A 57,671-nucleotide genomic window follows, 5' to 3' on the forward strand; every position below is an offset into this window, starting at 1 on the left:
CTGAACAGCTCGCGCGCCTCCGTCAGCGCCTGCTCTCGCGAGGTGCCGTGCACGATAGGTCCCTGCGCCACCAGATCGACCGCCTTGCGCCGCGGGTTCAGCGAGGCGAACGGGTCCTGAAACACCATCTGCATCTGCTGGGTCCGGTTTCTGACCTCGCTGCGAGAGAGGCGCGCCCAGTCCTCACCGTCGAGCAGGATCGTTCCTGCGTCGGGATCGATCAGGCGAATGATGCAGCGGGCGAGAGTGGATTTGCCGGAGCCCGACTCGCCGACGATGCCGAGCGTCGCGCCCTTTGGCAGCGCGAGCGAGACGTCCCTGACCGCATGGGTGACGCGCTCGCCGCGGCCGAGGAAGCCGCCGGTGCGATATGTCTTCGAGACACCGGAGATGGTGAGGATCATCCGGTCCGACAGCTTGCGTGCCGGGGGCGCTGCTACCGGCGGTACCGCGGCGATCAGTTGCCTGGTGTAGTCATGCTGCGGCCGTTGTAGGACATCCGCCGCCGCGCCCTGTTCGACGACGCTGCCATGTTGCATCACGACGACGCGGTCGGCGATCTCGGCGACGACCCCGAAATCATGCGTGATGAACAGCACCGCAGTCTTGCGCCTCTGCTGCAGCTCGCGGATGAGCTTGAGGATCTGGGCCTGCGTCGTGACGTCGAGCGCCGTCGTCGGCTCGTCGGCGATCAGCAGCTTCGGATCGAGCGCCAAGGCCATGGCGATCATTGCGCGCTGGCGTTGTCCGCCGGACAACTCGTGCGGATAGGCCTTCGCCGCGCGCGGCGGATCGGGAATGTTGACGTCCGAGAGCAGCGACAGCACGCGCGATTTGATCTCGACTTTCGACAGATCGGTATGGATGTCCAGGACCTCGCCGATCTGGTCGCCGATCGTGCGCAATGGATTGAGCGCGGTCATCGGCTCCTGGAACACCATCGCGATTTCGGCGCCGCGGATGCGGCGCATCTCGGCCGCCGTGGCGGTGCAGAGGTCGTGGCCGGCAAACAGGATGCGGCCGCCGTCGGTGGTCACGCCGTCCGGCAGCAGCCGCATGATCGTGTTGGCCATCATCGACTTGCCGGAGCCGGACTCGCCGACGATGCAGACGATCTCGTTTTCGGCGATCGAAAGCGAGACCTCCGAGATCGCATGCATGCGGTCGGCGCCTTTCGGCAGACGTACGCTGAGGCGGTCGACGGTCAGAACGGGCTTGGCTGGACTCATCGCTGCTTCAGCCGGGGGTTCAGTGCATCGTTGAGGCCCTGGCCGACCAGCGACACCGCAAGCACGGTGATGAGGATGGCAACACCGGGGATCGCCGATACGTACCACTGCACGCGCAGCACATCGCGTCCCAGGCCGATCAGATTGCCCCAGGAGGCGACGTTGGCGTCGGACAGCCGCAGGAAGGCGAGTGCACTCTCCAGAAGGATCGCAACCGCCATCACGACGCCGGCATAGACGATCACCGGCGGCAGCGCGTTGGGCAGGATCTCGCCCAGCATCAGCTGGGTGTCGCGCATGCCGAGAGTGCGGCCTGCCTGGACGAATTCGCGGCTGCGCAGCGAGAGGAACTCAGCCCGCGTCAACCGCGCCGGCGCCGGCCATGAGACGATGCCGACGGCGATCGTGACCGTCGTCAAGGTCGAGCCGAACACCGCGACCAGCACCAGCAGCAGCACGAAATTCGGCAGTGTCTGGAAGGCCTCGGTGATGCGCATCAGGATGTTGTCGACCCACCCGCCGTAGTAGCCGGCGAGCGCGCCGACCATGATTCCGATCGCCACGGCAATGAACGTGGCGACGCCGCCGATCAGGAGCGAGATGCGGGCGCCGTGAAAGATCTGGGCGGCGATATCGCGGCCGGAATTGTCGGTGCCGAGCAGGAACCGTGGATTGGCGAACGGCCAGATCAGCGGCCGGCCGGCGAGGGCGAGCGGATCGCGCGGATACAGATAGCCGGCGCTGATCGCCATGCCTACGACGATCAGCAGCAGGATCAGGCCCAGCACCGCAGCCGGACTGCGAAAGTAGCGCTTCGCGGCGTCCATGTTCAGCCCTCCGCCGTGATGCGCGGATCGAGCCGCGCGTAGAGCAGGTCGGTGACGAAGTTGACCAGGATCACCAGCAGCGCGGAGACGAAGACGATTCCGAGCAGCGTGTTGAGATCGCGCTGGACCACCGATTCATAGGCGAGGCGCCCAAGGCCGGGCAGCGAGAATACGGTCTCCACCACGACCGAGCCGCCGAGCATCGTTCCGGCCTGGAGTCCGATCAGCGTCACCATTGGCAGCAGCGCGTTGCGCAACACGTGGCGGGTGATGATGCGGGTTTCGTCGAGGCCCTTGGCACGCGCGGTGCGGACGAAATCGAGGTTCAGGACCTCGAGCATGGATGCGCGCATGATGCGCAGATAGATGGCCAGGAAGATCAGGCCGAGCGTCAGCGACGGCAGCACCAGATGGCTCGCAATGTCGAGCACGCGCCAGATCCCGGTGCTGACGGCGCCGATGTCCTCGAAGCCGCCCGCGGGCAGCCATTGCAGATAGATCGAGAACACCACGATGGCCATCAGGCCGAACCAGAACGAGGGCGTGGCGTAGAAGATCAGGCCGACCGTCGAGATCAGCGTATCCGGCCAGCGATTGACGCCGCGCGCCGCGATCACGCCGAACACGAGGCCGAAGAAGAACGCAAAGGAGAGAGCGGAGGTCATCAGCAGCAGGGTCGGCGGCAGCCGCTCCAGGATCACGGCGGCGACCGGCTTGCCGTAGATCGCGGAGAAGCCGAGATCGAGACGCACCAGCCGCCACAGGTAGTTGGCGAGCTGCATCGGGACCGACAGATCCAGCCCGTAGAAGCGGCGCAGCTCACGGGCGGTCGCCGCATCGCCGCCGCCCATCTGAGCCATCATCGCGTCGACCGTATCGCCCGGCGCGAGCTGCAGCAGGAGGAAGACGCCGATCAGGATCAGGAACAGGGTGGGGATCGAGGCGGCGAGCCGCCGCCCCGCAAGGCTCAAGATGCGCATGGCCTTATCCTGACGGATTCCGGCTCAGGCGGAAAGCCACAGATCGTGCCAGCTCGACGATCCCCAGCGCGGCGTGTTCGAGTGGTTGCGCGCCTTGGCCGTGATCACGGTGACGAAGATCTGCTCGATCGGCATCCACACCGGCAGCTCGGTATTGGCCTCGCGCACGAAATCTGCGTAGAGCGCCTTGCGCTTGGCCGGATCGACCTCGGTCGCCGCGTCATCGATGATCTTGTCGATCTTGGCATCGTCCCAACCCCACTGATTGGTCCACGGCGCGCCCTTGGGCTGACCGGAGCGATACCAGACCGTGGTCGAAACCGCGGGGTCGTTGCGGTACTGGTGCCAGCCGGTCGCGAGATCGAAGGCGTGCTCGTCATAGACCTGCTTGAGGAAGCCGCCGCCATCGTTGCGCACGATCTCGATCGCGATGCCGACCTCGCCCAGCGACTGCTGGAGGAAGGTCGCCCACAGCGAGATGTCCTCCCCCCATGGCGCGGGCAGCAGCCGCAGCGAGAAGCGGGTGCCGCCAGCGCCGGGCTTGTAGCCGGCCTCGTCCAGGAGCGCCGCCGACTTGGCCTTGTCGTAGGGATATTGCGGCGTATTGGCGCCGGGGTAGAAGTCGGTCGAGGTCGACGGGATCGGACCGGTGCCCAGCTTGGCGAAATCGCCGAGGAAGTTCTCGATGAAGAAGGGAACGTTGATCGCGTGCGCGATGGCGCGGCGGACCTTCACGTCCGCCAGCTCCTTGCGGCGGACGTTGAACTCGAGCGTATTGGTGCGCGCGTTGCCCGCATTGCCTTTGGTCGAGACGATGAAGCGCTTATCCTTGCCGAGCCGCGCCATGTCGGAGATGGTCAGGCCCGAGAACGGACTGTAGTGCAGCTCGCCTGCCTCCATTTGCGCCGCCGCCGCCGCACGGTCAGTGATCACCTTCCACACGATGCGGTCGAGATAGGGCGCGTTCGGCCGCCAGTAGTCGGCATTGCGCTCGGCGATGATATACTGGCCGCGTTCGTACTTCACGAATTTGAACGGACCAGTGCCAATGGGGGCGAGGTTCGCGGGGTTCTGCCTGATGTCGCCGCTCTCGTAGATGTGCTTGGCCGAGACGTAGCCGAGATCGGGCAGGGCGCGCAGCAGCAGGTTGAGCGGCATCGGCCGCTCGTAGCGAAAGATCGCGGTTTGCGGATCTGGCGTGTCAACCGCAGTCAGGAACAACTGCAGGGTCGATCCGTAGTTCAGGATCTTCTTCCACATGTTCATCGCGGTGAAGGCAACGTCCTCCGACGTGAACGGCTTGCCGTCATGCCAGGTGATGCCCTTGCGCAGCTTGAAAGTGACGGTCTTGCCGTCCGGCGTCGCCTCCCAGCTCTCGGCAAGTACGCCGACCGGCTGGCCGTTGGCATCGAGGTCGACGAGGTTCTCCTGGATCTTGCCGCCGATGATGTAGACGCCGGTTGAAGCCTGGAGGCTCGGGTTGAGCTGGCGTTGCTCGGCGCCGTAGTGAACGTTGAACACGCCACCCTTGCGCGGCGTCTCCTGGGCGAAGGCGCGGAGTGGATTGACCACGTTCGCGGCGATGGCAGCGGAGGTCAGGAGGGCGGTCCGGCGGCTGATCTCGAAACGGCTCGAATTCATCAAGGTCTCCCGAAGGCCAAGCGGGACGCTGGCCGGTGGCGCAATCGGGGCGAAGATTACGCGGATCGCGGGTCCAAGTCATTTGCGAATTGCCATGCAGTTCTGCGGCATTCTCGGCCGGCCCATGCAGCCGGCGGCACCGTGGCATACATTGCTCGTATACGAACGAATGGGAGAAGATATTCGCCGACAGGGACTTGACTGAGGTGGGGATTGCCGGCTGCCACGAACAACCGGAGGCAACTCTGACGCGGCGCCAATAGACTACGCTATCTCAGATCGACGTCATGGGGCGCCTTCGATCGGCAGCCGCAGCTCGAACGCGACACCGTTGTCGCCCGGCCCCAGCGAGACCTCGCCGCCATGGCTTGCCATGATGGCGCGCACGATCGCCAGCCCCATGCCGGTACCGCCGCTGTCGCGCCGGGTCGTGAAGAAGGCATCGAAGATGCGGTCGCGGTTCTCCGGCGAGATCGGATCGCCGTCATTGCTGGCGATGACGATCAGCATCTCTTTGCTCTCCTCGGCCTCGAGGCGGATGCGCCGGGCGCCATGCCGGACGGCGTTGTCGACGAGATGCGTGAGCACGATCAGCACGGTCTCGTTCGGGAGCGCGGTGCTGCGCTCGACCGGGCCGGACGTCTCGATGACAGTCGAGGGGAAACGCACTCGCAGCGTGCCGACGGCCTCGGCTATGCTACCGGCCTCGACCGTCGACACCGTCTCCGCCCGTGCCAGCTCGCGCAAGCGTTGGGCCAGCGCCGCGAGGCGGTCGGCGTCGCCAAGGATGTTGGTGAGGAATTTCTCCTGCTCGGCGCGGGTCAGGGTCTCGGAAGGGCTGGCCAGAGAGTCGAGCAGCAGCTCGGCTGCGCCCTTGATCGAGGTCAGCGGCGATTTGAGCTCGTGCGTCAGATGCGCGGAAAAGCTCCTGATGTAGTTGGAGCGTTGCGCCAGTTGCTCGGCCATAGCGAAGAAGTGCTCGGCGAGCTCCGCGAAGTCGCGGGTGCCGTAATGGGCAAGCGGACGGAAACCCGCGGGATCGTTGCGTCCGATCCTGCCGGCGCGATCGACCAGCTCGCGCATCGGCCGTGTGATCGTGCGTGCCACGACGAGGCCGACCAGCAGCGTCGTGAGGACAATGGTGGAGCCGGCAGCGATGAACTTGCCGCGCTCCTGATAGAGATGCTCGAAGATGTTGCGGGGCGTGCGGGAGGTATAGATGACCCCGGCAACGTGATCGTCGACGATCACGGGCATGGCCGAGAACACATGGACGCCGACGCCGCGGCTGATCGAATAGATCGGTGGCGGGGCCTTGTCCGGAATGCGAATGCGGAGCGCGGCGCTGTAGCGTCCCTTCAGGGCGGCAGCCACCTCGTCGATATGAGCGAGTGATTTGCCCATTTCGTCGCGGCCGGCGATCACGACCCCCTGGGGGTCGAGCACGCGATACCCGGCCAAGGTGACCTTCTGCGTCTCCCTGACGATCGGCAGCAGCCGCGTGCCGATCGCGACGTAGGCCGGATCCGCAGGATGGACCGCGTCGCGGGCGTCCGGGCGGCGGACGAAAAGATCGTTGGCCAGAAGATCGAGCAGGGGGCGAATGGGCGTCACCTCGTCGGACGCATCCGGACGTGACTCGGGCGGGACCTCGGCGCCGAGCGGAACGCCGGTGGCAAGGCGCGCGGAAACCTCCTCGGCGAAGACCGCCGCGAGGACTCGGCTCTGCGCGATCAGTTCCGCCTGTGTCTGGCGGATCAGCTGGTTGTCATAGATGCGAAAGAAGAACAGCCCGACGAGCGGCAAGGTGCCGACCAGCGCCAGCACGCCAAAGACGATCTGTCCCAGCGACGGCCGCCATTTTGCCTTGGGCTTGGGCGCGATCATGGGGTGCCGCAGCGGCCGAGCCGGAAGCCCACGCCATGGACCGTCTCGATCGCGTCCTCGCAATGCGCGGCTGCGAGCTTCGCTCTGATGTTGCGGATGTGGCTGTCAATCGTTCGGTCGGAGACCTGAATGTTGAGCTGATAGGCGGCGGCCATGATCTGCTCGCGGCTGAACACGACCGCAGGACGCGTCATCAGCGTGCGCAGGATGCTGAACTCCAGCGCGGTGAGCGTCAGCGGCATGTCATCGAAACGGGCCAGGTGCTGCTGCGGGTCGAGCCGGAGCCGGCCATGGACGAGCTTCTCCGGCTCGGCCGAGCGATCACCTCCGCCGTTCGCGACCCGGCGGAGAATGACGTTGACGCGGGCGACCAGCTCGCGCGGACTGAACGGCTTTGTCACGTAGTCGTCGCCGCCGATCTCGAGCCCGAGAATGCGGTCGATCTCCTCGTCGCGGGCCGACAGGAACAGGATCGGCACTTGCGAGGTCCGGCGAATGCGCCGGCAGACCTCGAGGCCGTCGAACTCCGGCATGCCGACGTCGAGCACGATCAGGTCCGGACGGTCTTCGGTGACCCTGGCCAGCGCAGCGCGGCCGTCGGCGGCTTCCCTCACCGCCATGCCGGCCTTGCTCAAGGCCACGCGCAGGACTTCGCGGATATGCGGGTCATCGTCGACGATGAGGATTCGGGGAGACACGAGCTCTACTCCGCGGCGAGGCATCAGCTTGGTTTCTGCGACACAGGATGTGTATCGAGATAGCGCTGCAGGCGCCAGCCGCGAAAACTCCAGGATCGCCAGGACGCCATGCTGCTTTCCTGTTGCTCAAGGAGCCGATCACGGTCGCTGGCCAGCCCTCGGTCCGTCGGTCGCAACAGCATCGCCCGCTCGATGGCCGGCAGTGCCTCGGGCCCGAGCCAGACGAGATAGGAGCCGTCGACGAGAGGGCCGCTCTGTCCCGCCTCACGACTATGGGAGACATTGAAGTCTGCGATCGGCCGGTCGAAATTGATCAGCGCACAGCCGTAGATGGTCGCCGAGAGCACCAGCAGGTTCATACGGATGAGCCATGCGTTGGACTTGTCGAGAGCGATCCTGAGCACGATGAGGATCAGGCCGATCGCGACCAGGATCATCCATATCAGGGCCGCGATTCGCCAATAGGTCAGAGCATAAGTCTCGATATACATGTGAAGCCGTTGAATCGAGGACACGACCAGCATCACGTTCTGAGCCACCCAGAGATAGACCAGCGGCCGGACCAGTCGCGACTCGTTTGCCGTGGTCTCGGAGCGGACGGCGACGATGACGAAGGCAGCCGCGAGCAGCGCCGTGACGATCAAGGGGTAGGCGCCTCGGTGCGCATAGGTCGCATAGGTCATGCCGTCCGGAAGCGCAGCATGTCCCCACAGATATGCGCCGTCGAGCGCCGTCTGGAGGGCAAACAGGATGTTGAACAGGATCAGCGCCCGGATCACGGTTTCAGGGCCGAGCACGGTCGTCAGCATTGACGGCTGATCGGGCTCGCTTTCGATCGGCGGGCTCGAGGTCGTGGTCCGCTCGCGCCAGCGAAGGTTGACGAATGGCCAGACCATGGACAACGTCACGAGCCAGAAGATCGCGTGCCCCATCGTGAGTTGGGAGGCGACGCGCTCGGGACTGAGGACGGCGAACCACCGCTCAATGACCGGATTGGCTGCTGCGAACAGAGCCAAGAACACGCAGCCGAGTGCCAGCGGAATGCTCCAGACAACGAGAGTTCGCGTGATCATGTTCGCGCGCAGCGTCACGATCGCATCAGGTATCAGTCGAAACGGCCCGATCAGGAGCAACTGCCGCGCGGCGGTCAGCGGAAGCCGGAAGCCGCGCGCGGATCGGTTGGTCGCCAGCGTGATAGCCGACAGCGTCGTGAGCAGCAGGACAGGAAAAGAAAGCAGGTTCAGCTCCTCGATGGCGGGAGCCAGGCCGGCAACGAAGAGAACTGCAGCTCCGACCAGACGGTTTCGATCGGTCTTGGCAAGATTGGCGAGAATGCTCACTGCGGCGAGCGCGGCGAAAAACAGCGGGAATGCCAGGCCGATCGGCCGGCCGTTGTAGAGCAGCGTGTCGGCGAGGCCGACGAGACCGGCAGTGATGGCGAATTTGAGCCACATGGAATCGGGCGCGACGGGCGCAGCCGTCGGCTCGGCGAGAGTCGTCATGGAGGAATCCTTGGTTTGGGTCATCGTTCGGGCCGGGAGGCACAAGCCGATGAGCTAAGCATGACGCCTGCCCATGCAGCAGCTCACGAGGGGATCTGCAGCATTTCAGGATTTGTTTGCAGATTTCGTGCAGACGCGATTCCACATCTGGCGCGGGGGAAACGTGATTGTTACGCAATGGCCGTCTTTCCCCTGGGATGATCGGCTGCACACATGCTCGGACGTATCAGGACCGCGGTTCTCTGGATCCTTGCTCTGCTCTTCATTTTCGTCACGCTGAACAGCAACGAGCCCTATCTGGTTCGGCTGCGGGGCAGCGGCCACGCAGCCCTGCTCCTCATCGGGCTTGCCGTTCCGCTGCTGCTGATGCTCGGCGGTCGGTGGCGGCGGGGGCCCGCCGGACGCGCTCTGGTCGTAGCATGGTGCGTTCCGCTGATCATGCTGACGTCGACGCAGTTCATGTTTGCCTGGCGCAAGTACGAGACGTTCCGGACGCCCCCCGACGTGGCGCATCTGCTCGGCCGGCATTTCATCGTCGGTTACACGGCCGTCGATGACGCAGCCGCGTTGGCCCGACAGGGGTTGATCGCGGGCGTCTATGTGACACACCACAACATCCGCGGCCGGACCGAGCCTCAGCTGCGCGCCGAGATGGCGCGATTGCAGGACGCGCGCCGGAGTGCCGGGCTGCCGCCTCTGCTGGTTGCGGCGGATCAGGAGGGAGGCGCCGTCGCACACCTGTCTCCGACCCTGCCGAACATGCCCGGCCTCGCAACGCTGGCCGATCTGCCGGCCTCGCGGCGCGCGCAGGATGCGTTCGCGATGGGGCGCGCCCAGGGGGAGGCTCTCGCGGCTGCCGGCATCACCTTCAATTTGGCTCCGGTCGTCGACCTTCGCCCGAGCTGGACACGCAACCGACTGGACTTTCACACCTTGATCGGCCGCCGCGCGATCTCCAACGATCCCGCGGTGGTTGGCGACATTGCGCTCGGTTACGTCCGTGGCCTGGAAGCAAGCGGTGTCCGCGCGGCCGTCAAGCATTTCCCTGGTCTGGGGCGCGTCGCAGCCGATACGCATCATTTCTCGGCACAGCTCGGCACGCCGGCAGATGTCTTGGAACGGTCGGATTGGCGGCCGTTCCGACAGGTGCTGCAGGGCTCGCACGCGGCGATGATGGTCGGTCACGTGACGGTTGATGCGATCGATCCAGAGCGGCCTGCCTCGCATTCCAAAGCCGTGCTCGAGGGACTCATTCGCGGCCGCTGGAACTATCAGGGCGTGATCGTGACGGATGATCTCGTGATGGGGGCGATCTACGGCCGCGATCTCTGCAAAGCTGTCGTGGAGGCTCTCAACGGCGGCGCCGATCTGTTGCTGGTGGCCTATGACGGCACCCAGTTCCACCGCGCGCTCGCCTGCGCCAAGGAGGCTCTGGCGGAAGGACGCATCGACCTCGATGCAATCAGCAGGAGCGATGAGCGACTGAAGCGCTGGGCGCCGACGGTTGGCAAATCACAGCCGTCGAATGTGTCTACGGTTATGCAACAGCCTGGAGGCGTGCATCAGAAGATCGTGGACTGAATGGCAGCGAGCCCTCAGCGCGGGCCATTGCCGGTCCAGTTACGCCAAGCGACATTCGAGAGGCTTCGCAGGTCGGTCGCCAGCGGGCGTCGCGTCTGCTTGTCGTGCTGAGCGATGAGGTGCTCGGATTCGCGGATCTTGACCTGGAGTTCCGCAACCTGCCGCTTGGTCTGTTCAAGCGCCTTCGCATCGGCGCTCTCGCCCACCGTGAACCGCGCCGTCTCGATCTGTTTCAAGGTCGCGCGATTCTTTTTGAGCTGGGCGCGATGCCAGGCAACCTTGCTGTCACTGTCCGCAACCATGGTGGACTCCCGCGAAATGCCGCGGAGACTAAACGACCGATTTCTGATTCGCGACAGCTTCGGACCGGCATCGCCAACGTTGGAATACCGATCTGCCGGCCCATCGTCCTGGTGAGTCGAATATGTCCGGTTCAATCCAACCCTGCGGCGCGTCTCATCTCATCAATCAGTTCGGACGCTTCAGCCTTCGTCATCTCCGCTCGCGCGGGATCGGACCGGCCAGCCTGCTCGCTGAGCGTTCTCAAGTAGGAAGCTTGGGCATCCGTCATCGGATCGGCTCCGGACACCCAGTCCTCGGGATCTTTCTGCAGCTGTTCGGCCATGGGGATCTCCCGTTGTTGCCCGGCTTCAACGGGGAAGCTTGCAAAATGTTCCTATTTTGTTCTATTGTGCGATCCTACTCTTGCTCGGGTGCTTCATGCGCGATCTATGTGTGGTTCGAGCCGAAATCGACCGTATGCGTCTCCGGGTCGGGCGGCAGCGCCGTGAAATCGTGCAGCTACGGCGAGCTCGGGCCTCGACGGCGGCCGCCGAAGTGCTTTTGCACCACCTGCTGGAGACGCTTGACCGGCTGCGGCAACAGCGGGAGCGGCTCAAGCTGGAGGAAGCGAGCCGACTGCCTCGCAAGCAGCGCGGCGCCCGGCGCGCATGAGACGCTGGCGGTAAGGCCGAGCGATCCGCCGCTCGTCCGTAGTCCGATGATCAAGCCTGGAACCGACATGGCCGACGATCACCAGAGCCGCAAAGGCCAACCTGCGCCTGGTCACGAGGACGTCCGCATCTTCAATTTGGCCGGTGAGGAGAAAGATTGGTCGGTAGTCCGGCTCCCTCGATCAGCATCGGGCGTGTGAGCTTCGGGCAATACGATGTCCGGCGGCGCGGCGGTAAGCTCTTCCGGTGTGGCCTCGCATGATTTGATCTCGAAATTGTTGTCGAGGATTTTCTCGCCATGCGTGCCGAGCGTGATGAGATCGGCCTGTTCCGCGGCCTCCCAGACCTCGCGCTCGGTGCGAAACGGGCGGGTCATCTGTTCGTCATTCTCAAACAATGCGTAGGGCACGAGCGCCTCCAGATTGCGATCCGCCGATGCAGCGATGCCGTGCCGCTCGACGCCGCCCATCCATTCAAGGCACGGACGTCCAAACAAACGGCGCCATAGGCAGGCTGGTTCCACCCAGGCGAGCGCTGACTCGATCGACCAGTTGTGACGATCCGCCCGGCCTGCCAGGCGGAACATGGAGGCCAGCGCGAGGTTGCCGGCGGTGTCGAATGGCCAGGAGACTCCAATGGATATCAAGGGAAAGAAGATCGCGATCCTCGCAACCAACGGGTTCGAGCAATCCGAGCTCGAAGTGCCGCGCGATCGTCTCAAGCAGGCGGGCGCGACCGTCGAGATCATCTCGCTCGCGCCGGGCGAGATCAAGGGCTGGGATGAGAAGGACTGGGGACGGACCGTCAATGTCGACAAGACGTTGGACCAGGCGTCTGCTTCGGACTACGACGCCGTCGTGCTGCCGGGCGGTCAGATCAATCCGGATCTGCTGCGGCTCGAGCCGAAGGCGCTGCGGTTCATCAAGGAGATCTTTGAAGCCAAGAAGATCGTTGCGGCGGTCTGTCATGCGCCGTGGCTCCTGATCGAGACCGGAATTGCCAAGGGGCGAAAGATGACGTCCTACAAATCGATCAAGACGGACGTTGCCAATGCCGGCGCGCATTGGCAGGACGCGGAGGTCGTGGTCGATCAGGGCGTGATCACCTCGCGCAATCCCGGAGATCTGGAAGCCTTCAGCGCCAAGATCATCGAAGAGGTCAAGGAAGGCCGCCATCTCAAGCGCAGCGCGGCTTGATGCTGAGATCGGAAGCCGGGAGAAAACCCGGCTACCTCAGTGGGACGGGCCCAGCGCCCGAGGGGTCGAACGCTGGGCCGCAGTCCACACGGAGTGCCTCCAGCGAGATGGGGGAACGCCGCCAGAGGCATGGAAATGACTCGCGGCGGGCCGGGTCGTTCCCAATTCCTAGCGCGGACCTTCGCCCGCGGGATTTCGACGAAGCCTCGCAACGTTCAGTGAGGAATCGGAACTTCGCTGCTCATCCCGGGTTTGCCGCTTTTGAACAGGCCGCGGAGAGCGTCGTGAGCGAGAAAGCAAAAATCCAGGACTACAGGGCTCCGGCCGGCGGATGGGGGTCGGTGCACGCGGTCGCCAGCATCCTGACGCAGGAGGAGGTGACCCTGCTTGGCAGCGAGATCCTGCTGAAACAGAACAAGCCAGGCGGCTTCATGTGCGTCAGCTGCTCCTGGGCCAAGCCGGCAAAGCCGCACCCTTTCGAATTCTGCGAGAATGGCGCCAAGGCGACCGCGTGGGAAATCACCGGCAAGACAGTCGGACCGGGGTTCTTTGCTCGGCACAGTCTGACAGAATTGCGGTCCTGGTCGGATCATCAGCTCGAAGAGCAGGGGCGTCTTGCTCATCCCATGCGCTATGACGCTGCGGCGGATCGCTATGTTGCCGTGAGCTGGGACGAGGCCCTTCGCGACATCGGGGCAGAGTTGAACAGGCTCGATCCACGCTCGGTCGTCATGTACACGTCGGGCCGAGCCTCGCTCGAGACGAGCTACATGTATCAGCTTTTCGGCCGCATGTACGGCACCAACAATTTTCCCGACAGCTCCAACATGTGCCACGAGTCGACGTCGGTGGCGCTGCCGGAGGTGATCGGTGTGCCCGTCGGCACGGTGCTGCTGGAGGATTTCGACAAAGCGGATTGCATATTCTTCTTCGGCCAGAACACGACGACAAACTCGCCGCGCATGCTGCATCCGTTGCAGCGGGCGGCGCAACGCGGCGTACCCATCATCACCTTCAACCCGCTGCGTGAGCGGGGACTGGAGCGCTTCACTGATCCGCAGAACCCGATTCAGATGGTGCTCACCGGTGGGACGCGGATTAGCACGCAATACCATCAGTTGCGCGTCGGCGGAGACGGGGCGGCGCTGCTCGGGTTGTGCAAGGCGGTCATTGAGGCGGATGACGCGGCGGTCGCCACGAAGGGCCCGCGTGTGCTCGATGTCGCCTTCATCGAGCAGCACACGTCCGGCTTCGCGGCTTTTGCGACCTTCTGCCGGCAGGCGTCGTGGAGCGATATTGAGCGCTCCTCCGGCCTCGAACGTGCCGCTCTTCTGGAGGCTGCCAAGGTCTACGCAGCCTCTCACGCCGTGATCGCCAATTATGGGATGGGAATTACCCAGCATCGGCATGGCGTCGAAACCGCCAAGATGATTGTCAACCTGCTGCTGTTACGCGGCAACATCGGAAAGCCGGGGGCCGGCATCTCGCCGGTTCGTGGCCATTCCAACGTTCAGGGGCAACGCACCGTCGGCATCTCCGAGAAGACCAAGTTGGTGCCGCTCGACAAGCTTGCCGAGCTCTATTCGTTCGAGCCGCCGCGTTGGGACGGTCTCAGCACGGTCGATGCCTGCCAAGGCATCATCAAGGGCGACGTCAAGGGCTTCGTCAGTCTCGGCGGCAACTTCCTGCGCGCCGTCCCTGAACGCTCGCTGATGGAGCCGGCGTGGTCGAAGCTGCGGCTGTCGGTGCAGATCGCAACCAAGCTCAATCGCAGCCACATCGTCCCAGGCGAGGTGACCTATCTGCTGCCGTGCCTCGGCCGCATCGAAATCGACCGGCAGGCAGGGGGAGATCAGGCGGTCTCGATGGAGGACTCCACCACCTGCATTCACGGCTCGCGCGGGCAGCGCCAACCGGTCGCAGAGACCCTGTTGTCGGAACCAGCCATTGTCGCCGGTCTCGCCAAGGCCACCCTGAAGCCAAATCCGCGCGTCGATTGGGATGCCTGGGTGGGCGACTACGCGCGCGTCAGAGACGCGATCGAGCGGACCTATCCCGAGCAGTTCAAAGACTTCAACAAGCGCCTGTTTGAGCCCGGCGGCTTTCCGCGGCCGCTTGGCGCCCGCGAACGCAAATGGAAGACCCCGACCGGCAAGGCGAACTTCACCGTGCCCAAGGCGGCGCTCAATCCGCCGGAGGAAGGCAATGGCGTGTACCAGCTGATGACCTTGCGCGCCGACGGCCAGTTCAACACCACCATCTACAACGAGGACGACCGGTTTCGCGGCGTCACCGGCGGCCGTCAGATCGTCCTCATGAACGCGAGCGACATGGCTGATCTGGGCATCAAGCAGGGCGAGCCGGTTCGGCTCTCGACCGAGGCCGATGACGGCGTGGAGCGCTCGCTGGGCGGGCTCCAGGCAGTGGCGTTCGACATTCCGCGCTACAGCGTGGCGGCCTACTACCCCGAATGCAACGGATTGATTCCGCTATGGCACTACGCGGAAGGGAGCAAGGTGCCCGCCGCCAAGTCGATCCCGGTCCGGATCTCGCGCGACATGGCCTGAGCTATCCGGAGCGGTCAGCCCGCAGCCCGTTGTCGTGCGTCGCCCGGCGCCGCCGTCGCGCAAGGGCTCGTGATCTCCGGCGGGGTCGCGCCGGGGCGGAGCGGGACGACCAGCCGGCACACCAATCCCTCGGGACGCCAGTCGAACGAGGCGCGCCCACCGAGCTGGCTTTCCACACTGGCCATCAGGCTGCGCGTGCCGAAGCCGCGCGAGGTCGGCGCGCGCACCAAGGGACCGCCGGTTTCAATCCAGATCAGATCCAGGCGCTCATCCTCGATGCTCCATTTGACCGAGAGATGCCCGGAGCGGACCGACAGCGCTCCGTATTTGGCCGAGTTTGTCACCAGTTCGTGCAGCGCCAGCGCCAGCGTCTGCGCGGTCGCAGGCTCGAGTTGCAGATCGACTCCGTCAAAGGCGACCTGGCCGCCGGTTGCATAGGGCGCGAGCTCTTCGGCCACCAACCTACCTATTTTCGCACCTTCCCAGCTTGATAGCGAGAGGATGGTGTGAACGCGGGCCAGTGCGCTGATGCGCCCCTCTACCGCGTTGACATAGGTCTTCACGCTGTCGGCTTTGGTCAGGCGAACGATCGACTGAGCCAAGGTCAGCGCATTCTTGGCACGATGATCGACCTCGCGGGTCAGCAGGTTCTGGCGTTCCTCGGCGCGCTTGCGCTCGGTGATGTCGATCGTGACCCCGCTGACGCGGACCACGCGGCCGGTCCTGTCGGTGGTCGCCGCGGCCGTTCCCACGCACCACCGCTCTTCGCCATCGGGCCGGTGGATCCGGAACTCAGCCTCATACGACGTCGCGCCACGGCTGAATTCCGTGACCACCTGGCGGGCGCGCTCGGCATCCTCCCGGTGCAGCAGCGCCATGATGTTCACGGTGTTCAGCTCGAAGTTCTGCGGCGTGACGCCGAAGATGCGGTACTGCCCCTCGTCCCACATCCAGTCGCCATTGACACCGTCCCAGTCCCACGAGCCCATCCTGCCGGCCGCGATCGCCATGCTCCGACGCTGCTCGCTCTCGACGAGCTTTGCTGTCGATCGCTCAAGCTCGGCGGTGCGGGCCCGTACCCGGTCCTCCAGCTCAAGGTTCAGATGTTCCAGCTCGCGTGTCTTGCGATAGAGCTCGGCAAAAACCTTGATTTTGGCGCGCAGCACCTCCGGCACGACAGGCACCGGCACGTAGTCGACGGCGCCCATCTCATAGCCACGAAGGCGATCGAAGTCGCTCACCTGGATGGCGGAGATAAAGATGATCGCAATCTTCTGGAACCTCGGATGCTCACGGATCATTTGCGCCAGCTCGAAGCCGTCGAGCTCAGGCATGCAGACGTCGACGAGAATCACCGCGATCTCGTTCTTCAGCAGAATTTCGAGCGCCTCGCGACCAGACGTGGCGACTACGAGGTTTTCGCCGAGTTCCTTAAGGATGACCTCGTAGGCCAGCAGCTTCGCCGGCTGATCGTCGACCAAGAGGATGTTGACCTTCGCATGTTCCATCATGATGAGCCGTTCAGCGGTGCAGCCACATGCGGATCGCAAGAAGCAGCTGCTCGGTGTTGACGGGTTTTGCCAGATAATCGGAGGCGCCAGCTTCGAGACACTTTTCGCGGTCTCCCTTCATGGCTTTCGCGGTCAACGCGATGATGGGGAGCCGGACGAAGGCGGGGTTTTGCCTAATGACGCCGATCGTCTGATAACCATCCATCTGCGGCATCATGATGTCCATGAGGACGATCGCGATCGCGGGATTGCTCTGCACCAGGTCGATCGCTTCGCTGCCGGTGGTGGCCGTCAGCACTTTCATGCCGCGGCGTTCCAGCACGCTGGAGAGAGCAAAGATGTTGCGGGCGTCGTCGTCGACCAGCAGCACCGTCTTGCCGATCAGATCCTCGTCGGAACTGTTCAGCTTCTCGAGCATGCGCTGCTTCTCGAGCGGCAGTTCCGTAATCACGCGGTGCAGGAACAACGACGTCTCGTCGAGCAGCCGCTCCGGCGATTCCACGCCCTTGACGACGATGCTCCGCGCCATCGTATGCAGTTCCGCATCCTCTTCGGCCGACAATTCCCGCCCGGTGAAGACGACCACCGGGACGCTCGACAAGAACTCGTCGGAGCGCAATTGATCGAGCACGTCGAACCCGCTCATGTCGGGCAGCCGCAGATCGAGAACCACGCAGTCGCACGGTGCGCTGCGCAGCGTCTCGAGCGCCGCAGCTCCCGTATCCGCCGCGATGATCTCGATGTCGTCGTGATCCAACAGCTGGCGGATGCTGAGCTGCTCGGCCGCGTTGTCCTCCACGATCAGCAGCCGCTTGCGTCGCGGCTTCGCGTATTCCTTGATCTGCGACAGGGCCGCGCTGACGCCTTCCGTTGTCGTGGGCTTGCTGACGAAGGAGAAGGCCCCACGCGCCAAAGCGTGCTGGCGGTCTTCGTCGAGCGTGATGATCTGCACCGGGATGTGCCGCGTCAGCGGATTATGCTTGAGCTGGCTCAGAACGGTCCAGCCGAGCATGTCCGGCAGGAAGACGTCGAGAGAGATCGCGGCCGGTTGATACTGTTTGGCGAGATCCAGCGCCTCGGCGCCGCGGCTGGCGGTCAGGACCTTGAAGCCCCTGTCGCGCGCGAGGTCGATCAGGACGCGCGCGTAGTGTGGATCGTCCTCGACCACGAGCAGGATCGTATCGCCGGGTTCGAGATCGAGACGATCGTCCGGCGGGGGCTCGATCCCGCGCTCTGGCGCGGCCGCTTGCTGTAGGGCTGGAGGTTGAACGTAGGGAACGGGCGATGCCGGACTGATGCGCGGCGCCGTTGCGGGACCTGAATATTTGAGCGGCAGATACAGCGTGAAGGTGCTGCCCTTGCCGGGGGCGCTCTTGAGGTGGATCTCGCCGCCCAGGAGGTTGGCGAGCTCGCGGCTGATCGCGAGCCCGAGACCCGTGCCACCATATTTGCGGCTCGTGCCGGCATCCGCCTGCTGGAACGCCTCGAAGATCAGCTTCTGCTTGTCTTGCGGAATGCCGATGCCGGTGTCCGAGACTTCGAACGCGATCACGGCCGGTGCCGTGTTGAGCACCGGATGTTCTGCGCTCCATCCGCCGAGCGCCGCAGACACCTTCAAGCGCACCCCTCCTTCGGCGGTGAACTTGAAGGCGTTCGAGAGCAGATTCTTCAGCACCTGCTGCAAGCGCTTGGAATCCGTGACGATGCTACGCGCAAGGTTCGGGTCGACGTCGATGTTGAAGGCGAGCAGGCGATTTTCCGCCTCGTGGCGGAACGGACGCCCCACGGTCTCCAGGAGGTTGGTGGTGAGGATCTCCTCGGCGTCGACCGTCACGGTGCCGGACTCGATCTTCGAGAGATCGAGGATGTCGCTGATCAGATTGAGCAGATCGGTGCCGGCGCCATGGATGGTGCGGGCGAACTCGACCTGCTTGAGCGTGAGATTGCCGTCCGGATTCTCGGTCAGCTGCTGGCCGAGGATCAGGATGCTGTTGAGCGGCGTGCGCAGCTCGTGCGACATGTTGGCGAGGAACTCGGACTTGTACTTGGATGTCAGCGCGAGCTCGGTCGCCTTTTCCTCGAGCGCGCGGCGGGCCTGCTCGATTTCCTGGTTCTTGCGCTCGACCTCGACGTTGCGCTCGGCGAGCTGTTGCGCCTTCTGCTCGAGCTGCTCGTTGGTCTGTTGCAGCTCGCGCTGCTGGGTCTGAAGCTCCGCGGCGAGCTGCTGCGACTGCTTCAGCAGTCCCTCGGTCTGCATCGTGGCTTCGATCGAATTGAGCACGATGCCGATGGAGTCGGTGAGCTGCTCGAGGAACGTCATCTGCGACGTCGTGAACGGACTGAGCGACGCCAGCTCGATCACCGCCTTGACCTGGTTCTCGAACAACACCGGCAGCACCACGAGGTTCTTAGGGACGGCGCGGAGTAGGGCGGAGCCCACGGGGATGACGTCGGATGGGATCTCCGAGACCAGCCGCTGGCGTTTGTCGATCGCGCATTGCCCGATCAGCCCCTCACCGAACTGGACGTGCGTCCGGTGAGGATAGATGCCGTCATCGGCGTATGAGGCGAGCAGGCGCAGCTGTGGCGCGGACTCGGTCTCGACCTGGTAGATCACACCGCGGTGAGCGTTCACCAGTGGCGTCAGCTCGGTCAGCAGCAGGCGGCCGACGGTGGTCAGGTCGCGCTGGCCCTGCAGCATGTTGGTGAACTTGGCGAGGTTCGTCTTGAGCCAGTCCTGCTCGGTGTTGAGGTCGGTGGTGAGCCTCAGATTGGTGATCATCGTATTGATGTTGTCTTTGAGCTCGGCCACCTCGCCGCGGGCATCCACCTGGATGGAGCGGGTGAGATCGCCCTTGGTCACGGCGGTCGCGACCTCGGCGATGGCGCGCACCTGGGACGTCAGGTTGGCCGCGAGCAGGTTGACGTTGCCGGTCAAGTCCTTCCACGTGCCGGCCGCGCCGGGCACGTTGGCCTGGCCGCCGAGCCGGCCCTCGACGCCGACCTCGCGGGCCACGCTCGTCACCTGGTCGGCGAAGGTCGCCAGCGTCTCCGTCATGTTGTTGATGGTGTCGGCGAGCGCTGCGACCTCGCCCTTCGATTTGACCGTGAGATTCTGCTTGAGATCGCCATTGGCGACGGCGGTCACGACCTTGACGATGCCGCGGACCTGCTCGGTCAGGTTCGCCGCCATGAAGTTCACGGTATCGGTGAGGTCTTTCCAGGTGCCGGCAACGCCCGGCACCTGCGCCTGTCCGCCGAGCTTGCCTTCGGTGCCGACCTCGCGTGCCACGCGCGTCACCTCGCCGGCGAAGGCGTTGAGCTGATCGACCATGGTGTTGATGGTGTTCTTCAGCTCCAGGATCTCGCCCTTCACGTCGACGGTGATCTTGCGCGACAGGTCGCCGCGCGCCACTGCCGTGGTCACCTCGGCGATGTTGCGGACCTGCGTGGTCAGATTGGCCGCGAGCAGGTTGACGTTGTCGGTCAAATCCTTCCAGGTGCCGCCGACGCCGGGCACAACGGCCTGACCGCCCAACCGGCCCTCGGTGCCGACCTCGCGCGCGACCCGCGTCACTTCGGCCGCGAACGAGCGCAACTGCTCCACCATCGTGTTCAGGGTGTCCTTGAGCAGCAGGATCTCGCCGCGCACGTCGACCGTGATCTTCTTCGACAGGTCGCCCCCGGCGATCGCGGTCGCGACCTCGGCGATGTTGCGGACCTGCGCGGTCAGGTTCGAGGCCATGAAGTTGACGCTGTCGGTGAGGTCCTTCCAGGTACCTGCGACTTCGGGCACCTCGGCCTGGCCGCCCAGTTTGCCTTCGGTGCCGACCTCGCGCGCCACGCGCGTCACCTCCGATGCGAAGGCGTTGAGCTGATCGACCATGGTGTTGATGGTGTTCTTCAGCTCCAGGATCTCGCCCTTCACATCGACGGTGATCTTGCGCGACAGGTCGCCGCGCGCCACCGCCGTGGTCACCTCGGCGATGTTGCGGACCTGAGCCGTCAGATTGCCGGCCATCGAGTTGACGCTGTCGGTGAGATCCTTCCAGGTGCCGGCGACGCCGGGCACGTTGGCCTGGCCGCCGAGCCGGCCCTCGGTGCCGACCTCGCGGGCGACCCGCGTCACCTCGCCCGCGAAACGGTTGAGCTGATCGACCATCGTGTTCAGCGTCTCTTTGAGACTCAGAATCTCGCCGCGCACGTCGACCGTGATCTTGCGCGACAGGTCGCCGCCGGCGATGGCCGTCGCCACCTCGGCGATGTTGCGCACCTGCGCCGTCAGATTGCCGGCCATCGAGTTGACGCTGTCGGTGAGGTCCTTCCATGTGCCGGCCACACCGGGCACCTCGGCCTGGCCGCCGAGCTTGCCGTCGGTGCCGACCTCGCGCGCCACGCGGGTCACCTCACCGGCGAAGGCGTTGAGCTGGTCGACCATCGTGTTCAGCGTTTCCTTCAGCTGAAGGATCTCGCCGGAGACGTTGACCGTGATCTTCTTCGACAGGTCGCCTTTGGCGACGGCGGTGGCGACCTCCGCGATGTTGCGGACCTGGCCGGTCAGGTTCGAGGCCATCGAGTTGACGCTGTCGGTCAGGTCCTTCCAGGTGCCCGCGACTCCGCGCACCATGGCCTGCCCGCCGAGCTTGCCCTCGGTGCCGACCTCGCGCGCCACGCGCGTCACTTCGCCGGCGAACGCGTTGAGCTGGTCGACCATCGTGTTGATGGTGTCCTTCAGCTCCAGGATCTCGCCGCGCACGTCGACGGTGATCTTCTTCGACAGGTCGCCGTTGGCGACGGCGGTCGTCACCTCGGCAATGTTGCGGACCTGCGCCGTCAGGTTCGACGCCATCGAGTTGACGCTCTCGGTGAGATCCTTCCAGGTGCCGGCAACGCCGAGCACGTTGGCCTGGCCGCCGAGCCGACCGTCGGTGCCCACCTCGCGCGCCACGCGCGTGACCTCGCCGGCGAACGCATTGAGCTGGTCGACCATCGTGTTCAGCGTCTCCTTCAACTGAAGGATCTCGCCGGAGACGTTGACCGTGATCTTCTTTGATAGATCGCCGCTGGCGATGGCGGTCGCGACGTCGGCGATGTTGCGGACCTGCGCCGTCAGGTTCGACGCCATGAAGTTCACGTTGTCGGTAAGATCCTTCCAGGTGCCGGCAACGCCTGGCACCTGCGCCTGGCCGCCGAGCTTGCCCTCGGTGCCGACCTCGCGCGCCACGCGCGTCACCTCGGATGCGAAGGCGTTGAGCTGGTCGACCATCGTGTTGATGGTGTCCTTCAGCTCCAGGATCTCACCGCGCACATCGACCGTGATCTTGCGTGACAGGTCACCGCGGGCGACCGCAGTGGTGACGTTGGCGATGTTGCGCACCTGAGCGGTGAGGTTGCCGCACATCGCGTTGACGGAGTCGGTGAGGTCCTTCCAGGTGCCGGCAACGCCGGGAACGATGGCCTGGCCGCCGAGCTTGCCGTCGGTGCCGACCTCGCGGGCCACGCGCGTCACCTCCGACGCGAACGAGCGCAGCTGGTCGACCATCGTGTTGATCGCCTCCTTCAACTGCAGAATTTCACCACGCACGTCGACCGTGATCTTCTTCGACAGGTCGCCATTGGCAACCGCGATCGTCACCTCCGCGATATTGCGGACCTGGCCGGTGAGGTTGTTGGCCATCGAGTTGACGCTCTCGGTCAGGTCCTTCCAGACGCCCGTGACTTCGGGAACCTGGGCCTGGCCGCCGAGCTTGCCCTCGGTGCCGACCTCGCGCGCCACGCGGGTCACTTCGGACGTGAAGACGCTGAGCTGCTTGATCATCGTATTGACGATCGTCGCCGACTGCAGGAACTCGCCGCCCAGAGGCCGGCCATCGACATCCAGCTTCACGGTCTGCAGGAGGTCGCCTTGGGCCACGGCGGCGACCGCGCGAGTCACCTCGCGAGTGGGCCATAGAAGATCGTCGATCAACGTGTTGATCGAGCTCTCCATATCCGCCCAGGAACCGCTGGCGATGCCGAACCGCACGCGCTGGCGCGTCTTTCCCTCGCGTCCCACGACCTGGCCGACGCGCTCGAGCTGCTGCGCCATCCGCTCGTTGGCTGCAATGATCTCGTTGAACGTGTCAGCGATCTTGCCGTCGATGCCGAGATAGTCGCCGCTCATGCGCACGGAGAAATCTCCGGAACGCATGGCCTGGAGGACGCGGAGCAGATCCTGGCTGGCATCGGCCGCCTCGGCTCCGTTGCCGTGGCGACCGAACCCCTGGCGCATGGGCATCGCACCGGCAGCAGCATCATCGCTCATCAAGTTCCCCCCAAGTCAGAATCGTCTACCATCAAGAATCTGAGACACTTATGACGGGCGGCATAGAAGCCGCGGCAACTAATCAAATCAAGCCGGGAGGCCGATTTCTCCGGCTGATGGAACTGGCATTTGCCGGCACAAATGGCTCAACTCCACTCCAGGCGGAACGTTCCAGAATTCTTTTTCTCTCTTGCGAGGATGAGCCGTCCCTTTCCATCGGAACCAAGCCAGAGATTAGCCTTCGCTGGTCGTGCCGAGGGGTTACGAGAAGCACGATTCTCAACTCAGTGTCGTGGCCGCCTTCATGGTCGTCCACCGCCAAGTCCCGCGGCCCGGGAGCGACGGGCGATGCGCCCGCCAGTTCCGCAACGCTCCGACCGCAGCGCAGCAAGCAGCGGGTGCAGCGGGGACCTCGTTGTTCGGAGCGCGGGATGACAATGCAGTCCAGGGCTGCGACGCGATCCCGAAAGGGAAGAGGTCAGAGAGTCAGCAATTCACGGCAGAGCGTTGTGATGCTCGGTCTCACGACCATCTTGCAACTTGGAACAGAACGTACTGCTCTCCGCTTTCGATAGAGAACTGCCGACAGTTCCATGATCATTAATATCGTGTAACACGATTGCATCGGCGCGCGGCGCCCACCAGCTAAATTTGTATGAAACAATCAGATCTTTTCAGAGAGAACGCGGACAACTGCCTCCAGCTTGCGGAGCGCACGCAGGAAGAGCCGGCCTTCCGGCGCTATCGGCGCATGGCCCAGGGCTGGAATGCGCTCGCCCTCCAGCAGGACTGGCTCGACGGCGAGATTGCGCCGCTCGGCGAGCCGAAGGCTGCGCGGCACGAGTAACCAATTAGAATGCAGGAGCGTCCGATGACCCCACGAACGATTCTCATTGCGCTACTGACTGCGTTCAGCTTGGCGTCGGCTGTCGCTGCGTTCACAACGATCCGTCAGGTGCATACGGAAGCGTATACGCTTCCGCAGCCTGTCACCCGCATTTGAGCGAGGCGGGCGGCTTCAGGGCTGCCCGGACCCTCCCGAAGATCCATAGACCTGCCCGTTGGCGTAGCTCGCGTCCGCAGCGGCCAACTGGACGTAGATCGATCCAAGCTCCACCGGCTGGCCAGGACGACCGAGTGGAGTCTGACCACCAAATTTTTCGAGTTTCTCCATAGTGGCCCCGCCTGAGACCTGAAGGGGCGTCCAGATCGGCCCGGGAGCGACGGCGTTCACGCGAATGCCCTTCGGCCCGAGCTGTTTGGCCAGGGACTTCACGTAGTTCATGGTCGCCGCCTTGGTCTGCGCGTAGTCATAGAGGTCGGGAGAGGGATCGTAGGCCTGCTCGGACGAAGTGCCGATGATGACCGATCCCGGCTTCAGATGGGGCAGGGCGGCCTTGATGATCCAGAACGGGGCATAGATATTGGTTTTCATCGTCGCGTCGAAATCTTCGGACGAGACATCCAGGATCGACTGGCGTGCCTGCTGCCGCGCGGCGTTGTTGACGACGATGTCGAGTCCGCCCAGCGCATCGACGGCCTGTTGCACCAGCCGCCGGCAGAACTCCTCGTCGCGCAGATCGCCGGGGATGGCGACGGCCTTTCGCCCCTCGGCCTCGATCAACGCGATGACCTCCTGCGCATCCGGCTCCTCGGTCGGGTAGTAGTTGATCGCGACGTCGGCCCCTTCCCGCGCATAGGCGATGGCGGCCGCGCGTCCCATGCCGGAATCGCCTCCAGTGATCAGCGCCTTGCGCCCGGCGAGACGCCCGGAACCCTTGTAGCTGGTTTCACCGTGATCCGGCCGCGGCGACATCTTGCTCGCAAGACCCGGCCAGGGCTGCGACTGGTGTTCGAACGGCGGCTTCGGATATTTGTCCTTGGGGTCGACGAGCGGTTCGGGCGGGGTTGAATTTGCGGCCATCGTCTCGCGTCCTTTCGCTGTTGCCGAGGTCAGCGATGCGGCCGCAAGCGTTGCGGTGCCTCCGACCATCTGGCGGCGGGACATCGACGTTGTGCGATCGCCTGCCATGCGGTGTCTCCTCTCGAGTGACGTGGTCAACGGCCTGAGACCACCAACGTTTCATTTGGATCGCTGAAAGCACCGTGTCGCGCGCCAGATGCACTGGTCGGCTCTGCGGCCTGTTGGCTCAGGGAGGAACGAACGGGCGCGGCCCGCGTCGTTTTCGATCGAATCGGAGTGGCGTCGGCACTATCCAATCCGACGCCCTTCGTGGATCACCAACCAAGGAGAGCCATCCGATGGCGCAGCAAGGCCAAGGCATCGTCAGGACAGGACGCGGGGAGGATCAGCCCGCCGACAAGGAGCGTGCGCAGCAGGTTCATAGGACCACATCTCCCGATGCTCCGTCCCGCGAGGCGACACGTCATCCCGAGCAGGACAGTAACCTGTCGGCGGGTGACTGAGAGCCCTTCAGGCCCTTGGGAACGGCCGGTGACGGCCGAACGTTATCGATCCACTAGCACCGGGAGGATCACATGACATCGATGCTCGATGAACGCGAATATGGCAACCTGATTGGAAGCGACAAGGTCGAAGGCACGGCCGTCTATGGCGCCGACGACACCAAGATCGGCACCATCGAACGCGTGATGATCGACAAGCCGAGCGGGCGGGTCTCGTATGCCGTCCTGGGCTTCGGCGGTTTCCTCGGGCTTGGCAATGATCACTACCCGTTGCCCTGGCAATCCCTGAAGTACGACACGCGACTCGGCGGCTACGTTACCGGCGTGACCGAGAACCAGCTGCGGGGCGCGCCGAAATATTCCGACGAGCGTGAGTGGGACTGGGGGGATGCCGGGGCGGGGCGCAAGGTCGACGACTATTACGGCGTCCAACTCGCTTAGGACCGTCGCCCTCGTTCATTGCGCGCTGGCGAGGATGCCGACGAACCTCGCGTATCGCGGCCTTGTCCGCGACCCCCGATGAAATCTCAGGCGGCCGGCGGCTGAGCGCCGTTTTCGGCCGCCGATCCAGCCATCATGCTGCGGCGGCTCGATAGCCAGATCGGAATCTCGCGGTAGCAGGTGCCTTTTTCATTCATCTCTGCGACCGTCCACCGGCTCGGATGCCGTTCCTTGCCGACGAAGACCCAGTCATCGGCGATGGGGGGAGGCTCATTCGGCCTCGTCCTCAGCCATGCCGAACGGGCTCCTTTCGGCAAGCGATCCTGCTTCATCTGATAGAGATCATATACTGGTGAACGCATGACGCTACTCGTCCTCAAGCAACCGCAATTCTCAACAGCCCCAGCGTGTCGCGTCGTCGCGGCGGAATTGTGGGAGCGGCGCGGCCAGGCTGTGCAAAAGCACGATCAAGCCTGTGATTGACGGCATCTGCCATATTCTTCGCGTGGCGCGTATCGCTTCGAAAAGGCGACGCGCGGGGCCGTTCAATAACCCCGCGAGTCGGGACCGACGCCGATCGCGTCCGGCAATGAAGAGTCGCCAGCCCGCGACCGGTTGACTGATCAAATCAGAAGAAGGCGTAGCTGAGATCGAGACCGTAGGTGGCGTGGAGGATGAAGCCAAACGCCGTGGCGCCGCAGAGCATCAGGATCGTGCGCAGCTTCTCGGTGTCGATACGGGTCTCTTCGAGATGGGTCGGGAGAGCCTTGATGAGTGTTGTCATTGTGGGACCTCTGTACGCGAAACGAAGACGGAGAGTGAGTTATGAAAAGTATATCCGAGGTTGTTAGATCCCGTTTCTGGGGAGGTGGTTTTTGTAGAGTCCCAGAAGAGTTCTAATTGTGAAAGAGGAACCCAGCATCGTGCAGTTTTTGGGGCAAAGTTGCGGAAAGTAAATGATCAGTAAATTAAATCTGAGGTTGATATTAGTTGCGTGCAGTATTGTTGCACGTCTTGGCTGTTGAAAGAAGTTGCCAGGTTGCGGAGACGCGGCGCCGCACGTTTTTAAGCTTAATTCCTTCAGGGAGGCGGTTTGAGCGTGCTCAGCCTGCGCGGCTCGGTGGCGACGAGCACCATCCGGGCTACGGCGCCAATGCGGTTGCAAAAGCAACTCCAAGTATAGAGGCAGCTCACCTCGACCTCGGCCAATTTGTGGCGAGGTATTAACGGCTATGGCGATGTCGCCACTCGCTCGCCGGTTTCTTTGGCATGACTGGTATCATGTGGGTGGTGACGACGGAAGCCGGTCGCCGAAATCTCGCTGGCGGGTGTGCTCATCATACAACAGCCCCACATTCATCGAGCAGGGATCGCACGGGCGTCTCGGGTCGAGCCCAGTTGAGGCGCCAGCATGATGGGCAGTTCATGAATCATGATGGAGGAAGCGCGCGTGGCATGCCCGCCCTCGGTGATGAAGGCGCGTTGCTAGGCTTGAGCAAAAAGAGAAGGCCCAAGGTTGAGTAGTTACCGACACCCGAGCGGCCGTCGGGTCGAAGGCTGCGTTGGGCAGCGCGCGCGAGCGCGGCGCATGGATCTGGCTTGCTCGCAAGGTGGGCCTGGACGGATGCTGCGCGTTCTCGCTGCTCTGTCGAGCTTTCGATCACGTCCCCATGTCAGTACCGGGATGTCGCGACCGATCGCCAATCCTCCTGATGCGAAGCGGATGACGCCGCAGGCGGAATGGGCGCCGGCCGTGCCCGCTATCCTCCAGCATCCCCGCGTGATGGGCTCCTGAGGCGGTGCGGCAATTCGGATACACCAACCAACAACGGTATTTCCGTGTGTTTCTGAATGTTGCAATTCATTTTGGAACATGTCAGCAGGTAACCTGTTAGGGCGAACGGCCCGCCCAGGCTGCCAGGATGACGCGCACAAAGGTTTTGGAGTACCGGCCGGACATCGATTGGCTGCGCGCCGTAGCCGTGGTTTCGGTCATTGGATTTCATTACGAGCTGCCGGGCTTTGGCGGTGGGTTTGTCGGCGTCGACATCTTCTTCGTCATCTCCGGTTATGTGATCTCCCGGCTCATTTGGACCGGCATTCAATCCGATTCGTTTTCCTTCATTGAGTTCTACGAGCGGAGGGCGAGGCGGCTGCTTCCGGCGCTCTATTTGATGATCGTCGTCACCGGGATGGTCGCGTGGTTCTTGGCGCCTCCAGGCGACTACCGAATGTTCTTCGGAAGCGCGATCTCCACGGTGCTGTTTTCGTCGAACGTCTTCTTCTGGTCGCAGACCGGCTATTTCGATCTACCAACGATCGGTAAGGTTCTCATCCACACTTGGTCATTGTCGGTGGAGGAGCAGTTCTACTTCCTGTTTCCGGTCGTGACTTGGCTCTGGAGCCGGCTGTTTCCCGATCCAACGTCGAAGCCGTCGCTCGGGCTGGTCATCCTCGGAACGATCGCGCTGTGTGTGCTCGACGAGCTTTGGATCAAGCAATCGCCCTCGACCGCCTTCTACATCGCCCCGCTGCGGGCCTGGGAGTTCCTGATCGGAAGCATTACGTTTTTCCTGCATCAATGGTCGCCGGTTGGAAGCGTGACGCGCCTGGCCTTCGCGGCCGCGGGCATGGTCTCCATGCTGCTTGCCGTGGTCATCTTCCGCGCAGAGACCCGCTTTCCGGGATTGCACGCGCTGGTCCCCTGTGTCGGTGCTGCGGTCTACATCGTCGCGTTCAATCAGGAGGAGGGCAGACCCGGGCTGCCGTTCAGTGAGCTCGGAGCATTCCTCGGCCGTCTGTCCTACTCGCTCTATCTTTGGCACTGGCCGGTTTTCGTCCTCGGCAGGGCCGCGCTGCCGCTGGATGTTGCGACCTCGGCGGCAGCTACGGTTGGACTCCTGCTGTGCTCGCTGCTGCTGGCCTATCTGTCCTACGTCATCGTCGAGTGGCCTGCGCGCGCACGAACGGTATGGGTTGGCGTGCGTGGCTCCCCGGTGATCGCGGGTATTGCCGCCGTCATCGTCGCGGTCGGAGTTCACGGCGTCGCGCATGACGGCTACGCCGATCGCTTCCCGCAATCACAAGCACGAATGCTCCGGTACGATTCCCGGACGATGGAGCCGTTCTATCGTGCGCACAGCTGCTTCTTGCAGCCCGATGAGCCGGCATCCGCCTATGACCTCGAGGCGTGCCTGAAGCCGGCTGCAAACAAGCGCAACATTCTGCTCGCCGGCGACAGCCTTGCCGCGCATTATGCCTGGGCGTTGCGCGGCTACCTGTCGTCCGATGCCTACCATCTTCTGCAGCTCACGTCAGGGGGCTGCCCGCCGTTCGTCGAACTCAAGCTGAGCAGCTCGCGAAACTGTAACGACGTCAATCAGCTGCTGCGCGATCAGATCAAGGCGCACCGCTTTGACGCCATCATTCTTTCCGGCAATTGGCGCGCCTATCTCGAAACCTATGGCCGGCCTCCCGCACGGCGCGTCGACGGTTATTTGAACGCGCTGCTGGCGGTCGCTCAGGAAACGGGCGTTCCCGTTCTGCTGCTCGGTCCCTCGATCGAGTTTCCAGCTCCCTTGGCTCCGACGTTGTTCAACCATGAGCAGACGCACGTCCCGATCGGCAATTCGCTGATGCCGAAGGACGCGTCGTTCGAGGCGGACGATCGTCTGAGAGAGATCGCCCGCGCGTATCCGCTCGTTCAGTACGTTTCCATTCTCGACACGATTTGCAGCAAGAGGCGTTGTCCGCTGACGGTTGACGCGGAAACCCCGATCGTCTGGGATACCATCCATTTCACCCCGGAAGGCTCGAGGTTCGTCGTCTCGCAACTCGCGCCGCAACTGGATGCCTTCTTGCGAAGGCTGGAGCAGCCCTCCGAGACCGGAACGAACGAGCTCATGGCTGGTGACGGTCCGGCGGCAACCCGGAACCTCACCCCCTCCCGCGTTCAATGATGGAAGCGATCGAGCACGGGACCTGCGGGAGCCATGAACTTCGGCGGGTGTCGTGCGTTCGCCTGCCGTTGATGTCGGACATTGCCTTCGCGCGGCCGCGAAAGTGATCCAACGTCATCGCGTGCTCAAGCCGTTCGGGACGACACACATGAATCCGATCATCAAGGCGATGGCAGTGCTTGCGTGCGCCGCCTGCTGGAGCACCGCCGCGACGGCCCAATCGGTTCGCTGGAACACCTATAGGATCCCGGAGACCGGCACATCGGTCGACATTCCGGTCTCGATCTTCAGCGACACGGCGGGCCAACCCGAGGGCTACGGCCAACGCTTCCAGACTGCCGACGGCCGCGCCAATCTGACCGTGCAGTCGGTATCGAATAACGCGCGGGAGTCACCTGCGCGGTTCCTTGCCAGGAAGAACCCTCCGCCGAATATTCAATACAAGCGCGTCACCTCGCGATTCTTCGCGGTGTCGAGCTACAAGGGCGACTATGTCTGGTACAATCGCTGCAACTTCGTTGGCGGCTACGTGCATTGCGTGCTGATCAACTACCCCCGGGTCTGGGAGCGCGCTTGGGACGGCATCGTCACCCGCATCAGCCTGTCGCTGAACCGAAGCTGAGGGGGGCGCTTAGCGAAGTCTTCGGCTGGCTGCTTTGATCCACCTCAATGATACCGTCGGGCTCCTCTGAATAAGCTTCGGCTTCATTTCAGCCGCCGCTTACAGATGAGCCAGTCCTTCATGGCCGCAGCGTCCTTCACCGTACGGGCCGAAAGCGCCAGCGCGATCGCCACCATCAGGTGCCGCAGCGCGCAGGACGCGCTGCTGACGGCCAATGCCTATCTGCGTCTCGGCGCCGCCTGCGTCAGCATCGAGATGCCCGGCGGACAAAGCATGAGCCCGGACCGGCTCGATGCGCTGCTTAACGATTCTGGCGGGCGCATCGGCTTCTGAAATCGGGCGTCGGGCGCACCGCCACTCTTCCCTGGCGTGATCGCGACGGCTTGTGCGGGAGCATTCCGGGAGTGCGTCCAGGCTCAGGATGACGACGCTTCGACGCGGTCGTCGGGGAGCGCCGTCCGCCACGAGACATCGGTAATGTAGGGGCCGTACAGGACATCCTGGCGCCGCTGGTAAATGATCGTGAGGGCGACGGCGGCGATGAAACAGATTGCAGTCAAAATGGCTAGTTCGAACATGGTTCAACTCCATCGCCCAGCACGTGGCGGACGAAGGGCGTCGGCGTCAAATGGAAGCCGGCGTTAAGCTGAAGAGGAAAGCTTAATGCACGCGAGGCATCCTGCGTCGCAGGCGAACAGCCAAAGCAGAACCTCTGGGTCCGCGCGGCTGAACCTCGGGTCGAGAGTCCGGCCGCTCGGCGCGCGCTACTCAGCGACGGTCGGCTGACCGGTATCAAGCTCCGGAAACATCGCCCGGCAGCTCAGGCAATAGGATTCGAAAATAAAGCTCAGCAACGTGGACATCGGTAACCCCCATCAGTCGATGTGATGCTGGGCAACTTGCCGGGGGACTGTTTCAGGACGACTTCGTGCGCCCGGCGAAGTGGTTTCGATCGGTGCCAGGAAAGCTTCGTGGTCACAGGACGTCGGCGCGCGCACGCTCCTGAAGATGAAGTTGTTGCAATAGTCCTTCCGCTTCCAGAACCATTCGCCATCGGCGCGCTGATGGATTTCCGGGTCGAAGGCAGACAACGGAAGCAATCTCCCGCGGCTCAGGAATTGGCCCCGATAGCCGAGACCCCGCAGGAGCAAGAATGTCTCCTTCACCCTGTCGAGCGTCGCCAGGCGGCGGTCGCACTCGACCACGATCAACGGCCGGCATCGGCGCAAGGTGCGCTCGGCGCCGCGCAGTACGTCGAGTTCGGCACCCTCGACGTCGATCTTGATCGCAGAGACGTTTGCGGTGTCAGGGAGATAGTCGTCCAGCGACGTCGTCTGCACCTGGATCGCCTTCGAGGTCTCGGCGGGCCGGAGCAGCGAAGCTCCGGGCTGATGCCCTTCGGGAACGAACAGGGTTTTCCTGCTGGAGCACGAATAGACGGCGCGCGGTTCGACGACGACATTGTCGAGCGAGAACCGGGAGCAGAGCCGCGCCAATCGTTCGGCAAGGTCCGGCTGGGGCTCGAAGGCGATGACCCGCCCCGGCGCCGACCACCGTGCCAGCCAGTAGAGAAAACTGCCCTTGTTGGCGCCGATGTCGCAGACGATGTCGCCGCGCCGGATGTGACGGTGCAACTCGGACAGCTCCGTCTTGTTGTCGCGGAATCGGGACCGCAGGATTCTGACCAGAAACCGGGATGCCTCATGTTTCGCCAACCGAGCCCCCCAACGCCATGGCTACGCGCCCGCCAAACGAGGGCGAACTCGGGTGCGCACGCCCTGTCGTTCACGGCAATGCTTCAAAATGGACGAGTGGCGGGGCGCCAAGATGGCGCTGGCGTGGCGACTGGCGATCCCAGCAGGACTCGAACCTGCAACCCGCGGAGTAGAAATCCGCTACTCTATCCAGTTGAGCTATGGGACCGTCGTCACGGCGTGAGCGTCAGGCGATCACGTCACGGGATGAATGCCGCGGGGCCGTGAAGCCCGTCCGGTCGCGGCATCCATAGCAGGGTTCATAGGAAAAATCTTCGGTTTCGCCAAGAGCGGCCGAACCGGATCCGGGCCAGGCGCGACCAAGCGGAGGCGGGAGGAGGGCGCATGCCCCTGGGTCCCGCGCCAGCGGTGGCGGATGAACGGCCGCCGCGGGCTGTGCCGATATGCTGCAGGCTGTGAATTGCCGTTGATGACCCCATTTTTCCGGCCGCGCCCTTTCGCCGATGGCCGCCCCCGCGGTGGGCCGCTATGCTGGCCGCTGCAACCGCCGCCATCAGTCCGTCACCATTTCGCGTCCATTCTCGCCACGAATCGGCCAAACACGGACCGCCATCCGCCCGTGCCGAAGAGCCGGCTGACGACACGTCCAAGGAAACGTCCAAGGAGCTGCCCATGACCGGTCTGGTTCGCGCCGTCGCCCTCTGCGCCACCCTGGTGCTTGGCCTCGCCTCCGCCAGTGCTGCCCTTGCCGCCGACAAGGCGTTCAAGCGCGACGACCTCGCCGATGCCGCGATCAAGCTGGAGGCGCAGATCAAGAGCGAGGCGGGGGCGGTGAACAAGCCGCTGGCGATGCTCCGCACCGATGCCGACGCGGCGCTGCGGCGGAACGACCTGCGGACAGGCCTGCAGATCCTCGGGCAGATCGCGACCGCTGCGCCGGATGATTCCGGCAACTGGCTGCGGCTGGCGCGCACCGTGCTGAACCAGATCAAGCCGATCAATTCCTCGGAGCAGACCTTCCTGCTGGAGCGCGCCTCGACGGCGGCCTACATCGCCTACCAGCGCGCCGGCAATGCCGGGGAGGAAGCCGACGCGCTCGCGGTGCTCGGCAAGACCATGGCGGAGCGCAAGCTGTGGCGGCCGGCGCTGGATACGCTGCGGATGTCGCTCGAACTGCGCGAGGTCGCTGACGTCCGCGGGCAGTATGAGCGGATGCGCGACGAGCATGGCTTCAAGCTGCTCGACTATACCGTGGATTCGGACTCGGCGAGCCCGCGCGCCTGCTTCCAGTTCTCCGAGGATCTCGCCAAGCGCACCGACTTCTCGCCCTTCGTGGCGCAGGCCGGCACCGACAAGCCGGCGTTGACCTCGGAGGACAAGCAGCTCTGCGTCGAAGGCCTCAAGCATGGCGAGCGCTATAACATCAATCTTCGTGCCGGACTGCCGTCGGGCGTCAAGGAGAGCCTGCCGAAATCGGCCGAGTTCAACATCTATGTCCGCGACCGCAAGCCGTTCGTGCGCTTCACCGGCAAGGCCTATGTGCTGCCGCGCACCGGGCAGAAGGGCATTCCGCTGGTCAGCGTCAATACGCCCGCGGTCACCGTCAACGTGTTCCGGATCGGCGACCGCAACCTGATCAACACCGTCATCGACAGCGACTTCCAGCGGCCGCTGTCGAGCTACCAGCTCACCGACCTCGGCAACGAGCGCGGCATGAAGGTGTGGAGCGGCGAGCTCTCGACCACGATGACCTTGAACCAGGACGTCACCACGGCGTTCCCGGTCGACCAGGCGCTCAGCGACATGCAGCCGGGCGTCTATGTGATGACGGCCGCGCCGAAGGGCCCGACCAGCGGCAATGACGAGGACAGCGGCGGCCAGCTCGCCACGCAGTGGTTCATCGTGTCCGATCTCGGCGTCGCCGCGTTCTCCGGCAATGACGGCATCCATGTGTTCGTCAACTCGCTGGCGTCGACCGATCCGGTCGCGCGTGCCGAGGTGCGGCTGGTGGCGCGCAACAACGAGATCCTCGCGACGCGCAAGACCGACGACGCCGGCCACGTGCTGTTCGAGACGGGCCTGGCGCGTGGCGAGGGCGGGCTGTCGCCGGCGATGCTGACCGTGTCGGGCGAGAAGACCGACTATGCCTTCCTCAGCCTGAAGACGTCAGCCTTCGACCTGTCCGATCGCGGCGTCGCCGGGCGCGAAGCGCCCACGGGGCCGGACGCTTTCGTCTATTCCGAGCGCGGCGTCTACCGCTCCAACGAGACGGTCTACCTCACCGCGCTGCTGCGCGACGGCAAGGGCAATGCCATGACCGGCACGCCGCTGACGCTGGTCGTCGAGCGTCCCGACGGCGTCGAGTTTCGCCGCGCGGTGCTGCCGGACCAGGGCGCCGGCGGCCGTTCGTTCAGCGTGGCGCTGAACTCGGCGGTGCCGACCGGCACCTACCGCGTGCGCGCCTTCACCGACCCAAAGGGGACGGCGGTCGGCGAGACCACCTTCATGGTCGAGGATTACGTCCCCGAGCGGCTGGAATTCGATTTGAGCTCCAAGGACAAGCAGATCAAGGCTGAGACTCCGGTGGAGGTGAAGGTCGACGGCCATTTCCTCTACGGTGCGCCGGCCTCCGGCCTGCAGCTCGAGGGCGACCTGCTGGTGACGACCGCGCCCGAGCGGCCGGGGTTCCCGGGCTACCAGTTCGGCGTCGCCGACGAGGAGAGCGCCTCCAACGAGCGCACCCCGATCGAAGGCATGCCGGAAACGGACGAGAAGGGGGCGGCGACGTTCCCGGTGAGCCTGCCCAAGCCGCCGTCCTCCAGCCGGCCGCAGGAGGCGCAGATCTATGTGCGCCTGGCTGAGACCGGCGGCCGCGCCGTCGAGCGCAAGCTGGTGCTCCCCGTGGCGCCCAAGGCGGCGCAGATCGGCATCAAGCCGTCGTTCTCCGGCAAGAGCGTCGGCGAGGGCGACAAGGCCGAGTTCGACGTCGTGTTCGTCTCGCCGGAGGGCAAGACGCTGGCGCGAAGCGGGCTGCGCTATGAGCTGCTGAAGATCGAGTCGCGCTACCAGTGGTACCGGCAGAACTCCTATTGGGAGTATGAGCCGGTGAAATCGACGCGGCGCGTCGGCGACGGCGACGTCACGATATCAGCCAACAAGCCGGCGCGGCTGAGCTTCCAGCCGGAGGCCGGGCGCTATCGCCTCGACGTCAAGTCGGCGGATGCCGACGGCCCGGTGACGTCGCTGCAGTTCGATGTCGGCTGGTACACCGACGGCAGCGCCGACACGCCGGATCTCTTGGAGACCTCGCTCGACAAGCCGCAATACCAGTCCGGCGAGAGCATGATCGTGACGGTCAATGCGCGCACTGCCGGCAAGCTGACGGTCAACGTGCTCGGCGACCGGCTACTGACGACGCAGACCACCGAGGTCAAGGAAGGTACCAACCAAGTCAAGCTTGCGGTCGGCAAGGATTGGGGCACCGGCGCCTACGTCGTCACGACGCTGCGCCGTCCGCTCGATGCGGCCGCGCAGCGCATGCCGGGCCGCGCGCTCGGCGTCGCCTGGTTCGGCATCGACAAATCAGCGCGCACGCTCAACGTGGCTCTGACGCCGCCTGCGCTGGTACGTCCGGGCTCGGCGTTGAAGATTCCGGTCAAGGTCGGTGGGCTCAATCCCGGCGAGGACGCCAAGATCGTGATCGCGGCGGTCGATGTCGGCATTCTCAACCTCACCAACTACAAGCCGCCGGCGCCCGACGATTACTATCTCGGCCAGCGCCAGCTCTCCGCGGAGATCCGCGACCTCTATGGCCAGCTGATCGACGGCATGCAGGGCACGCGCGGCCAGATCCGCTCGGGCGGTGACAGTGGCGGAGCCGAGCTGCAAGGCTCGCCGCCGACGCAGAAGCCGCTGGCGCTGTATTCGGGCATCGTGACCGTCGGGCCCGATGGCACCGTCGAGGTCAGCTTCGATATTCCGGAGTTCGCAGGAACTGCGCGGGTGATGGCGGTCGCATGGAGCGCCACGAAAGTCGGCCGGGCGAATGTCGACGTCACCGTGCGCGATCCGGTGGTGTTGACCGCGACCTTGCCGCGCTTTTTGCTGAGCGGCGACCGCGGCACGCTGTCGTTCGACCTCGATAACGTCGAGGGCGCGCCCGGCGACTATGTCGTCGGCGTCAAGGCCAGCGGCCCGGTCAAGGTCTCCGGCAATGCCAACGTCACGCTGAAGCTCGCCGCCAAGCAGCGGGCGTCGTCGACGCTGCCGCTGGATGCCAGCGGCACCGGTACGGCGCAGCTCGACGTCGATATCAAGGGCCCCAACGGGCTGGCGCTGGCGCGGCACTATCAGCTCGACGTCAAGCCGGCGACCCAGGTGCTGGCGCGGCGCTCGATCCGCACGCTCGCGAAGGGCGAGAGCCTGACGCTGACATCGGACATGTTCAATGATCTCGTGGCGGGCACCGGTACGGTGTCGCTGTCGGCGGGACTGTCGACCGCGCTCGATGCGGCAACCATCCTCAAGGCGCTCGACCGCTATCCGCATGGCTGCTCGGAGCAGATCACCAGCCGCGCGATGCCGCTGCTCTATGTCAACGAGCTCGCAGCCGGCGCGCATCTCGCGATGGACACCGAGGTCGACCAGCGCATCCGCGACTCGATCGACCGCTTGCTGGCGCGTCAGGGCTCCAACGGCTCGTTCGGCCTGTGGTCGGCCGGCGGCGACGATCCCTGGCTCGATGCCTACGTGACGGATTTCCTGACCCGCGCCCGCGAAAAGGGCTTTGCCGTGCCGGACGTGCTGTTCAAGAGCGCGCTCGACCGCGTCAGGAACTCGGTGGTCAATGCCGAGGAGCCAGAGAAGAGCGGCGGCCGCGATCTCGCCTACGGCCTCTACGTGCTCGCGCGCAACGGCGCGGCGCCGATCGGCGACCTGCGCTATCTCGCCGACACCAAGCTCGGCAATCTCGCAACTCCAATTGCCAAGGCGCAGCTCGCCGCGGCGCTCGCGCTGGTCGGCGACCGCGCCCGCGCCGAGCGGGTCTATGCGGCAGCCGCCGACAGCCTCGCGCCGAAGCCGGTGCTGGTGTTCGGCCGCACCGATTACGGCTCCGACCTGCGTGATGCGGCGGCATTGGTGTCACTGGCCGGCGAAGGCAATGCGCCGCGCGCGACGCTGACGCAGGCGGTGACCCGCGTCGAGGCAGCGCGTGGCCTGACGCCGTACACCTCGACGCAGGAGAATGCGTGGATGGTGCTGGCGGCGCGTGCGCTCGCCAAGGAGACGCTGACGCTCGATGTCAACGGGCAGGCGGTGAAGCAGGCGCTGTACCGCAGCTACAAGGCGGCTGAGCTCTCAGGCCAGCCGCTGAAGATCACCAACACCGGTGATGTGCCGGTGCAGGCGGTGGTCTCCGTCTCCGGCTCGCCGCTGACGCCGGAGCCGGCGGCATCGAACGGCTTCAAGATCGAGCGTGGCTACTACACGCTCGACGGCAAGCCGGCCGATATCAGAACCGCGAAGCAGAACGACCGTTTCGCTGTCGTGCTGAAGGTCACCGAGGCCAAGCCGGAATACGGGCACATCATGGTGTCCGACTATCTACCGGCGGGGCTGGAGATCGACAATCCGCATCTGGTGTCGTCGGGCGACAGCGGCACGCTCGACTGGATCGAGGACGGCCAGGAGCCGGTCAATACCGAGTTCCGCGACGACCGCTTCACCGCCGCGCTCGACCGCGCCGCGGATTCCAAGTCCGTGTTCACGGTCGCCTATGTGGTGCGGGCGGTGTCGCCGGGCAAATACGTGCTGCCACAGGCCTATGTCGAAGACATGTACAATCCCTCACGCTATGGTCGGACCGGTACGGGCTCCGTGGAGGTCCGCGCGGCGAAATGAGCGAGGGTGGAACGAGTGATCGTGAGTTGGGTGGCCGGACGGTGCCGCACACTCCGTCATGCCCAGGCTTGACCCGGGCATCCATCGCTCGCGGCGACGAAGGCGCGGCTGGCCGGGACAAGCCCGGCCATGACCCGAGGAGATGGCGGAGCGTCAAACGGCCGCTCGCGGGCGCGCTGTTCTTGTTCGTCGCAGTCATCCTTGCCTTCACCGCCTACACCATCTCCCTCGGCCCCCTGCCGCTGCGCGAGGCCAAAGCCGTGTCCACCACCGTCGTCGACCGCCACGGCAAGCTGCTGCGCGCCTATGCGATGGCGGATGGGCGCTGGCGGCTGCCGGTCAGCGCGAAGAAGGACGTCGATCCGACCTATTTGAAACTGCTGTTCGCCTATGAGGACCAGCGCTTCTACGACCATCACGGCGTCGACCCCCGCGCGCTGGCGCGCGCCACGATCCAGCTCGGCGCGCACGGCCACATCGTGTCGGGCGGCTCGACCATCACGATGCAGCTGGCGCGGCTGCTCGAGCCCAGGCGGCAGCGCTCGCTGCACGCCAAGCTCAGGCAGATCGTGCGCGCGCTCGAGCTCGAGCGAGAGCTGAGCAAGGACGAGATCCTCGATCTCTACCTGACGCTCGCGCCCTATGGCGGCAATCTCGAAGGCATCCGTGCCGCCTCGATCGCGTATTTCGGCAAGGAGCCGAAGCGGCTGTCACTGGCGGAAGCGGCACTCTTGGTGGCGCTGCCGCAGTCGCCGGAGACGCGGCGGCTCGACCGGCATCCGGAGGCCGCTCGACGCGGCCGCGACCGCGTTCTCGACCGCATGGTGTCGGAGAACGTGATCTCCGCCGAGGACGCGGCGCAGGCGAAGGCGCAAGCCGTGCCGGCCTTCCGCCAGCCGATGCCGATCCTGGCGCCGCATGCTGCCGACCAGGCCTCGGCGACCGTCAAGGATCAGCCGATCATCCGCCTTACGCTGGATGCCTCGCTGCAGAAGGTGCTGGAGCCGCTGGCGCGCGATCGCGCCATCGCATTGGGACCGAACGTCTCGGTCGGCATCATCGTGGTCGACAATGACAGCGGCGACGTGCTCGCCCATGTCGGATCGGCCGACTATTTCGACGAGAGGCGGGCAGGGCAGGTCGACATGACCCGCGCGGTGCGTTCGCCAGGCTCGACCCTGAAGCCGTTCATCTATGGGCTCGCCTTCGAGGACGGCTTCGTGCACCCGGAGAGCCTCATCGAGGACCGCCCGGTGCGCTTCGGCTCCTACGCGCCGGAAAATTTCGACATGACGTTCCAGGGCACGGTGCCGGTGCGCAAGGCGCTGCAACTGTCCCTGAATGTTCCCGCCATCGTGCTGCTCGACCGTGTCGGCGCCAGCCGGCTGTCGTCGCGACTGAAACAGGCCGGCGGCAATTTGGTGCTGCCGAAGGACGAAGCCCCAGGCCTTGCCATGGGCCTCGGCGGCGTCGGCGTGACCCTGCAGGACCTCGCCCAGCTCTATGCCGGATTCCCGCGCCTGGGCACCACCAGGCCGCTGCGTGAGATCATGACCGGGGAGGGCACCGACGATGCCCGCGAGCCGTTGCGGCTGATGGATTCGGCGGCCGCCTGGCAGGTCGGCAACGTGCTGCTGGGGACCCCGCCGCCGGAAAACGCAGCCCGCAACCGGATCGCCTTCAAGACCGGTACCAGCTACGGCTATCGCGACGCCTGGTCGGTCGGTTTCGACGGCCGCGTGACGATCGGCGTCTGGGTCGGCAGGCCCGACGGCGCGCCGGTGCCCGGCCTGATCGGCCGCGTCGCCGCGGCGCCGATCCTGTTCGACGCTTTTGCCCGCAGCGGCAAGCTGCCGGTGACACTGCCAAAGCCGCCCAAGGGTGCGCTTGTCGCCAGCAATTCAAAGTTGCCGCTGCCCCTGCGCCGGTTCCGGCCGGTCGGAGAACTGGTGCGGACCGGCGCGGAGCAGGCGCCGCACATTCAGTTCCCGCTGAACGGCTCCCGCATCGATGTCGACCGGTCCGCCGGTCCCGAGGCGTCGGTGATGCCGGTGAAAGTGTCCGGGGGCGTGCTGCCGCTGACCATGCTGGTCAATGGACTAGCCGTCGGCGAGATCGACAGCCGGCGCCAGCGCCTGATCGATCCGCCCGGGCCGGGCTTTGCCCGCCTCACCGTGATCGATGCCACGGGCGCTGCGGACACAGTTGTGGTCAGAATCCAGTGAGGGTTCGCTAAGCGGTTGTCGACATAGCGGTTTCAGCGTATTCGGAACCCCATGGTCGAGACCTTTGCCCGCCCCCGTTTTGGAGAGCCGCGCGAGCCGAAGAACCTGGTCAATCCAGGCAATCGGCTGGTGCGGATGATCGATGTCGTCACCGTGAGCCACACCAGGGCGGTGGCGTTCCTGCTCGTCTGCGGGCTGCTGTTGTTCCTGCCGGGCTTCTTCACCATCCCGCCGATCGATCGCGACGAGGCGCGCTTCGCCCAGGCGACCAAACAGATGGTCGAGAGCGGCGATTACGTCGATATCCGCTTCCAGGACGACGTGCGCTACAAGAAGCCGGTCGGCATCTACTGGTTGCAATCGGCTGCGGTCGAGACGGCGTCGGCGATCGGTCTGCCGCGTGCGCAGCTGCGCATCTGGGTCTACCGCATTCCCTCGCTGATCGGTGCGATCGGCGCGGTGCTGCTGACCTATTGGACCGCGCTCTCCTTCGTGACACGGCGCGGCGCCGTGTTCGCCGCCCTGCTGATGTGCTGCTCGGTGCTGCTCGGGGCGGAAGCCCGGCTCGCCAAGACCGACGCGATGCTGCTATTCACCGTGGTGGCTGCGATGGGTGCGCTGGCCCGCGTCTATCTGTCGTGGCAGCGCGGCGAGGATCCGGTGCATCCACCGTGGGGACCGCCTGCGATCTTCTGGACGGCGCTCGCCGGCGGCATCCTGATCAAGGGCCCGCTGATCCTGATGTTCGCGGGACTGACGATCGCGGCGCTGGCGATCATGGATCGCGGTGCTGGCTGGCTATCGCGTCTGCGCCCTCTATGGGGACTGATGTGGATGCTGGTGCTGGTGCTGCCCTGGTTCGTGCTGATCTTCCTGCGCGCCGGCGACACCTTCTTCGCCGATTCCGTCGGCGGCGACATGCTGAGCAAGATCGGCGCCCAGGAGTCGCACGGCGCACCGCCGGGCCTCTATCTGCTGCTGTTGTTCATCACCTTCTGGCCCGGCGCGCCGCTGGCCGCCATGGCAGCCCCCGCCGTCTGGCGCGCGCGGCGCGAGCCGGGGGCGCAGTTCCTGCTGGCCTGGCTGCTGCCGTCCTGGGTCGTGTTCGAGGCCGTCCTGACCAAGCTGCCGCATTATGTGCTGCCGCTCTATCCGGCAATCGCCATCCTCACCGTGGGCGCGCTGGAGCGGCGGGTGCTGGCGCGCAACTGGCTGCGGCGCGGCGCCGCCTGGTGGTTCGCGATTCCCGCCATCACATCGGTGGTGGCCGTGATCGGCGCCATCATCGTCACGCACCAGCCGGTGTTCCTGGCCTGGCCGTTCGTGGCGGCGTCGCTGATTTTCGGCCTGTTCGCCTGGTGGCTCTATGACGACGGCCGTGCCGAGCGCTCGCTCTTGAATGCCGGCGTGGCGGCGATGTTCCTGGCGTTCGTGGTGTATGGCGCCGTGCTGCCGGCGCTGACACCGCTGTTTCCCAGCGCGGAGATTGCGCGCGCGCTGCGCAACGTGGTCTGCGTCGGGCCGAAGGCGGCAGCGGCAGGTTTCCACGAACCTAGCCTCGTGTTCATGACAGGAACCTCGACACAGCTCACCGACGGCTCGGGGGCGGCCGACTTCCTCAACCATGGCACGTGCCGCTTCGCGCTTGTCGAGCAGCGCACCGAACGGGCGTTCGTGCAGCGCGCCGAGGCCATCGGGCTGCGCTACAACGTCGCCAAGCGCATCGACGGCTACAACATCTCGCAAGGCCGCCCGGTCTCGATTGCGATCTATCGTTCGGAAGGCACCGAGTAGATGTCGGCGCCAGACACGCCCTCGCTGTCGTCAGGCTATCTCGCCCAGCTCGCGCTGGTCGGCAAATTCTCGTTCGGCCGGCTGGTTCGGCGGCCGCAGACCGCGCCGGACGCTGCGGGCCGGCAACGCCTGCGACGCGAGCTTCTCCTGCTCGGTGCCATCGGCCTGAGTGTAGTCTTGATGCTGATGTTCACCTTCGATGCCTACGAAATCGGGCTGATGCCAGCGCGTGGAACACCGAGCCTGTGGCCGGTGCGCATCATCACCGAATTCGGCCAGGACGAATACGTGCTGGGACTGCTGGCAGTGGGGGTCGTCGCGACGATCCTGATCGCGCCGTTGTGGCCTGAGGCTTCGCGCAGCCGGCTTCTGAACTTTGCGACGCATGTTCAGTTTTTCTTCTTCGCGGTTCTGCTCTCCGTGCTATCGGCCCAGGTATTGAAATACATCATCGGGCGCGGCCGTCCCTTCGTCGGCGGCAAGGCCAATGCGTTCAATTTCGAACCCTTCAACGGCACGCCGGCCTATTTCAGCATGCCGTCGGCGCATGCGGTGACCGCCTTCGCGCTCGCATTCGCCATTGCGGCCGTCTGGTCGCGGCTGCGGATACCAATGTTCATCTATGCCGTCGTGATTGCCCTGAGTCGGCTGGTGCTGCTGGCGCATCATCCAAGCGACGTGGTCGCCGGCGCCATGGTCGGATTGGCCTGCGCCATGCTGGTCCGCCACTGGTTCGCAGCACGACGGCTGGGCTTCCGCCTGGGCAAGGACGGCCAAATCGTACCGCGCTAAAGGGGTTGATAGGCGACCCCAAGCCCCATAATAAGCCTCCACCGCAGCGCCCGGGGCAGGAACCGGTCCAGTCACGCCATCGCGAGTCTCATCTTGTCGACCGAAATCCCCGTTGCCGTCTCCATCGTCGTTCCCGTGCGCAACGAAGCCGGCAACATCACGCCCCTGATCACCGAGATCGCGGCCGCGCTCGACGGTCTCTGGGCCTATGAGATCATCTACGTCAACGACGGCTCGACCGATGACACCGCGCAACGGCTCGCCGAGGAGATGGCGCGGCGGCCGAACCTGCGCGTACTGCGCCATGAGAAGTCGTCCGGGCAATCAGCGGCCGTCAGAAGCGGCATCCGCGCGGCCCACGGCGCGATGGTTGCGACGCTGGACGGCGACGGGCAGAACAATCCCGCTTTCCTGCCCGACCTCATCGCTGCGCTCGAAAAGGGCGGGGCGGGTGTCGGCCTCGTCGCAGGCCAGCGCGTCGGTCGCAAGGACACCGGCTTCAAGAAACTGCAATCGCGGCTTGCCAACAAGATCCGCAATGCGGTGCTGCATGACGGCACCCGCGATACCGGCTGCGGCCTCAAGGCGGTCCGCCGCGACGTCTTCCTGATGATGCCGTATTTCGATGGTCTGCACCGCTTCCTTCCCGCCCTGGTGCGGCGTGAGGGCTACGACATCGCCTACATCGACGTGACAGATCGACCCCGGCACTCCGGTGTCTCGAACTACGGGTTCTTCGACCGGCTCTGGATCGGGATCATGGATCTCGCCGGCGTGTGGTGGCTGATCCGCCGCAAGAAGCCGACGCCGGTTGTGATCGAGGTAAAGTAATGCTGATTCAATTCGGGCAGGCGTTCAGCAACTATCTCTACGACATCTTCATCGCCAAATTCGATTTCTGGCTGGTATTCGGCCTCGCCGCCCAACTGGCCTTCGCCGCGCGCTTCCTTGTGCAGTGGATCGCCAGCGAGCGCGCGGGCAAGAGCGTGGTGCCCCTTGCCTTCTGGTTCTTCTCGATCGGCGGCGGCCTCATGACGCTGATCTATGGTCTCGTCAAACGCGAGCCGGTCATCATCTTCGGCCAGTTGCTGTCGAACATCATCTACGTCCGCAACGTGATGCTGATCTTCAAGAACCGTCAGCGCGAGTCGCAGACGCTGAGCAATTGACCGGAGCGGGCTTCAGGTTCACAGGGCGGATGTGCCGCCCGTTCGTGGGGCCGCCCTGCGCCTCAGCGCGGCAGCGGCCGGGCCGAGGACGGGGGCAGGGGCACGGTCGTCGCCACGCTGTCAGCCGCCTCGCCGCGGCGCGTCGCAACCTCGCCGGCGGCATCGAGCACGGGATAGGCGACCGAACTGATGTGTGAGTGGATCCGCCTGAGGTCACGCAGCACGTCGAGATGCAGTGAGGTGGTTTCGAGCGTCTCCGAGCGGCCGTCGCGCAGACGTTCGAGGTGCCGCTCGGTCGCGCCGAGCTCGGCGTTGCGGAGCTCGGCTTTCTGATCGAGCAATTGGTGCGCCTGCTGCGCATCGCCGGACATGAAGATGCCGAACGCGACGCGGAGCGCCTCCATGATCTGGCGGTGAAAGGCCTGCAGCTCGTCGGCGCCCTCCGCGGAGAATTGGAACCTGCGCTTGATCTTCTTGGTCGCGAGCTCGCTCAGGTTCTTGTCGATGATGTCGCCGATGTGTTCGAGGTTGATCGCGAAGGAGATGATCTCCATCGCCCGCTTGCCCTCGCGATCGTCCAGGCTGCCCCGTGTCAGCTTGGTGATGTAAAGCTTGATGGCTTCGTCGAGCCGGTCGACGACATTGTCCGCGCGTGACACCTGATCCACGAGGCCACGGTCGTTGGTCATCATCGCGGTCATGACATTGCGCAACATGGTCTCGACCAGATCGCCCATGCGCAGCGCCTCGCGCGCCGCGTCCGCAAGCGCCAGCGACGGTGTCTCCAGCGCGGTCTCGTCGAGGTAGCGCGGCTTGGCGGGATCGACTTCGGCCGGGCGGTCGGGGAACAGTCTGACGAGCAGCTTCTCGATGCTGCCGAGCAGACCGATGAAGACCAGCGCCGTTCCGAGGTTGAATGCCATGTGAAACTGCGCGGTCAGCTTCGACAGATCCGGCTGCCATTGCTGCAGCTGAGCCGCGAGCGGATGCAGGAAGGGTGCGATCAGCGCGACGCCGATGATGCGGTTGAGGAGATTGCCGACGGGCAGGCGATAGCTCGCGGGATTGTCGCGCCGGGCGCCCTCGAACACCGGGTTGACGGCGCTGCCGAGATTGGCCCCGAGCACCAGTGCCATGGCCGCATCGGCCGTGATGAAATGCGCATAGGCCAGCGACATCACCAGCAGCACGCTCGCGACGCTGGAATGCACGATCCAGGTGACGGCGGCGCCGAAGATGATGCACAGCGTGACGTCGGCGGTGATCGCCTCCATGAACACGCGCATCGCCGGCGCCTCCTCGGCCGGCGCGAGCGTGTCGATCAGGATATGGAGCGACAGCAGCATCAGGCCGAGGCCGATCGACACCCGGCCGAGATCCTTGATGCGCGATCGCGGCCCGCTGCGGAACGCCACCAGGCCGAGCACGAACAGGATCGGCGCGACGGCCGCGACGTTGAACGACAGCACCTGGACGATCAGCGTGGTGCCGATATTGGCGCCCAGCATGATCGCCATCGCGGGGATCAGGCCGACGAGGCCTTCCGCAGCAAAGGAGGTGGTGATGAGCGCCGTTGCCGTGCTGCTCTGGAGAAGCGCGGTGAGGCCGAGTCCGGCCGCAAGGGCGCTGAAACGGTTCCGCAGCGCTCGCGACAGCAGCAGCCTGAGATCCGGGCCGAAGGCGCGCAGGATGCCGCTGTGGACCATGTGAAGGCCCCACAGCAGCAGCGCCACGCCACCCATCAGATCGAGCAGAACCATGATTCCCGTTCGTTCCCGCTTGTCTTCAGACCAAGGCTACGCCCAATCGGCCGGGGATCAACGCCAATTTGGCGGCCCCGGTTGCCCGATCGCGCGGCGCTCCGCCCCTGCGGGCGGCGTGGTCAAGCGGCGTTGAACGCGGCAAAGCCGCGATCGAGATCGGCCTTGAGATCCTCGGTATTCTCGAGACCGATGTGCAGCCGCAGTGTCGGACCGCCGGGTGCCCATGTGGTCGCCGTGCGGTAGCTCGCGCAGTCGAACGGGATCGCCAGGCTCTCGAAGCCGCCCCAGGAATAGCCCATGCCGAACAGCGTGAGCGTGTCGAGCATGGCGTCGACGGCGGCCTGCGCCTTTGGTTGCAGCACGATGCTGAACAGGCCGGAGGCGCCGGTGAAATCGCGCTTCCAGATCGCGTGGCCCGGATGGCTTTCCAGCGCGGGATGCAGCACCTCGATCACCTCGGGACGGGCGGCGAGCCAGCGCGCCATCTCCAGGCCGGACCGATGATGCTGCGCCAGCCGCACGCCGAGCGTCCGTACGCCGCGCAAGGCCAGGAACACGTCGTCCGGTCCGGCGCAGACGCCGAGCAGGCGGATACCCTCGGAGATCAGCGGCCACGCCTTCGCATTGGCCGAAATGGTCCCGAACATGATGTCGGAGTGGCCGCCGATATATTTGGTGGCCGCTTGCATGCTGATGTCGACGCCCTGATCGAGGGAGCGATGGTAGAGCGGCGTCGCCCAGGTGTTGTCGTCGATGACCAGCGCGCCGTGCGCATGCGCAACCGCGGCAATGGCGGGGATGTCCGGCATTTCGAAGGACTGCGAGCCCGGCGCCTCGACAACCACCGCGCGTGTATTCGATTTGAGCAGTTGCTCAATTCCTGCGCCGATCAAGGGGTCGAAATAGGTCGTCTCGACGCCATAGCGTGCCAGCATGCCGTTGCAGAAATTGCGGGTTGGACGATAGATGCTATCGCACACCAGAACGTGGTCGCCGGCCTTGAGCACCGACAGCAGGGTGGTCGAGATGGCGCCGAGGCCTGACGGCGCGATGCCGACGCCGGCGCATTGCGGCCCCTCGAGCGCCATCAGCACTTGCTGCAGCGCCTTCGTGGTCGGGGTGCCGTGGCGGCCGTACTGGAATTCGCCGCGGTGTGCATGCAGATCTTCAGCCGTTGGATACAGGACCGTTGAACCATGAACGACAGGAGGATTCACGAATCCGTGCTGCGCTTTCGTGTCCCGCCCCGCCGTGACCAGCCGTGTCTCGACGTTTTGTCGCACCGCCGCAGCGGGGTCGTTCGATGATGCCATTCGCGTGTCTTTTCTCTTTGAACCTGCCGGGATAGCTGGAAATCAGGCCGCACTGCGGTCGTTAATAACAGAATGCAGAACAGGCCCGTCAACCCCTTGACCCGGACCGCCAGTCGTTCTGTGATGCCGGCGCAATTCGATCGCTGCACGTTGAGGGGCTTGCCGCGATTTCCGCTTCATCTCGCATGCACGGCTCCGTCGTGCATGGCGCGCGCCATATTCTTGGTATGGCGTTTGCAGAGGCGGATTCAGGTCGGCCCCTCCTACGCGCTGAGATTCATCGCTCCCCAAGGACGACCCGCGAAAGGCTGTATTTATGAAACGCGTCACTCTGGCTCTTACTCTTGCTCTCGCCCCGGTGCTGGCGAGCGTCGGCGCCCAGGCCGAAACGCTCAAGACCGTCAAGGATCGCGGCATGCTCGCCTGCGGCGTCAGCCAGGGCCTTCCTGGCTTCTCGGCGCCCGACGACAAGGGCAACTGGACCGGGCTCGACGTCGACGTTTGCCGCGCCATTGCCGCCGCGATCTTCAACGATCCGACCAAGGTCAAGTTCGTTCCACTGTCCGCCAAGGATCGCTTTACTGCACTGCAGTCGGGCGAGATCGACGTGCTGTCGCGCAACACCACCTGGACCCTGTCGCGTGACACCTCGCTGGGCGCCAATTTCGCCGGCGTGACCTATTACGACGGCCAGGGCTTCATGGTGAAGAAGGCACTGAAGGTCAATTCGGCGCTCGAGCTCAACAGCGCCTCGATCTGCGTGCAGACCGGCACGACGACTGAGCAGAACCTCGCCGACTACTTCAAGGCCAACAAGATGAAGTACGAGGTGATCGCATTCGCCGGCCAAGACGAGACCATCAAGGCGTACGAATCTGGCCGTTGCGACGTCTTCACGACCGACGTTTCTGGCCTCTACGCCGAGCGGCTGAAGCTCGCCAATCCGGCCGATCACGTGGTGCTGCCGGAAGTGATCTCGAAGGAGCCGTTGGGCCCGATGGTCCGCCATGGCGACGATCAGTGGTTCGACATCGTCAAGTGGACCTTGTTCGGGCTGGTGACGGCCGAGGAGCTCGGCGTGACGCAGGCGAACGTCGATGAAATGGCCAAGTCGGACAAGCCGGAGTTCAAGCGCGCCTTCGGCACCGACGGCAATCTCGGCGAGCAGCTCGGCCTCACCAAGGACTGGTTCTACCGGATCGTGAAAGCGGTCGGAAACTACGGCGAGATGTATGATCGCAACGTCGGCGCCGGCTCCAAGCTGCAGATCGCGCGCGGTCTGAACCAGCTCTGGAACAAGGGCGGCCTGCAATACGCGCCGCCGATCCGCTGATCACTGCACGATAGCGGGGCTGCGGCGAATGAGCATCGAAGCAAGGTTACCGCCTACGCAATATGGGCTTCGGCTGAAGCGCATGCTGGGTGGCAAGGCAGGATGGAACGGCATCATCCTCCAGATCCTGTTCGTCGCAGTGCTGGTGTGGGTTGGCTACGAGATCGTGGCCAACGCACGCAGCAACCTCGCCACCCAGCGGATCACGTCGGGCTTCGGCTTCCTCAACAATACGGCCGGCTTCGACGTCAACCAGACCCTGATCAGCTACTCCGGCTCCGACAGCTACAGCCGCGTGCTGATCGTCGGCGTGCTGAACACGCTGCTGGTCTCCGTCATTGGTATCGTGCTGGCGACCATCCTTGGCTTTCTGGTTGCGCTTGGCCGCTTGTCACCGAACGTATTGCTGTCGCGGGTCTCCGGCGCCTATGTCGAGCTGATCCGGAACCTGCCGCTCCTGTTCCAGATCCTGTTCTGGTATCTCGCGGTGTTGGCGGCTCTGCCCGGACCGCGGCAGAGCATCTCTCTTTTCTCGACCTTCTTTCTCAACAACCGCGGCTTCATCGTTCCGCGCCCGACCGAGGAGCCCGGCTTCACGCCGTTCGCGATCGTGCTCGGTGTGGCGATCGTGGTCTCGATCGGTCTGCACTATTACGCGCGGCGTGAGCTATTCCTGCGCGGCCATGTGATCCGGATTTGGCCCTACGTGCTGGGGCTGCTGATCGGCCTGCCGCTAATTACAATGCTCGTGTTCGGCGTGCCGATTTCGTTCGAGGTGCCGGCGCTCAAGGGATTCAACTTCGCCGGCGGCTCCCGCATCATTCCAGAGCTCGTTGCGCTGACCCTGGCGCTCACCATGTACACGGCGTCGTTCATCGCCGAGGTGGTACGGGCGGGAATCCTCTCGGTCCACAAGGGACAGATGGAAGCGGGGCTCTCGCTTGGACTGAGCCGCGGCACCGTGCTGCGCCTGATCGTCGTGCCACAGGCGCTCCGCGTCATCCTGCCGCCGCTGACGAACCAGTATTTGAACCTGACCAAGAATTCCTCGCTCGCGGTCGCTATCGGTTATCCCGATCTCGTGTCGGTGTTCGCGGGCACGACGATGAGCCAGACGGGGCAGGCCATCGAGATCATCGGAATCACGATGGGCGTCTATCTGGCGCTGTCGCTGATTACGAGCGCGATGATGAGCTTCTATAGCTGGCGGCTTGGGAAGAGACTTGGCGCATGACCGACATCACGGCCTCAACCTTCATCCGTCAGGACATGGCCGGAGAACGCCCGGCGCCCATCAAGACGACCGGTTTCGTCGGCTTCGTCCGCACGAGGCTGTTGAACTCGCCGACCAATATCCTGCTCACCCTGGTGAGCGCGCTGTTGATCTGGTTCACCGTGATCCCGGCCGTCAAGTTCCTGCTGGTCGACGCGGTGTGGGTCGGCAAGGACCGCGATGCATGCCTGGCGCAGAACGCCGGCCATCCGGTCGGCGCCTGTTGGCCCTACATTTCGGCGAAGTTCAGCCAGTTCATGTACGGCTTCTACCCGGAGGCCGACCGCTGGCGCGTCAATCTGACCTATGTGCTGGCGGTGGTGCTGCTCGTGCCGCTGCTGATTCCGCGCCTGCCGGCCAAAGGCCTTAACGCGGGTCTGTTCTTCTTCGCGCTGCCGGTGGTCGCGTTCTTCCTGCTCTATGGCGGTGGGCTGGAGGGCTTCGGCGTGAGCTGGGCCACAGGCACCCTCCAGCTGTTCGTCGAGAGCATCGATACGGCCGGTAACGCGCTGGTGCGCGCCGGCGATAACGTGCCGGTGGTCGGCATGCTGCTGTGGCTGCTCGGCAAGCTGGTCGTGCTGATCGGAACGCTCGCATCGCTCGTGATCTGGCCGCTGGTCTGGATCCGCAATGAACTGCAGCAATCTCACCAGCCCGTGTGGAATGATCTCGCGCTCTCCGCGATCATTGTCACCGCGCTGGTGTTCATCATCGGCGGCGGGAGCAGGGCGCTGCGCAGCGTCATCGCCACGGCCGCGACCTTCGCCGGCATCGCCATCGTCATTGCGATCATGGGCCTCGATCGCGGCGGCCTTCCCATCGTCGACACAAGGCTGTGGGGCGGCATGCTGGTGACGCTGGTCGTCTCGGTGATCGGCATCGTCGCGTCGATGCCGATCGGCATTGCGCTTGCGCTCGGCCGCCGCTCGACCATTCCACTGATCCGCGTCTTTTCGATCGCCTTCATCGAGCTGGTGCGCGGCGTGCCGCTGATCACCGTGCTGTTCTTCGCCACCTACATGCTGCCGTTGTTCCTGCCTGGCAATGTCAGGGTCGACGGCCTGGTACGGGCGCTGATCGGCGTTGCGCTGTTCTCCGGCGCCTACATGGCCGAGGTGATCCGCGGCGGCCTGCAGGCCATTCCGCGCGGCCAGGCGGAGGCGTCGAGCGCGCTCGGCCTGTCCTGGTGGAAGACGACGAGCTTCATCGTGCTGCCGCAGGCGCTGCGCCACGTCATCCCCGGTATCGTCAACAGCTTCATCTCGCTGTTCAAGGATACCTCGCTGGTCTCGATCGTGGCGCTGTTCGACTTGCTCGGCAGCCTCAAGGCTTCGTTGGCCGATCCGGTCTGGGCGACACCGACCACGGCTTTCACCGGCTTTGCCTTCACAGGAATGATCTACTTCGCCTTCTGTTTCGGCATGTCACGCTACTCCATGCTGGTCGAGCGCCGCCTCAACGCGCACCGGCGCCATTGACCCAGAGATCGTCGAGAGATCCATGACTGCAAATTCGATCGTCAGCATTTCCGCCCTCAACAAATGGTACGGCGAATTCCACGTCCTGCGCGACATCAACCTCTCCGTCGGAAAGGGTGAGCGCATCGTGATCTGCGGGCCCTCGGGCTCGGGCAAGTCGACCCTGATCCGCTGCATCAACGCGCTGGAGGAATTCCAGGAGGGCGAGATCAATGTCGACGGCATCGATCTGGGTCCGAATCTCAAGCGGGTGGACGAAGTCCGCCGTGAGGTCGGCATGGTGTTCCAGAGCTTCAACCTGTTTCCGCATCTGACCGTGCTGGAGAACTGTACCCTGGCTCCGATCTGGGTGCGCAACATCCCGCAGAAGGAAGCCGAGGCGACTGCGATGAAGTTCCTGGAGCGGGTCAAGATCCCGCATCAGGCGCAGAAATATCCGGGCCAGATGTCGGGCGGTCAGCAGCAGCGCGTTGCCATCGCGCGCGCGCTGGCGATGAACCCGAAGGTCATGCTGTTCGACGAGCCGACCTCGGCGCTCGATCCCGAGATGGTGAAGGAGGTGCTCGACACCATGGTCGATCTCGCCAAGGAGGGCATGACCATGCTGGTCGTGACCCACGAGATGGGCTTTGCACGCGAGGTCGCCAACCGCGTCGTGTTCATGGACGCCGGCCAGATCATCGAATCGAACACGCCGCAGGAATTCTTCGCCAACCCGCAGCATGCGCGCAGCAAGCTGTTCCTGAGCCAGATTCTGCGGCATTGATGAGGAAGCGAATCGGGACTTGCGAATAGGGCGAGAAATTCTACTCGCTACTCGCTACTCGCCCTCAAACGAAAGGCGGCTTGATCCCGCTGCGCCGCTCCAGCCAGGCCGGCACCGGCAGGTTCTTCGAACGCATGAACTCCGGATTGTACAGCTTCGACTGATAGCGCGCACCGGAGTCGCACAGGATGGTCACGATGGTGTGGCCGGGGCCGAGCTTCCTGGCGAGTTGCACCGCGCCAGCGACGTTGACGCCGGTCGAGCCTCCCAGGCACAGGCCTTCATGCTGCACGAGGTCGTAGATCGTGTTGACGGCGTCCTCGTCGGACACCAGGAACGCGTCGTCGACCTTGGCGGTCTCGATCACGGGCGTCACACGACCGATGCCGATGCCTTCGGTGATGGAATCGCCGGGCGTCGATTTGACGACCCCGTTCTTGAACCATTCGTACATCGCGAAGCCGTGCGGGTCGGCACAGGCGGTGACAATGTCCTTGTTCCTGTCCTTCAAATAGCGGCTCGTGCCGGCGATCGTGCCGCCGGTGCCGACCGCGCAGATGAAGCCGTCGACCTTGCCGTCGGTCTGCTCCCAGATCTCGGGTCCCGTGGACTCATAATGCGCCTTGGCGTTGTCGAGGTTGTTCCACTGGTCGGCGAACAGCACGCCGTTGGGCTCGGTCATGCGCAGTTCGTCGGCGAGCCTGCGGCCGACATGCTGATAGTTGTTGGGATTGCTGAACGGCAACGCCGGCACCTCGACCAGCTCCGCGCCGCACAGCCGCAGCATGTCCTTCTTTTCCTGGCTCTGCGTCTCCGGAATCACGATCAGCGTGCGATAGCCGCGCGCGCTGGCGACCACGGCCAGACCGATGCCGGTGTTGCCGGCAGTGGCCTCCACCACGAGGCCGCCGGGCTTGAGATCGCCACGCCTCTCGGCCTCCAGGATCATCCACTTGCCGGCGCGGTCCTTGACCGACTGGCCCGGGTTCATGAACTCGGCCTTGCCGAGAATGGTGCAGCCCGTCGCCTCCGAGGCGCGCTTGAGCTTGATCAGCGGTGTGTTGCCGATCGCCGCGACGACGTCGTTATGAATGGTCATTTTGCAGATACCGTAGGAGTTTCCTCGAGCACACTTAAGAGGACCCTAGCCTGATATCCAGGGGAGCGTAAGCCGGCTGGATCAGCCCCCCGATTTCGCAAAGACGACCTGGCGAACATCGATATTCCCGGAGAGGAAACCCGCTTCGCAGTAGGACAGATAATATTCCCAGAGCCGCCTGAAGCGCTCGTCGAATCCGGCGGGCGTGAGGTCCGGCCAAGCCTCTCGGAAGTTATTTCGCCAGATCGCAAGCGTCCTGGCATAATCTTCCCCGAAGATCCGCTCGCGGATGACGGGTATGCCAAAGCGGTCGCCGAGCGACTTCAGAATCTGCGGTGTCGGCAACATGCCGCCGGGAAAGACGTAGCGCTGGATGAAGTCGACCTCGCGGCGGTAGTGCTGGAACAGGCTGTCCTGGATGGTGATTGCCTGGACACCGGCCAGTCCGCCCGGCAGCAGGCGGTCTCGCAGTTGCGAGAAATATTTCGGCCAGAATTGTTCGCCGACCGCCTCGATCATCTCGATCGAGGCGATGCGATCGTAGTGGTCACGCTCGTCCCGGTAATCCTGCAGGCGGATTTCGACCTTCTCGGCGAGCCCGGCCTCCTGGATGCGGCGCTGCGCGAAGTCGCGCTGCTGTTGACTGATCGTCAACCCAACGACCTTGGCGCCGAACGTCTTGGCGGCATATTCGGCAAAGCCGCCCCAGCCGCAGCCGATCTCGAGCAGCTTCTGCCCGGGCTTGAGATCGATCGCCTCGGCCAGCCGCTTGTACTTGTTGGTCTGCGCGGCAGTGAGGTCGGTGGTGTGCTCCTCGAACAAGGCCGAGGAATAGGTCATGCTCGGATCCAGCCATGCCGAGTAGAACGAATTCCCGATGTCGTAATGGGCATAGATGTTGCGCTTCGCCTGACGCTTGGTGTTGCGGTTGAACCAGTGCCGGACCAGCTGGGCAAACCGGATCAGCGGCTTGTCTTCCAGCATCGACTGCAGCAGGTGCTGGTTGACGCAGAACAGATAGAGAAACTGCGTCAGGTCCGGCGTATCCCAGTCGCCGTTCAGATAGGCCTCGGCGATGCCGATGTCGCCGCCATTGAGAAGACGCGATGCGAAGCCGTAATTGGCCAGGATCATTGCGGCGGCCGGCCCGGGCTCAACGCCGCCGAGCCGGATCACCCGTCCGTCCGGCAGGGTGACGTCGAGCGTGCCTTTTCGCAACCGCGAGCCGAAGCCGAGGGCAAGGCGGGGCAGGCGGGGAAGATCGGCAAGCACCTTGTCGATGGTATCAGGGGTGACTGGGATGACGTCCGGCATGGCAGGTCCACTCACGCAAACGGCTCCAGCCCACGTCCCCGTCGGCTGGCCGGTGCGGCACCTGTACGGGCAGGGATCACGGACGCAGAGCGAGCCGGCCGTTTCCGGTCAGCGTCGTGACATATAAGCGTGGCTGCCGTTCCCCGCCAAGCCGGTATTGGTTCCAGGGCTTGCACTGATTTCGCCACGCGGGACGAGGCGGACGCCTTTGGCCCACAGCCGCAGTGCCTCCCAATGGATCGCGGCGAAGATTTTGACAGTCACCAGCGGGAGCGAGACGAAGGCTGCGAGCAGGGAGCCAGACGTCAGCCCGCGACGGCGGCCAGAGAAGGTTGCAGCGAGCAGGGGCCCGTCGGGGCCAGTTTCCAGAATCCGCAACTTGACCTTGTCGCCCGGCGGCATGACCCGGAAATGGTAGCGCATCGCCATGTCGATGAACGGCGAGACGTAGAAGGTCTTGTCCTGCGTCTGGCGCAGCCCTGCCGCGGACAGCTCATTGGATCTGACCGGCAGCACATAGGGCTTGATCTCGCCGAAGGTGTTGCGGACCTCGTAGATCATCAGCGCCAGGGTGCCGTCGCTGCGATAGCAGAAATAGACCGACAGCGGATTGAACACGTAGCCGAGCAGCCGCGGATAGCACAGCAACAGCACGCGTCCGCCGCCGAGATCGATCCCCTGATCCGCCGCGCAGGTCTGCGCATAGGCCAGCAGCGACGAGCCGTCGCGCGGACCGTGGTCGGCCTCGTGGAAGCTGTAGAGCGCTCGCCGATTGACCCCGAACAGCGAAGCCTGCCGGTCCGCCTGGTCGAGCCGGCCGAGATCGATCAGCAGGCTCATCACGCGATACCGGAAGCGGTGCGTGGTCGGCCGCATGCGGGCATGCATGACCTCTCCGACATAGAGCGCGGCCGCTTCCGTTCGGTCATCCTGTCCCGAGTGATCCATGTCCATATCGCGCCTATTCCGCAGCCTCGGCGAGCTCGGTGGGAAACCCGCGCCATGGCACGCTCGCGCCGAGCGCCTCCGCCACGGCGAGACCCGAGCGCAGCCCGTCCTCATGGAAGCCGTAGCCGGTCCAGGCCCCGCAGAACCAAGTATGGCGCTGCCCCTGAATCGCAGCCAGGCGCTTCTGCGCCGCAAAGGCCGCAGCCGTATATTGTGGGTGCTCACAGATATATTTGCCAAAGGTCAGCTCCGGGGCTGGAGCGAAGGGTGGGTTGAGGCTGACGAACAGCGGCTTGGCGTCGTCGATGTCCTGCAGGTTGTTCATCCAATAGGTGACGGCGACGTCGTTCATGGGAACGCCCTCACGCTGCCAGCGCAGGAAATTCCACGAGGCCCAGGCGCGGCGGCGCTTCGGCATCAGCCTGCTGTCACGGTGCAGATAGATTGTGTTGGGCGAATATTTGATCGCACCGAGGATGCCGCGCTCCCGCTCGTCCGCGTCGGTGAGCATCGACAAGGCCTGGTCGCTGTGTGCGGCAATCACCACATGATCGTAGGTGTCCCGACGCCCGCTGCTGTCTTGAACGACGACGCCGTGGGCGGTGCGTTCGATGCTGGTCACGGCGCTGCCGAGCCTGATCTGGTTGCGGAAGCTCGACGTCAGTTTCTCCACATAGCGCCGGCTGCCGCCCTTGACGGTGCGCCAGACCGGACGGTCATATTGCAGCAACCTGTGGTTGCTGAAGAACGCAACGAAGTTCTCGGCCGGAAAGTCCAGCATCTCGGACGCCGGGGCTGACCAGATCGCGGCCCCCATCGGCGCCAGATAGTCGGTGAGCAGTCGCGGAGCGAAATGGTTGCGCCGGAAATAATCCCCGAGCGTAAGGCCATGCAGGCGGCCGGCCTTGAAGTCGGCTGTACTCTGCTCGTTGAAGGTCAGGATGTCCCTGAGCATCCAGAGATAGGATGTCGACAGCAGGTTGCTCGGCTGCGCGAACAGCCCCTTGGCGGTGTCGAGCCAGGTGTTTCCGCCACCTTTCCATTCGAAGCGGCCGGCATCCGCGGTGACGGCAAAGCTCATGCTGCTGTCGACCGTCTCGACCCCCAGATGGTCGAACAAGGCGGTGAGCTCAGGATAGTTCAGCTCGTTGTAGACGATGAAGCCGATGTCGACCGAGACCGGAGCGCCGTCATAGTCGATCGTCACGGTATGGCTGTGGCCGCCCGGACGGAGATCGCGCTCGTAGACGGTGATCGGATAACGTTTCGCCAAGGACCAGGCCGCGGCGTTACCCGCAATACCCGTTCCGACCACCGCAACTCGCATGAATGCCCCCTGAAGTTCACGTGCAAGTTACGGAGTCCCCGCCAAAGGGTTTCACGGCCGCGCTCGCCGCGTCACACCCCGGCCAAAACGGCATTCGACAGATGAAATCTTGGTAAGGCGGCAGCCGGGGGCCCGTGGCCCTGCCTGCACGAAACTCCGCTGATTTACGGGAGATTCGTCGATTCGGTGGACTTTATCGGCACCATCGCTGCTGGGGCGACGGGGAGCTGCAGGGCTGTCCGCCGCCGTGGGCTGCGGCTAGAATGATTCCCAAGACTACAGGGAAGCATCACGCCAGTGTCCATCGTGCCGATCGCCGTCGACGAGCCTTGCCGCGCGTCCGCTGACCCGCGGATCGTCGCCGGGATGCGGGAGCGCCGTGTGCCGGCTACCCTGCGGCGATTTGTCCACTGGCTGGCGGCGATCGGATTGGCGGCGAACTCGGCCGGCTGCCTGCTGACCCAGGATATTCCCGATCCGGCCCTCGACTTGCCCCAGCGCTACAAGGCGGCGTCCGGTTCCGATATGGCGGCGCCGCCGCCGCTGGATTGGTGGCGCGGCTTCGGATCACGCGAGCTGACCCAGCTGATGGAGGAGGCGCAGAGCGTCAACCTCGACATTGCCGCTGCTGTGGCAAGGTTCCGGCAGGCCGATGCGCTGGCGCGGCAGGCCGGCGCGGCGCTGCTGCCAAGCCTGTCGAGCACGGGGCAGGAGACCTATTCGCGCACGTCCGGGTCGAGCTCCAGCGGGCTCACCAATGGCGGCCGCGAGGTCGTCAATTACCAAGCCTCGCTCTCTGCGAGCTACCAGCTCGACTTCTTCGGCCAGAATCGCGACGCGCTGCAGGCGGCCGAGGAAACCGCGGTAGCCAACCGCTTCGACCGCGACGTCACGCAGTTGACGACGCTTGCCACCGTCGCCAATGCCTATTTCCAGGTGCTGGCCGCGCAGGATCGGATTCGGACGGCTGAGCGCAACATCGCCAGCGCCACGCGTGTGCTCGATGCCATCCGCGAGCGGCAGAAGGCTGGCACCGGCAACGATCTCGACGTCGCGCAGCAGGAGAGCGTGCTCGCCAATCAGAAGGCGGCGGTGCCGCCGCTGCGCCAGACGCTCGATCAGAACGTCAATGCCCT

42 protein-coding genes and 1 tRNA gene (2 of these 43 cut by a window edge) are annotated in these 57,671 nt (G+C 64.5%); 19 read left to right on the top strand and 24 right to left on the bottom strand.

The genetic code is table 11. The features are described 5' to 3' along the window. From ACQR0U_RS05930 to ACQR0U_RS05960, 7 genes are all read right to left on the bottom strand, one after another. On the bottom strand, nt 1–1,229 hold the 5' portion of the coding sequence (locus ACQR0U_RS05930) for an ABC transporter ATP-binding protein (protein WP_434843072.1). It extends 400 nt beyond the left edge of the window; 1,229 of the gene's 1,629 nt are visible here — the first part of the coding sequence; it begins with the start codon at nt 1,227–1,229; its stop codon lies beyond the left edge, outside the window. After that, the gene (locus ACQR0U_RS05935; protein WP_315711810.1) at nt 1,226–2,056 is read right to left on the bottom strand and encodes an ABC transporter permease; all 831 of its coding nucleotides are present in this window, start codon (nt 2,054–2,056) and stop codon (nt 1,226–1,228) included. The genes ACQR0U_RS05930 and ACQR0U_RS05935 overlap by 4 nt, the downstream gene beginning before the upstream one ends. A 2-nt stretch (nt 2,057–2,058) precedes the next feature. Next, nucleotides 2,059–3,036, bottom strand: coding sequence for an ABC transporter permease (locus tag ACQR0U_RS05940; RefSeq protein ID WP_315711812.1), 978 nt, complete (start codon nt 3,034–3,036; stop codon nt 2,059–2,061). 24 nt (nt 3,037–3,060) lie between these two features. Beyond that, entirely contained in the window at nt 3,061–4,677 is a 1,617-nt protein-coding gene (locus ACQR0U_RS05945; RefSeq protein ID WP_434843071.1) for an ABC transporter substrate-binding protein, read from the bottom strand. Between the two features lie 285 nt (nt 4,678–4,962). Further along, nucleotides 4,963–6,564 carry a HAMP domain-containing sensor histidine kinase gene (locus ACQR0U_RS05950; protein ID WP_434843070.1) on the bottom strand — a complete coding sequence of 534 codons (1,602 nt, stop codon included), beginning with the start codon at nt 6,562–6,564 and terminating at the stop codon, nt 4,963–4,965. Next, a complete protein-coding gene (locus ACQR0U_RS05955) occupies nt 6,561–7,262 on the bottom strand; it encodes a response regulator transcription factor (RefSeq protein WP_315751067.1) in 702 nt (233 codons plus the stop codon). The genes ACQR0U_RS05950 and ACQR0U_RS05955 overlap by 4 nt, the downstream gene beginning before the upstream one ends. A 23-nt stretch (nt 7,263–7,285) precedes the next feature. Beyond that, entirely contained in the window at nt 7,286–8,764 is a 1,479-nt protein-coding gene (locus ACQR0U_RS05960; RefSeq protein WP_316225504.1) for a DUF4153 domain-containing protein, read from the bottom strand. A gap of 213 nt (nt 8,765–8,977) precedes the next feature. Between ACQR0U_RS05960 and ACQR0U_RS05965 the strand changes: the two genes are divergently transcribed. Continuing rightward, complete coding sequence (locus ACQR0U_RS05965; protein ID WP_434843069.1) at nt 8,978–10,345, top strand: glycoside hydrolase family 3 N-terminal domain-containing protein; 1,368 nt, start codon at nt 8,978–8,980, stop codon at nt 10,343–10,345. A gap of 14 nt (nt 10,346–10,359) precedes the next feature. Here the strand turns inward: ACQR0U_RS05965 and ACQR0U_RS05970 are convergent, their stop codons facing one another. From ACQR0U_RS05970 to ACQR0U_RS05980, 3 genes are all read right to left on the bottom strand, one after another. Then, nucleotides 10,360–10,647, bottom strand: a complete 288-nt coding sequence (locus ACQR0U_RS05970) for a hypothetical protein (RefSeq protein ID WP_315711818.1) — start codon at nt 10,645–10,647, stop codon at nt 10,360–10,362. A 131-nt stretch (nt 10,648–10,778) separates the two neighbouring features. Beyond that, complete coding sequence (locus tag ACQR0U_RS05975) at nt 10,779–10,970, bottom strand: DUF3072 domain-containing protein (RefSeq protein WP_315827569.1); 192 nt, start codon at nt 10,968–10,970, stop codon at nt 10,779–10,781. Between the two features lie 440 nt (nt 10,971–11,410). Then, a complete protein-coding gene (locus ACQR0U_RS05980) occupies nt 11,411–11,944 on the bottom strand; it encodes a hypothetical protein (RefSeq protein ID WP_316165366.1) in 534 nt (177 codons plus the stop codon). Here ACQR0U_RS05980 and ACQR0U_RS05985 point away from each other — a divergent pair. Together ACQR0U_RS05985 and ACQR0U_RS05990 are read left to right on the top strand one after the other, a co-directional pair. Next, nucleotides 11,934–12,494 (top strand): type 1 glutamine amidotransferase domain-containing protein, encoded by a 561-nt coding sequence (locus tag ACQR0U_RS05985; RefSeq protein WP_434843068.1) that lies wholly within the window; start codon nt 11,934–11,936, stop codon nt 12,492–12,494. The genes ACQR0U_RS05980 and ACQR0U_RS05985 overlap by 11 nt on opposite strands. 284 nt (nt 12,495–12,778) lie before the next feature. Then, nucleotides 12,779–15,061, top strand: a complete 2,283-nt coding sequence (locus ACQR0U_RS05990) for an FdhF/YdeP family oxidoreductase (RefSeq protein WP_434843089.1) — start codon at nt 12,779–12,781, stop codon at nt 15,059–15,061. A 14-nt stretch (nt 15,062–15,075) separates the two neighbouring features. Here ACQR0U_RS05990 and ACQR0U_RS05995 read toward each other — a convergent pair whose 3' ends face one another. Together ACQR0U_RS05995 and ACQR0U_RS06000 are read right to left on the bottom strand one after the other, a co-directional pair. Beyond that, entirely contained in the window at nt 15,076–16,569 is a 1,494-nt protein-coding gene (locus tag ACQR0U_RS05995; protein WP_316165451.1) for an HWE histidine kinase domain-containing protein, read from the bottom strand. Nucleotides 16,570–16,582: 13 nt separating this feature from the next. After that, complete coding sequence (locus ACQR0U_RS06000) at nt 16,583–22,843, bottom strand: HAMP domain-containing protein (RefSeq protein ID WP_434843088.1); 6,261 nt, start codon at nt 22,841–22,843, stop codon at nt 16,583–16,585. A gap of 688 nt (nt 22,844–23,531) precedes the next feature. On the opposite strand from ACQR0U_RS06000, the gene ACQR0U_RS06005 reads away from it, so the two are divergent. Beyond that, a complete protein-coding gene (locus ACQR0U_RS06005; RefSeq protein ID WP_315711826.1) occupies nt 23,532–23,723 on the top strand; it encodes a hypothetical protein in 192 nt (63 codons plus the stop codon). Between the two features lie 171 nt (nt 23,724–23,894). Here ACQR0U_RS06005 and ACQR0U_RS06010 read toward each other — a convergent pair whose 3' ends face one another. Beyond that, nucleotides 23,895–24,908, bottom strand: a complete 1,014-nt coding sequence (locus ACQR0U_RS06010) for an SDR family oxidoreductase (RefSeq protein WP_434843067.1) — start codon at nt 24,906–24,908, stop codon at nt 23,895–23,897. Nucleotides 24,909–25,375: 467 nt separating this feature from the next. Between ACQR0U_RS06010 and ACQR0U_RS06015 the strand changes: the two genes are divergently transcribed. Further along, nucleotides 25,376–25,744, top strand: coding sequence for a PRC-barrel domain-containing protein (locus tag ACQR0U_RS06015; RefSeq protein ID WP_315711829.1), 369 nt, complete (start codon nt 25,376–25,378; stop codon nt 25,742–25,744). Between the two features lie 86 nt (nt 25,745–25,830). On the opposite strand, the gene ACQR0U_RS06020 is transcribed toward ACQR0U_RS06015, so the two are convergent. Together ACQR0U_RS06020 and ACQR0U_RS06025 are read right to left on the bottom strand one after the other, a co-directional pair. Next, a complete protein-coding gene (locus ACQR0U_RS06020; RefSeq protein WP_315712614.1) occupies nt 25,831–26,106 on the bottom strand; it encodes a hypothetical protein in 276 nt (91 codons plus the stop codon). Nucleotides 26,107–26,372: 266 nt separating this feature from the next. Next, the gene (locus ACQR0U_RS06025; RefSeq protein ID WP_315711831.1) at nt 26,373–26,528 is read right to left on the bottom strand and encodes a hypothetical protein; all 156 of its coding nucleotides are present in this window, start codon (nt 26,526–26,528) and stop codon (nt 26,373–26,375) included. Between the two features lie 1,138 nt (nt 26,529–27,666). Between ACQR0U_RS06025 and ACQR0U_RS06030 the strand changes: the two genes are divergently transcribed. From ACQR0U_RS06030 to ACQR0U_RS06040, 3 genes are all read left to right on the top strand, one after another. Then, nucleotides 27,667–29,703: an acyltransferase family protein gene (locus ACQR0U_RS06030; protein WP_434843066.1), complete on the top strand. Its 2,037-nt coding sequence runs from the start codon at nt 27,667–27,669 to the stop codon at nt 29,701–29,703. A gap of 148 nt (nt 29,704–29,851) precedes the next feature. Further along, nucleotides 29,852–30,325: a hypothetical protein gene (locus ACQR0U_RS06035; RefSeq protein WP_315827573.1), complete on the top strand. Its 474-nt coding sequence runs from the start codon at nt 29,852–29,854 to the stop codon at nt 30,323–30,325. A 120-nt stretch (nt 30,326–30,445) separates the two neighbouring features. After that, entirely contained in the window at nt 30,446–30,658 is a 213-nt protein-coding gene (locus ACQR0U_RS06040; RefSeq protein WP_315711835.1) for a hypothetical protein, read from the top strand. An 83-nt stretch (nt 30,659–30,741) separates the two neighbouring features. Here ACQR0U_RS06040 and ACQR0U_RS06045 read toward each other — a convergent pair whose 3' ends face one another. The 3 genes from ACQR0U_RS06045 to ACQR0U_RS06055 form a co-directional block, all read right to left on the bottom strand. Further along, nucleotides 30,742–30,903 (bottom strand): hypothetical protein, encoded by a 162-nt coding sequence (locus ACQR0U_RS06045; protein ID WP_315751088.1) that lies wholly within the window; start codon nt 30,901–30,903, stop codon nt 30,742–30,744. Between the two features lie 297 nt (nt 30,904–31,200). Next, nucleotides 31,201–32,040 carry an FkbM family methyltransferase gene (locus tag ACQR0U_RS06050; protein WP_434872101.1) on the bottom strand — a complete coding sequence of 280 codons (840 nt, stop codon included), beginning with the start codon at nt 32,038–32,040 and terminating at the stop codon, nt 31,201–31,203. 131 nt (nt 32,041–32,171) lie between these two features. Further along, a tRNA-Arg gene (locus tag ACQR0U_RS06055) sits at nt 32,172–32,248 on the bottom strand. A 464-nt stretch (nt 32,249–32,712) separates the two neighbouring features. Between ACQR0U_RS06055 and ACQR0U_RS06060 the strand changes: the two genes are divergently transcribed. The 6 genes from ACQR0U_RS06060 (at nt 32,713) to ACQR0U_RS06085 (ending at nt 43,921) form a co-directional block, all read left to right on the top strand. Then, complete coding sequence (locus ACQR0U_RS06060) at nt 32,713–37,941, top strand: alpha-2-macroglobulin family protein (RefSeq protein WP_434843065.1); 5,229 nt, start codon at nt 32,713–32,715, stop codon at nt 37,939–37,941. Then, complete coding sequence (gene pbpC / locus ACQR0U_RS06065) at nt 37,938–40,166, top strand: penicillin-binding protein 1C (protein WP_434872102.1); 2,229 nt, start codon at nt 37,938–37,940, stop codon at nt 40,164–40,166. Before ACQR0U_RS06060 ends, pbpC begins: the two co-directional genes overlap by 4 nt. 51 nt (nt 40,167–40,217) lie before the next feature. Then, entirely contained in the window at nt 40,218–41,960 is a 1,743-nt protein-coding gene (locus tag ACQR0U_RS06070; protein ID WP_315751093.1) for an ArnT family glycosyltransferase, read from the top strand. Further along, nucleotides 41,961–42,752 (top strand): phosphatase PAP2 family protein, encoded by a 792-nt coding sequence (locus tag ACQR0U_RS06075; protein ID WP_434872103.1) that lies wholly within the window; start codon nt 41,961–41,963, stop codon nt 42,750–42,752. Nucleotides 42,753–42,845: 93 nt separating this feature from the next. Continuing rightward, entirely contained in the window at nt 42,846–43,583 is a 738-nt protein-coding gene (locus ACQR0U_RS06080; protein WP_434843062.1) for a glycosyltransferase family 2 protein, read from the top strand. Then, on the top strand, nt 43,583–43,921 hold the full coding sequence (locus ACQR0U_RS06085) for a lipid-A-disaccharide synthase N-terminal domain-containing protein (RefSeq protein ID WP_172109779.1): 339 nt from the start codon (nt 43,583–43,585) through the stop codon (nt 43,919–43,921). The genes ACQR0U_RS06080 and ACQR0U_RS06085 overlap by 1 nt, the downstream gene beginning before the upstream one ends. A gap of 62 nt (nt 43,922–43,983) precedes the next feature. Here ACQR0U_RS06085 and ACQR0U_RS06090 read toward each other — a convergent pair whose 3' ends face one another. After that, the gene (locus ACQR0U_RS06090; RefSeq protein WP_434872104.1) at nt 43,984–45,681 is read right to left on the bottom strand and encodes a Na/Pi cotransporter family protein; all 1,698 of its coding nucleotides are present in this window, start codon (nt 45,679–45,681) and stop codon (nt 43,984–43,986) included. A 122-nt stretch (nt 45,682–45,803) separates the two neighbouring features. Then, nucleotides 45,804–46,997 carry a cystathionine beta-lyase gene (gene metC, locus ACQR0U_RS06095; RefSeq protein ID WP_434872105.1) on the bottom strand — a complete coding sequence of 398 codons (1,194 nt, stop codon included), beginning with the start codon at nt 46,995–46,997 and terminating at the stop codon, nt 45,804–45,806. 316 nt (nt 46,998–47,313) lie between these two features. On the opposite strand from metC, the gene ACQR0U_RS06100 reads away from it, so the two are divergent. Genes ACQR0U_RS06100 through ACQR0U_RS06115 form a run of 4 tightly spaced genes read left to right on the top strand, consistent with a single transcriptional unit; the run spans nt 47,314 to nt 51,847 of the window. Continuing rightward, nucleotides 47,314–48,330, top strand: coding sequence for an amino acid ABC transporter substrate-binding protein (locus tag ACQR0U_RS06100; protein WP_315711846.1), 1,017 nt, complete (start codon nt 47,314–47,316; stop codon nt 48,328–48,330). A 28-nt stretch (nt 48,331–48,358) separates the two neighbouring features. Beyond that, the gene (locus ACQR0U_RS06105) at nt 48,359–49,564 is read left to right on the top strand and encodes an amino acid ABC transporter permease (RefSeq protein WP_434843059.1); all 1,206 of its coding nucleotides are present in this window, start codon (nt 48,359–48,361) and stop codon (nt 49,562–49,564) included. Further along, on the top strand, nt 49,561–51,081 hold the full coding sequence (locus tag ACQR0U_RS06110) for an amino acid ABC transporter permease (protein WP_434872106.1): 1,521 nt from the start codon (nt 49,561–49,563) through the stop codon (nt 51,079–51,081). The genes ACQR0U_RS06105 and ACQR0U_RS06110 overlap by 4 nt, the downstream gene beginning before the upstream one ends. 22 nt (nt 51,082–51,103) lie before the next feature. Further along, a complete protein-coding gene (locus ACQR0U_RS06115; RefSeq protein ID WP_315711850.1) occupies nt 51,104–51,847 on the top strand; it encodes an amino acid ABC transporter ATP-binding protein in 744 nt (247 codons plus the stop codon). A 64-nt stretch (nt 51,848–51,911) separates the two neighbouring features. On the opposite strand, the gene ACQR0U_RS06120 is transcribed toward ACQR0U_RS06115, so the two are convergent. The 4 genes from ACQR0U_RS06120 to ACQR0U_RS06135 all read right to left on the bottom strand — a co-directional run bounded on the left by ACQR0U_RS06120 (nt 51,912) and on the right by ACQR0U_RS06135 (nt 56,535). Then, nucleotides 51,912–52,946: a cysteine synthase A gene (locus ACQR0U_RS06120; RefSeq protein WP_315751100.1), complete on the bottom strand. Its 1,035-nt coding sequence runs from the start codon at nt 52,944–52,946 to the stop codon at nt 51,912–51,914. 81 nt (nt 52,947–53,027) lie between these two features. After that, complete coding sequence (locus ACQR0U_RS06125) at nt 53,028–54,260, bottom strand: cyclopropane-fatty-acyl-phospholipid synthase family protein (protein ID WP_315712616.1); 1,233 nt, start codon at nt 54,258–54,260, stop codon at nt 53,028–53,030. A gap of 108 nt (nt 54,261–54,368) precedes the next feature. Further along, nucleotides 54,369–55,214 (bottom strand): DUF1365 domain-containing protein, encoded by an 846-nt coding sequence (locus tag ACQR0U_RS06130; RefSeq protein ID WP_316170209.1) that lies wholly within the window; start codon nt 55,212–55,214, stop codon nt 54,369–54,371. Nucleotides 55,215–55,221: 7 nt separating this feature from the next. Beyond that, nucleotides 55,222–56,535, bottom strand: a complete 1,314-nt coding sequence (locus tag ACQR0U_RS06135) for an NAD(P)/FAD-dependent oxidoreductase (protein ID WP_315711856.1) — start codon at nt 56,533–56,535, stop codon at nt 55,222–55,224. A gap of 366 nt (nt 56,536–56,901) precedes the next feature. Here ACQR0U_RS06135 and ACQR0U_RS06140 point away from each other — a divergent pair, with 366 nt between their 5' ends. Continuing rightward, nucleotides 56,902–57,671: the 5' portion of an efflux transporter outer membrane subunit gene (locus ACQR0U_RS06140; protein WP_315712618.1), read on the top strand. The gene runs 685 nt beyond the window's last position; 770 of the gene's 1,455 nt are visible here — the first part of the coding sequence; the start codon lies at nt 56,902–56,904; its stop codon lies beyond the right edge, outside the window.

It is taken from the genome of Bradyrhizobium sp. HKCCYLRH3097 (assembly GCF_051167875.1).
Taxonomy (GTDB): Bacteria; Pseudomonadota; Alphaproteobacteria; order Rhizobiales; family Xanthobacteraceae; genus Bradyrhizobium.

What these genes read in the sequence shown, in the direction of transcription:
- ACQR0U_RS06090 (WP_434872104.1), bottom strand. Translation starts at nt 45,681, where the DNA reads ATGGTTCTGCTCGATCTGATGGGTGGCGTGGCGCTGCTGCTGTGGGGC.
- ACQR0U_RS06015 (WP_315711829.1), top strand. Translation starts at nt 25,376, where the DNA reads ATGACATCGATGCTCGATGAACGCGAATATGGCAACCTGATTGGAAGC.
- ACQR0U_RS06060 (WP_434843065.1), top strand. Translation starts at nt 32,713, where the DNA reads ATGACCGGTCTGGTTCGCGCCGTCGCCCTCTGCGCCACCCTGGTGCTT.
- ACQR0U_RS06030 (WP_434843066.1), top strand. Translation starts at nt 27,667, where the DNA reads ATGACGCGCACAAAGGTTTTGGAGTACCGGCCGGACATCGATTGGCTG.
- ACQR0U_RS06010 (WP_434843067.1), bottom strand. Translation starts at nt 24,908, where the DNA reads ATGGCAGGCGATCGCACAACGTCGATGTCCCGCCGCCAGATGGTCGGA.
- ACQR0U_RS06100 (WP_315711846.1), top strand. Translation starts at nt 47,314, where the DNA reads ATGAAACGCGTCACTCTGGCTCTTACTCTTGCTCTCGCCCCGGTGCTG.
- ACQR0U_RS06115 (WP_315711850.1), top strand. Translation starts at nt 51,104, where the DNA reads ATGACTGCAAATTCGATCGTCAGCATTTCCGCCCTCAACAAATGGTAC.
- ACQR0U_RS05960 (WP_316225504.1), bottom strand. Translation starts at nt 8,764, where the DNA reads ATGACGACTCTCGCCGAGCCGACGGCTGCGCCCGTCGCGCCCGATTCC.
- ACQR0U_RS06020 (WP_315712614.1), bottom strand. Translation starts at nt 26,106, where the DNA reads ATGCGTTCACCAGTATATGATCTCTATCAGATGAAGCAGGATCGCTTG.
- pbpC (WP_434872102.1), top strand. Translation starts at nt 37,938, where the DNA reads ATGAGCGAGGGTGGAACGAGTGATCGTGAGTTGGGTGGCCGGACGGTG.
- ACQR0U_RS05965 (WP_434843069.1), top strand. Translation starts at nt 8,978, where the DNA reads ATGCTCGGACGTATCAGGACCGCGGTTCTCTGGATCCTTGCTCTGCTC.
- ACQR0U_RS06130 (WP_316170209.1), bottom strand. Translation starts at nt 55,214, where the DNA reads ATGGACATGGATCACTCGGGACAGGATGACCGAACGGAAGCGGCCGCG.
- ACQR0U_RS06005 (WP_315711826.1), top strand. Translation starts at nt 23,532, where the DNA reads ATGAAACAATCAGATCTTTTCAGAGAGAACGCGGACAACTGCCTCCAG.
- ACQR0U_RS06105 (WP_434843059.1), top strand. Translation starts at nt 48,359, where the DNA reads ATGAGCATCGAAGCAAGGTTACCGCCTACGCAATATGGGCTTCGGCTG.
- ACQR0U_RS06085 (WP_172109779.1), top strand. Translation starts at nt 43,583, where the DNA reads ATGCTGATTCAATTCGGGCAGGCGTTCAGCAACTATCTCTACGACATC.
- ACQR0U_RS06000 (WP_434843088.1), bottom strand. Translation starts at nt 22,843, where the DNA reads ATGCGCCAGGGGTTCGGTCGCCACGGCAACGGAGCCGAGGCGGCCGAT.
- ACQR0U_RS05970 (WP_315711818.1), bottom strand. Translation starts at nt 10,647, where the DNA reads ATGGTTGCGGACAGTGACAGCAAGGTTGCCTGGCATCGCGCCCAGCTC.
- ACQR0U_RS06120 (WP_315751100.1), bottom strand. Translation starts at nt 52,946, where the DNA reads ATGACCATTCATAACGACGTCGTCGCGGCGATCGGCAACACACCGCTG.
- ACQR0U_RS06110 (WP_434872106.1), top strand. Translation starts at nt 49,561, where the DNA reads ATGACCGACATCACGGCCTCAACCTTCATCCGTCAGGACATGGCCGGA.
- ACQR0U_RS06045 (WP_315751088.1), bottom strand. Translation starts at nt 30,903, where the DNA reads ATGTTCGAACTAGCCATTTTGACTGCAATCTGTTTCATCGCCGCCGTC.
- ACQR0U_RS05995 (WP_316165451.1), bottom strand. Translation starts at nt 16,569, where the DNA reads ATGGAACATGCGAAGGTCAACATCCTCTTGGTCGACGATCAGCCGGCG.
- ACQR0U_RS06035 (WP_315827573.1), top strand. Translation starts at nt 29,852, where the DNA reads ATGAATCCGATCATCAAGGCGATGGCAGTGCTTGCGTGCGCCGCCTGC.
- ACQR0U_RS06070 (WP_315751093.1), top strand. Translation starts at nt 40,218, where the DNA reads ATGGTCGAGACCTTTGCCCGCCCCCGTTTTGGAGAGCCGCGCGAGCCG.
- metC (WP_434872105.1), bottom strand. Translation starts at nt 46,997, where the DNA reads ATGGCATCATCGAACGACCCCGCTGCGGCGGTGCGACAAAACGTCGAG.
- ACQR0U_RS06075 (WP_434872103.1), top strand. Translation starts at nt 41,961, where the DNA reads ATGTCGGCGCCAGACACGCCCTCGCTGTCGTCAGGCTATCTCGCCCAG.
- ACQR0U_RS05935 (WP_315711810.1), bottom strand. Translation starts at nt 2,056, where the DNA reads ATGGACGCCGCGAAGCGCTACTTTCGCAGTCCGGCTGCGGTGCTGGGC.
- ACQR0U_RS05940 (WP_315711812.1), bottom strand. Translation starts at nt 3,036, where the DNA reads ATGCGCATCTTGAGCCTTGCGGGGCGGCGGCTCGCCGCCTCGATCCCC.
- ACQR0U_RS06025 (WP_315711831.1), bottom strand. Translation starts at nt 26,528, where the DNA reads ATGACAACACTCATCAAGGCTCTCCCGACCCATCTCGAAGAGACCCGT.
- ACQR0U_RS05985 (WP_434843068.1), top strand. Translation starts at nt 11,934, where the DNA reads ATGGATATCAAGGGAAAGAAGATCGCGATCCTCGCAACCAACGGGTTC.
- ACQR0U_RS05950 (WP_434843070.1), bottom strand. Translation starts at nt 6,564, where the DNA reads ATGATCGCGCCCAAGCCCAAGGCAAAATGGCGGCCGTCGCTGGGACAG.
- ACQR0U_RS06125 (WP_315712616.1), bottom strand. Translation starts at nt 54,260, where the DNA reads ATGCCGGACGTCATCCCAGTCACCCCTGATACCATCGACAAGGTGCTT.
- ACQR0U_RS05975 (WP_315827569.1), bottom strand. Translation starts at nt 10,970, where the DNA reads ATGGCCGAACAGCTGCAGAAAGATCCCGAGGACTGGGTGTCCGGAGCC.
- ACQR0U_RS05945 (WP_434843071.1), bottom strand. Translation starts at nt 4,677, where the DNA reads ATGAATTCGAGCCGTTTCGAGATCAGCCGCCGGACCGCCCTCCTGACC.
- ACQR0U_RS06040 (WP_315711835.1), top strand. Translation starts at nt 30,446, where the DNA reads ATGGCCGCAGCGTCCTTCACCGTACGGGCCGAAAGCGCCAGCGCGATC.
- ACQR0U_RS06135 (WP_315711856.1), bottom strand. Translation starts at nt 56,535, where the DNA reads ATGCGAGTTGCGGTGGTCGGAACGGGTATTGCGGGTAACGCCGCGGCC.